The sequence below is a fragment of the Ralstonia sp. TCR112 genome, assembly GCF_007997035.1.
GTDB lineage: Bacteria > Pseudomonadota > Gammaproteobacteria > Burkholderiales > Burkholderiaceae > Ralstonia > Ralstonia edaphi.
This window is the reverse complement of sequence record NZ_VOSS01000068.1, coordinates 1-57,671: the sequence shown is the minus strand read 5'-3', so window position 1 is coordinate 57,671 and position 57,671 is coordinate 1. Positions and strand designations below refer to the sequence as shown.

General features: G+C 62.9%; 47 protein-coding genes and 3 pseudogenes (1 of these 50 running past the window's edge). 19 read left to right on the top strand and 31 right to left on the bottom strand.

All coding sequences use genetic code 11. The annotated features are described in order from the left end of the window. Nucleotides 1-520: the 3' portion of a LysR family transcriptional regulator gene (locus tag FUT88_RS16570; RefSeq protein WP_102064638.1), read on the top strand. It extends 416 nt beyond the left edge of the window; 520 of the gene's 936 nt are visible here — the last part of the coding sequence; its start codon lies off the left edge, out of view; it ends in the stop codon at nt 518-520. A 74-nt stretch (nt 521-594) separates the two neighbouring features. On the opposite strand, the gene FUT88_RS16565 is transcribed toward FUT88_RS16570, so the two are convergent. Beyond that, complete coding sequence (locus FUT88_RS16565; RefSeq protein ID WP_316888377.1) at nt 595-1,575, bottom strand: LacI family DNA-binding transcriptional regulator; 981 nt, start codon at nt 1,573-1,575, stop codon at nt 595-597. Between the two features lie 286 nt (nt 1,576-1,861). Between FUT88_RS16565 and FUT88_RS16560 the strand changes: the two genes are divergently transcribed. Together FUT88_RS16560 and FUT88_RS16555 are read left to right on the top strand one after the other, a co-directional pair. Next, nucleotides 1,862-3,220 carry an MFS transporter gene (locus FUT88_RS16560; protein ID WP_147216737.1) on the top strand — a complete coding sequence of 453 codons (1,359 nt, stop codon included), beginning with the start codon at nt 1,862-1,864 and terminating at the stop codon, nt 3,218-3,220. A 51-nt stretch (nt 3,221-3,271) separates the two neighbouring features. Then, nucleotides 3,272-4,429, top strand: a complete 1,158-nt coding sequence (locus FUT88_RS16555; RefSeq protein ID WP_147216735.1) for an L-talarate/galactarate dehydratase — start codon at nt 3,272-3,274, stop codon at nt 4,427-4,429. Between the two features lie 453 nt (nt 4,430-4,882). On the opposite strand, the gene FUT88_RS16550 is transcribed toward FUT88_RS16555, so the two are convergent. From FUT88_RS16550 to FUT88_RS16515, 8 genes are all read right to left on the bottom strand, one after another. Continuing rightward, complete coding sequence (locus FUT88_RS16550; RefSeq protein WP_147216733.1) at nt 4,883-5,884, bottom strand: transketolase family protein; 1,002 nt, start codon at nt 5,882-5,884, stop codon at nt 4,883-4,885. Continuing rightward, complete coding sequence (locus FUT88_RS16545; RefSeq protein WP_102064633.1) at nt 5,881-6,732, bottom strand: transketolase; 852 nt, start codon at nt 6,730-6,732, stop codon at nt 5,881-5,883. The genes FUT88_RS16550 and FUT88_RS16545 overlap by 4 nt, the downstream gene beginning before the upstream one ends. Before the next feature lie 51 nt (nt 6,733-6,783). Then, nucleotides 6,784-8,109 carry an MFS transporter gene (locus tag FUT88_RS16540; protein WP_147216731.1) on the bottom strand — a complete coding sequence of 442 codons (1,326 nt, stop codon included), beginning with the start codon at nt 8,107-8,109 and terminating at the stop codon, nt 6,784-6,786. A gap of 92 nt (nt 8,110-8,201) precedes the next feature. Further along, on the bottom strand, nt 8,202-8,951 hold the full coding sequence (locus FUT88_RS16535; RefSeq protein WP_147216729.1) for an SDR family NAD(P)-dependent oxidoreductase: 750 nt from the start codon (nt 8,949-8,951) through the stop codon (nt 8,202-8,204). Nucleotides 8,952-9,100: 149 nt separating this feature from the next. Next, nucleotides 9,101-9,994: a LysR substrate-binding domain-containing protein gene (locus tag FUT88_RS16530; RefSeq protein ID WP_096745283.1), complete on the bottom strand. Its 894-nt coding sequence runs from the start codon at nt 9,992-9,994 to the stop codon at nt 9,101-9,103. A 1,081-nt stretch (nt 9,995-11,075) separates the two neighbouring features. Then, entirely contained in the window at nt 11,076-14,198 is a 3,123-nt protein-coding gene (locus FUT88_RS16525; protein ID WP_147216727.1) for an efflux RND transporter permease subunit, read from the bottom strand. Continuing rightward, nucleotides 14,195-15,334 carry an efflux RND transporter periplasmic adaptor subunit gene (locus tag FUT88_RS16520; protein ID WP_147216725.1) on the bottom strand — a complete coding sequence of 380 codons (1,140 nt, stop codon included), beginning with the start codon at nt 15,332-15,334 and terminating at the stop codon, nt 14,195-14,197. The genes FUT88_RS16525 and FUT88_RS16520 overlap by 4 nt, the downstream gene beginning before the upstream one ends. 86 nt (nt 15,335-15,420) lie before the next feature. Beyond that, the gene (locus FUT88_RS16515) at nt 15,421-16,035 is read right to left on the bottom strand and encodes a TetR/AcrR family transcriptional regulator (protein ID WP_147216723.1); all 615 of its coding nucleotides are present in this window, start codon (nt 16,033-16,035) and stop codon (nt 15,421-15,423) included. Between the two features lie 86 nt (nt 16,036-16,121). On the opposite strand from FUT88_RS16515, the gene FUT88_RS16510 reads away from it, so the two are divergent. The 3 genes and pseudogenes from FUT88_RS16510 to FUT88_RS26440 form a co-directional block, all read left to right on the top strand. After that, the gene (locus tag FUT88_RS16510; protein WP_147216721.1) at nt 16,122-17,582 is read left to right on the top strand and encodes an efflux transporter outer membrane subunit; all 1,461 of its coding nucleotides are present in this window, start codon (nt 16,122-16,124) and stop codon (nt 17,580-17,582) included. A gap of 59 nt (nt 17,583-17,641) precedes the next feature. Further along, complete coding sequence (locus FUT88_RS16505) at nt 17,642-18,448, top strand: oxidoreductase (protein WP_147216719.1); 807 nt, start codon at nt 17,642-17,644, stop codon at nt 18,446-18,448. A gap of 49 nt (nt 18,449-18,497) precedes the next feature. Then, a pseudogene (locus tag FUT88_RS26440) lies at nt 18,498-18,728 on the top strand (MFS transporter); the annotation flags it as partial. 128 nt (nt 18,729-18,856) lie between these two features. On the opposite strand, the gene FUT88_RS16495 reads toward FUT88_RS26440, so the two are convergent. The 7 genes from FUT88_RS16495 to FUT88_RS16465 all read right to left on the bottom strand — a co-directional run bounded on the left by FUT88_RS16495 (nt 18,857) and on the right by FUT88_RS16465 (nt 24,849). Continuing rightward, on the bottom strand, nt 18,857-19,831 hold the full coding sequence (locus FUT88_RS16495) for a hydroxymethylglutaryl-CoA lyase (RefSeq protein WP_147216717.1): 975 nt from the start codon (nt 19,829-19,831) through the stop codon (nt 18,857-18,859). Further along, on the bottom strand, nt 19,828-21,060 hold the full coding sequence (locus FUT88_RS16490) for a CaiB/BaiF CoA transferase family protein (RefSeq protein WP_147216715.1): 1,233 nt from the start codon (nt 21,058-21,060) through the stop codon (nt 19,828-19,830). Before FUT88_RS16490 ends, FUT88_RS16495 begins: the two co-directional genes overlap by 4 nt. Before the next feature lie 9 nt (nt 21,061-21,069). Continuing rightward, nucleotides 21,070-22,374 carry an MFS transporter gene (locus FUT88_RS16485; protein ID WP_147216757.1) on the bottom strand — a complete coding sequence of 435 codons (1,305 nt, stop codon included), beginning with the start codon at nt 22,372-22,374 and terminating at the stop codon, nt 21,070-21,072. A 199-nt stretch (nt 22,375-22,573) separates the two neighbouring features. Next, on the bottom strand, nt 22,574-23,473 hold the full coding sequence (locus FUT88_RS16480; protein ID WP_147216755.1) for a LysR substrate-binding domain-containing protein: 900 nt from the start codon (nt 23,471-23,473) through the stop codon (nt 22,574-22,576). A gap of 499 nt (nt 23,474-23,972) precedes the next feature. Further along, nucleotides 23,973-24,185 carry a hypothetical protein gene (locus FUT88_RS26775; protein WP_147216714.1) on the bottom strand — a complete coding sequence of 71 codons (213 nt, stop codon included), beginning with the start codon at nt 24,183-24,185 and terminating at the stop codon, nt 23,973-23,975. Between the two features lie 96 nt (nt 24,186-24,281). Beyond that, a complete protein-coding gene (locus FUT88_RS16470; protein ID WP_147216712.1) occupies nt 24,282-24,536 on the bottom strand; it encodes a translation initiation factor 1 in 255 nt (84 codons plus the stop codon). 82 nt (nt 24,537-24,618) lie between these two features. Next, the gene (locus FUT88_RS16465; protein WP_147216710.1) at nt 24,619-24,849 is read right to left on the bottom strand and encodes an isochorismatase; all 231 of its coding nucleotides are present in this window, start codon (nt 24,847-24,849) and stop codon (nt 24,619-24,621) included. Nucleotides 24,850-25,476: 627 nt separating this feature from the next. On the opposite strand from FUT88_RS16465, the gene FUT88_RS16460 reads away from it, so the two are divergent. Next, the gene (locus FUT88_RS16460) at nt 25,477-25,821 is read left to right on the top strand and encodes a hypothetical protein (RefSeq protein ID WP_147216753.1); all 345 of its coding nucleotides are present in this window, start codon (nt 25,477-25,479) and stop codon (nt 25,819-25,821) included. A gap of 94 nt (nt 25,822-25,915) precedes the next feature. Continuing rightward, nucleotides 25,916-26,200 carry a hypothetical protein gene (locus FUT88_RS16455; RefSeq protein ID WP_147216708.1) on the top strand — a complete coding sequence of 95 codons (285 nt, stop codon included), beginning with the start codon at nt 25,916-25,918 and terminating at the stop codon, nt 26,198-26,200. Nucleotides 26,201-26,238: 38 nt separating this feature from the next. Here the strand turns inward: FUT88_RS16455 and FUT88_RS16450 are convergent, their stop codons facing one another. From FUT88_RS16450 to FUT88_RS16430, 5 genes are read right to left on the bottom strand one after another with little or no spacing between them, the layout of a single operon-like run. Further along, entirely contained in the window at nt 26,239-27,126 is an 888-nt protein-coding gene (locus FUT88_RS16450; RefSeq protein WP_147216706.1) for an OmpW/AlkL family protein, read from the bottom strand. Between the two features lie 58 nt (nt 27,127-27,184). Next, on the bottom strand, nt 27,185-29,149 hold the full coding sequence (locus tag FUT88_RS16445) for an acyl-CoA synthetase (RefSeq protein WP_147216704.1): 1,965 nt from the start codon (nt 29,147-29,149) through the stop codon (nt 27,185-27,187). After that, the gene (locus tag FUT88_RS16440) at nt 29,146-30,102 is read right to left on the bottom strand and encodes a fumarylacetoacetate hydrolase family protein (protein WP_147216702.1); all 957 of its coding nucleotides are present in this window, start codon (nt 30,100-30,102) and stop codon (nt 29,146-29,148) included. Before FUT88_RS16440 ends, FUT88_RS16445 begins: the two co-directional genes overlap by 4 nt. A gap of 31 nt (nt 30,103-30,133) precedes the next feature. Continuing rightward, nucleotides 30,134-31,204 carry a VOC family protein gene (locus FUT88_RS16435; protein WP_147216701.1) on the bottom strand — a complete coding sequence of 357 codons (1,071 nt, stop codon included), beginning with the start codon at nt 31,202-31,204 and terminating at the stop codon, nt 30,134-30,136. A 9-nt stretch (nt 31,205-31,213) separates the two neighbouring features. Beyond that, nucleotides 31,214-32,812, bottom strand: coding sequence for a bifunctional 3-(3-hydroxy-phenyl)propionate/3-hydroxycinnamic acid hydroxylase (locus FUT88_RS16430; RefSeq protein WP_410003888.1), 1,599 nt, complete (start codon nt 32,810-32,812; stop codon nt 31,214-31,216). Nucleotides 32,813-33,019: 207 nt separating this feature from the next. Between FUT88_RS16430 and FUT88_RS16425 the strand changes: the two genes are divergently transcribed. Further along, on the top strand, nt 33,020-33,787 hold the full coding sequence (locus FUT88_RS16425) for a TetR/AcrR family transcriptional regulator (RefSeq protein WP_147216697.1): 768 nt from the start codon (nt 33,020-33,022) through the stop codon (nt 33,785-33,787). A 14-nt stretch (nt 33,788-33,801) separates the two neighbouring features. On the opposite strand, the pseudogene FUT88_RS16420 reads toward FUT88_RS16425, so the two are convergent. Continuing rightward, nucleotides 33,802-34,695: pseudogene (locus tag FUT88_RS16420) on the bottom strand (LysR family transcriptional regulator). A 103-nt stretch (nt 34,696-34,798) separates the two neighbouring features. Between FUT88_RS16420 and FUT88_RS16415 the strand changes: the two are divergent. Both FUT88_RS16415 and FUT88_RS16410 read left to right on the top strand, forming a co-directional pair. Beyond that, a complete protein-coding gene (locus tag FUT88_RS16415) occupies nt 34,799-35,662 on the top strand; it encodes an SDR family oxidoreductase (RefSeq protein WP_147216695.1) in 864 nt (287 codons plus the stop codon). Nucleotides 35,663-35,912: 250 nt separating this feature from the next. Beyond that, nucleotides 35,913-37,415 carry a sensor domain-containing diguanylate cyclase gene (locus tag FUT88_RS16410; RefSeq protein WP_147216751.1) on the top strand — a complete coding sequence of 501 codons (1,503 nt, stop codon included), beginning with the start codon at nt 35,913-35,915 and terminating at the stop codon, nt 37,413-37,415. A gap of 25 nt (nt 37,416-37,440) precedes the next feature. On the opposite strand, the gene FUT88_RS16405 is transcribed toward FUT88_RS16410, so the two are convergent. After that, nucleotides 37,441-38,712 carry a hypothetical protein gene (locus FUT88_RS16405; RefSeq protein WP_147216693.1) on the bottom strand — a complete coding sequence of 424 codons (1,272 nt, stop codon included), beginning with the start codon at nt 38,710-38,712 and terminating at the stop codon, nt 37,441-37,443. A gap of 560 nt (nt 38,713-39,272) precedes the next feature. On the opposite strand from FUT88_RS16405, the gene FUT88_RS16400 reads away from it, so the two are divergent. Continuing rightward, on the top strand, nt 39,273-40,190 hold the full coding sequence (locus FUT88_RS16400; RefSeq protein WP_147216691.1) for a LysR family transcriptional regulator: 918 nt from the start codon (nt 39,273-39,275) through the stop codon (nt 40,188-40,190). Between the two features lie 36 nt (nt 40,191-40,226). Here FUT88_RS16400 and FUT88_RS16395 read toward each other — a convergent pair whose 3' ends face one another. The 3 genes from FUT88_RS16395 to FUT88_RS16385 form a co-directional block, all read right to left on the bottom strand. After that, the gene (locus FUT88_RS16395) at nt 40,227-41,009 is read right to left on the bottom strand and encodes a substrate-binding domain-containing protein (protein WP_147216689.1); all 783 of its coding nucleotides are present in this window, start codon (nt 41,007-41,009) and stop codon (nt 40,227-40,229) included. A gap of 62 nt (nt 41,010-41,071) precedes the next feature. Next, nucleotides 41,072-42,367 (bottom strand): MFS transporter, encoded by a 1,296-nt coding sequence (locus FUT88_RS16390; RefSeq protein ID WP_147216687.1) that lies wholly within the window; start codon nt 42,365-42,367, stop codon nt 41,072-41,074. Between the two features lie 132 nt (nt 42,368-42,499). Next, on the bottom strand, nt 42,500-43,528 hold the full coding sequence (locus FUT88_RS16385) for a GlxA family transcriptional regulator (RefSeq protein WP_147216686.1): 1,029 nt from the start codon (nt 43,526-43,528) through the stop codon (nt 42,500-42,502). 82 nt (nt 43,529-43,610) lie between these two features. On the opposite strand from FUT88_RS16385, the gene FUT88_RS16380 reads away from it, so the two are divergent. Beyond that, a complete protein-coding gene (locus tag FUT88_RS16380; RefSeq protein WP_222614275.1) occupies nt 43,611-44,708 on the top strand; it encodes a DJ-1/PfpI family protein in 1,098 nt (365 codons plus the stop codon). A 93-nt stretch (nt 44,709-44,801) separates the two neighbouring features. On the opposite strand, the gene FUT88_RS16375 is transcribed toward FUT88_RS16380, so the two are convergent. Together FUT88_RS16375 and FUT88_RS16370 are read right to left on the bottom strand one after the other, a co-directional pair. Next, nucleotides 44,802-46,388: an isocitrate lyase gene (locus tag FUT88_RS16375; protein WP_027678070.1), complete on the bottom strand. Its 1,587-nt coding sequence runs from the start codon at nt 46,386-46,388 to the stop codon at nt 44,802-44,804. 147 nt (nt 46,389-46,535) lie between these two features. Further along, a complete protein-coding gene (locus FUT88_RS16370) occupies nt 46,536-46,832 on the bottom strand; it encodes a hypothetical protein (protein ID WP_147216684.1) in 297 nt (98 codons plus the stop codon). Between FUT88_RS16370 and FUT88_RS16365 the strand changes: the two genes are divergently transcribed. Continuing rightward, entirely contained in the window at nt 46,831-48,075 is a 1,245-nt protein-coding gene (locus FUT88_RS16365; RefSeq protein WP_147216682.1) for a saccharopine dehydrogenase family protein, read from the top strand. The genes FUT88_RS16370 and FUT88_RS16365 overlap by 2 nt on opposite strands. A gap of 30 nt (nt 48,076-48,105) precedes the next feature. On the opposite strand, the gene FUT88_RS16360 is transcribed toward FUT88_RS16365, so the two are convergent. Beyond that, nucleotides 48,106-49,155, bottom strand: a complete 1,050-nt coding sequence (locus FUT88_RS16360; RefSeq protein ID WP_147216680.1) for an AI-2E family transporter — start codon at nt 49,153-49,155, stop codon at nt 48,106-48,108. Between the two features lie 254 nt (nt 49,156-49,409). Between FUT88_RS16360 and FUT88_RS16355 the strand changes: the two genes are divergently transcribed. Together FUT88_RS16355 and FUT88_RS16350 are read left to right on the top strand one after the other, a co-directional pair. After that, nucleotides 49,410-49,691 carry an antibiotic biosynthesis monooxygenase family protein gene (locus tag FUT88_RS16355; protein WP_147216747.1) on the top strand — a complete coding sequence of 94 codons (282 nt, stop codon included), beginning with the start codon at nt 49,410-49,412 and terminating at the stop codon, nt 49,689-49,691. Nucleotides 49,692-50,029: 338 nt separating this feature from the next. Continuing rightward, nucleotides 50,030-51,787, top strand: coding sequence for a GGDEF domain-containing protein (locus tag FUT88_RS16350; protein ID WP_147216745.1), 1,758 nt, complete (start codon nt 50,030-50,032; stop codon nt 51,785-51,787). A gap of 11 nt (nt 51,788-51,798) precedes the next feature. On the opposite strand, the gene FUT88_RS16345 is transcribed toward FUT88_RS16350, so the two are convergent. Then, nucleotides 51,799-52,611: a DUF6597 domain-containing transcriptional factor gene (locus FUT88_RS16345; RefSeq protein ID WP_147216678.1), complete on the bottom strand. Its 813-nt coding sequence runs from the start codon at nt 52,609-52,611 to the stop codon at nt 51,799-51,801. A gap of 127 nt (nt 52,612-52,738) precedes the next feature. On the opposite strand from FUT88_RS16345, the gene FUT88_RS16340 reads away from it, so the two are divergent. Further along, nucleotides 52,739-53,407, top strand: coding sequence for a glutathione S-transferase family protein (locus tag FUT88_RS16340; RefSeq protein WP_147216676.1), 669 nt, complete (start codon nt 52,739-52,741; stop codon nt 53,405-53,407). A 7-nt stretch (nt 53,408-53,414) separates the two neighbouring features. Here the strand turns inward: FUT88_RS16340 and FUT88_RS16335 are convergent, their stop codons facing one another. Continuing rightward, on the bottom strand, nt 53,415-55,217 hold the full coding sequence (locus tag FUT88_RS16335) for a methyl-accepting chemotaxis protein (RefSeq protein WP_147216674.1): 1,803 nt from the start codon (nt 55,215-55,217) through the stop codon (nt 53,415-53,417). Between the two features lie 228 nt (nt 55,218-55,445). Between FUT88_RS16335 and FUT88_RS16330 the strand changes: the two are divergent. Together FUT88_RS16330 and fghA are read left to right on the top strand one after the other, a co-directional pair. Then, nucleotides 55,446-56,551, top strand: a pseudogene (locus FUT88_RS16330) (S-(hydroxymethyl)glutathione dehydrogenase/class III alcohol dehydrogenase). A 22-nt stretch (nt 56,552-56,573) separates the two neighbouring features. Then, nucleotides 56,574-57,437: an S-formylglutathione hydrolase gene (gene fghA, locus FUT88_RS16325; RefSeq protein WP_147216672.1), complete on the top strand. Its 864-nt coding sequence runs from the start codon at nt 56,574-56,576 to the stop codon at nt 57,435-57,437. The last annotated feature ends 234 nt before the right edge of the window (nt 57,438-57,671 follow it).

The following is a 57,671-nucleotide window of genomic DNA, read 5'->3' as shown; positions in this document are numbered from 1 at the left end:
CATGGTGGTCAATGCTGACGTTGATCTCGCCATCGGACCTGACCAGGGGGTGTCGGAGGATGTCGCGAGCGTCGGCCTATTCCAAAGTCCTTGGGTGCTTTGGTGTGCGCGCAGCCATCCACTCGCCAAGCGGCGGGAAATTGCATGGGCAGACTTGCGTCATCAGCCGCTCGTTGCGGCGGGGCGGGACTACGAACGCAACGTATCCCTGATGCGAGCCGGCGCAGACGAACACGAGCGCATTGCACCCATGGATATCGTGGACAACATCAGTACAGCGCTGGGGATGGCGGCCGAGGGGTTGGCGCTTACGCTTGCACCGGCCTATGTTGGCCTGCTGGGTCGCCCGCTTGGTCTGGTGATGCGACACATCGTCGATCCAGAGGTGATGCGGCAGGTGTGTCTCTACCATTCCACTAGCCGGACAGTGTCGCCTGCGGCTGAAGGGTTTCGCGATCATCTAGTCGACTGGCTCAGGGGCAAAGACGATCTCGGGATGGCGGCGAGCAAAGCTAAATGATCTTTCGCTAGACGCTGGCAGCCGAGAATCTTCCAGTTATGCAATCGTGTCGCCGCACCCGGACGATTGCTGCACTAGGCACTCTCCCGATCAATGATGGAGAAACCGGTATCGATGCACACCGGGCCTCGGGCGGCGGCCATCTGGAACCGTTCAAGCAAAGCTGCTGCCGTCCGCTTGCCGATATCCGCACCGCCGACCTTGACCGTGGATAGCGCGGGGTGCAGTTGCGCCGCCATGGTCAGATCGCCGAAACCCATTACCGCCAGATCGTCAGGCACGTGCATGCCCCGGCTGGCTGCTTCCATCAGGACGCCCTCAGCAAGCGTGTCGGAGCTGCAGACGATGATGTCAGGCCTTGTGTATTCGAGCATGCGCCACAGCCCGCGCCGCCCGCCCTCAAGCGTTGCCGGTGCGGGCAGTGTTTCGAACGGACAGTCGCCGATGCCTTGTCTCGCAAGCTCTGCCTTGAAGCTTTCACATCGCCGCAAGCCGCGTGGGTCGTTGACCGAGATGACGCCGAAGCGGCGATAGCCCTTCTTCACTAGGTGGCGAGCAACGTCCCGTCCGACCTGTTCGTGTGAGAAGCCGATGGCCATGTCGATGGGCTTCTCGGTCAGATCCCAGATTTCCACGACGGGAATGCCGGCTCTGGTCAAGCGGTCGACAGTCGTGCTGGTGTGGTCGGTTCCCGCAAGAACGATGGCATCTGGCCGACGCCCCAGCAGTGCCTCGACCAAGGCTTCTTCACGACTGGCGGAGTAGCCAGTCAAACCTATCAGCGTCTGGTAGTTCGCCACCGACAATCCATCCATCAATGCCTGGACTGTCTCGGCAAAGATGGAGCTGGCAATGGTAGGCAGCAGAACAGCCACCAACCGGCTGCGGCTGCTGGCAAGGCCGCCGGCAAGCATGTTTGGCACATATCCCGTTGCCCGCACAGCCGCCAATACCTTCTTCTGCGTCTCCTCTCGGACGAGTTCAGGACGATTCAGGGCGCGCGAAACCGTCATGGGCGCGACGCCGGCCATGCGAGCCACATCGATGAGTGTCACGCTGGACGTCCCGTCGGCAGACGTGCCTTGCGACCGGCTTTTCGGCTTTCTGGCCATATTGCCCTCCCGGCAGAGTCAGTGGGGGATGGATGGAGGACGTTTTCGTCACCCTCGGTAACCGCAGGGTAAACGAGGATGATTGCGCAATCAATTCCGCTTGAATGATTGCGCAATCATCTAATAATGGCTTCGTCGGGTGCCGTATTTCACATGACACCGAAGGCGGCCCGGCAAAGAAAGATCTCGCTCAATTAGAAGCGAGCCTGGCATCCCACAGGAGACCCGTATGACCGTGCCAACTCAACTCGCGCATCGAACCGGGGTGCGATGGTTCATCTTGTCGATGATCTTCATCGTGACGGTATTCAACTATGTGGACCGCGCCACGCTGTCTATCGCGGCACCCGCGATGCGCCACGACCTCGGCTTTGACGCAATGGCCATGGGCATCGCGTTTTCGGCTTTCGGATGGGCCTACACGGCAATGCAGATCCCCGGCGGCCTGCTTCTCGACCGGTTCGGTGCGCGAATCGTGCTTGGAGTCAGCCTGCTTACATGGTCTGCCCTGACATTCCTCCAGGGCTACGTGCACCTGTTTGCAGCGTCAGCCTTCATCGTCCTCTTCGCGCTGCGCTTCCTGATGGGAATAGCCGAATCGCCAGCGTTCCCTTGCAACAGCCGGCTGACGGTGATGTGGTTTCCCACGCAGGAACGGGGGCTAGCGACATCAGTGTTCCAGTCAGCCCAGTACTTCGCGCTGGCAGCATTCACACCCATCATGACGTTCACCGTCAGTACATGGGGATGGCAGTGCGTCTTTTTCACTACGGGCGCCGTAGGTGTTTTGCTCGGACTGGTATGGCTACGCGTCGTCCGTGAACCATCCAGGCATGCCCGGGTGAACGCCGCAGAACTTCAGTACATCTCCACCGGCGGCGGCCTGCCCACCATGACAGATGGTCCGAGTCCGTTCAGCTGGCGTCAGTTGAAAGCGATCTCGGCCAATCGCATGATGGTGGGCATCTATATCGGTCAGTTCTGCCTGACGTCTATTACGTGGTTCTTTCTGACATGGTTCCCGACCTACCTCATCGAGGCGAAGGGCATGTCGATCTTGAAGGTGGGCGTGGTGGCAGCGATTCCCGCCGTTGCCGGTTGCCTGGGCGGAATGATCGGGGGCCTGTGGTCTGACTGGATGCTCAAGCGTGGCTTCAGTCTGACCGCTGCCCGCAAGATCCCGATCATTACCGGGCTGGCCCTGTCCAGCAGCATCGTCATTGCCAACTACGTGCAGTCGACCGCCATCGTGGTGCTCGTGATGTCGATCGCCTTCTTCGCCAAGGGTATTGGAAATCTCGGCTGGTGCATCGTGGGCGATGTCTCGCCCAAGAAAGCCATGGGCGTCAGCGGCGGCATCTTCAACCTGTGCGGCAATCTCGCAAGCATCGTTACGCCGTTGGCCATAGGTTGGATGATCAAGCAGACCGGTTCATTCGAGGCTGCGCTCACCTACGTTGCAGGCGTCGCTCTGGCGGGTGCGTTCTCTTATCTCTTGGTGGTCGGCAAGCTTGAGCGCCTTCCCTCCGAAGCCGCACCCGATATCAATTCGATTTCATCAACGGCTGCCGCGAAATCGTTGCCCTGATCTCGATGTAGCAGCAGTCAAACTTTCCATTTCTTCTCTTTAGCAATCACCATGAATCATCCTGACAGCCTTCTTACCGGCCAGCTCGCTCGCGACCGCATCGAGCACATTCGCATCAGTTCTGTTTTCCTGCCCCTTGCTGCCCCAATCAGCGACGCGAAAGTCCTCACCGGCCGCCAAAGGCCGATGACGGAAATCGCCATCCTGTTTGTCGAGATCAGCACGGCAGACGGCCATCGCGGTCTGGGCTTCAGCTATTCCAAACGTGCAGGTGGGCCAGGCCAGTTTGCGCATGCCAAGGAGATCGCGCCAGCACTCATCGGCGAAGATCCGAATGACATCGCGCGCCTGTGGGACAAGCTCGCTTGGGCTGGCGCATCGGTGGGCCGAAGCGGCTTGGCTGCCCAAGCTATCGGCGCCTTCGATGTCGCCTTGTGGGACATGAAAGCGAAACGTGCCAATTTGTCGCTTGCAAAGCTACTGGGTGCGCAACGTGATTCCGTTCGCTGCTACAACACCTCGGGTGGGTTCCTGCATACCCCACTTGATCAGTTGCTCGTCAATACCGACATCTCGCGCGCCAAGGGCATCGGGGGTATTAAGCTCAAGGTTGGTCAGCCGGATCGCGCCTTGGATGTGAAGCGTGTCGAAACGGTGCGGAAGCATCTCGGCGATGACTTCCCGCTCATGGTGGACGCCAACCAGCAGTGGGACCGACCGACTGCACAGCGTATGTGCCGCACCTTCGAGCAATTCAACCTGGTTTGGATCGAAGAACCGCTTGATTGCCATGACGCAGAGGGCCATGCCGCCCTGGCCGCACAGTTCGACACGCCGATCGCCACGGGGGAGATGCTGACCAGCGTGTCAGAGCACTGGGAATTCATCCGACAGCGCGGGGCGGATTACCTCATGCCGGATGGCCCGCGCGTTGGAGGCGTCACCCCCTTCCTCAGGATTGCCGCGTTGGCGGACCACGCGGGCCTCATGCTTGCGCCGCACTTTGCAATGGAACTACACGTTCACCTTGCGGCGGCATATTCCCGGGAACCGTGGGTCGAGCATTTCGAGTGGCTGGAGCCCCTGTTCAACGAGAAGCTGGACACCCGCGATGGGCGGATGATTGTCCCCACGCGTCCGGGCCTTGGGTTGTCCTTGAGCGAGCGGGTCGCAGGTTGGACCGCTCAGGCGACTGAAATCACAAATTGACAATAGAGGAAGTAGGACCCGCGTTCTTTCGGGATGGAAACGACGCCATCCTGTGAGCGGGGGGAGAGCGATATTGTTGCTAGAGGTCTTATCGATCCGATCTTTTGCCATAAGCGAAGAAAGGCAGGGAAGCGACGGGAGAAGATTCCGCCCCGCGAAGCACTCTTGCAAATGCTCGCGATGCAACAGTCAAAGACGGTTCAGCGCGAGTGTCGGCGTTGTCGGGACTGTAAATGTGACCCCTTCGAGGACTTGCCACGACTGCTTACGCGGCGCCAACCTCGCTTGGCATAAGTTGACGAACGTTATCGCCAAGCCATGAAAGCCAGCAAACTGAAACTTACGAAGGCGAAATGCGCTTTCGTCGCGTCAGATACTCAGTATCCGACGAATGCGAAGAAATTCGACCCTGAATGACAAAGACGCCTCCACCGACGGGCGGAGGCGTTTTTGTTAGTCCAGCCATCCCCGAATCGTGGATGCCATGACATTGGTGGAAATGCCGTAGCGGTCATGCAGCGTCGGCAGTGCACCGGCATCCAGGAACGCATCCGGCAGTCCCACCTGGCGGAACGGCACGCTGACGCCGGCGCGCATCAACGTGCCCGCGACCGCCTCGCCCAGCCCGCCGATCACGGTGTGGTTCTCTGCCGCCACCACGAGCCGTCCGGAGCGCCCCGCCTCACGCAGAATGGTTTCGGTGTCGAGCGGTTTTATCGTCGGCACGTGTAGCACTCCCACGCCAATGCCATCGCTTTGCAATGCCTTGGCGACTTCGAGCGCGCGCATCGTCATGATGCCCGACGAGATGACGAGCACCTCGGCGCCGTCGCGCAGCAGCTTGGCCTTGCCCAGTTCGAACTGATAGCCGTATTCGTCAAGCACCACCGGCACGTTGCCGCGCAGCAGGCGCGCATAGACCGGCCCGGCATGCGCTGCAATGGCCGGCACCATCTGCTCGATCTCCAGCGCGTCGCACGGGTCGATGACGGTCATGTTGGGCATGGCGCGCATCAGCGCGAGGTCTTCTGCAGCCTGGTGGCTCGGCCCGTACCCGGTGGTCAACCCAGGCAGCGCGCAGACGATCTTCACGTCCAGGTTGTCTTCGGCAATCGTCTGGTGCATGAAGTCGTATGCGCGACGCGTGGCGAAGACAGCGTAGGTCGTCACAAACGGCTGGGCGCCTTCGTTAGCCAGCCCGGCGGCAGCGCCCATGAGCAGTTGCTCGGCCATGCCCATCTGGTAGTAGCGGTCGGGGAATTCCTTGGCGAAGATGTGCAGATCGGTGTACTTGCCCAGGTCCGCGGTCATGCCGACGACGTTCGGCTTTACGCGCGCCAACTCGGCCAGCGCGTGGCCGAACGGCGCCGAACGTGTTGCCTGGCCCTCGCCCGCAATGGAGGCGATCATTGCGGAGGTCTTCAGCTTGGGCTTGTTGATGATGGTGCTGCTCATGCGGTCCTCCCGGCTTCCAGTGCTTGCAGCGCGAGCTGCCATTCGTGCGCATCAACGCGGATGAAGTGATTCTTTTCGCGCTGCTCCAGGAACGGAACACCGCAGCCCATGCGGGTATCGCAGATGATCATGCGCGGTTGTGCACCCTTGTGCGCGCGCGCTGCATCGAAGGCCGCCTTGACCGCATCGATGTCGTTGCCATCCACGCGCTGGGTGAACCAGCCGAAAGCTTCGAGCTTGGGCAGGAGCGGCTCAAACGCCATGATCTGCGTCGACGGGCCGTCGGCCTGTTGGTTGTTCACGTCCACCACGGCGATCAGGTTGTCCAACTTCCAGTGCGCGGCGGAAAGCAGGCCCTCCCACACGGCACCCTCGTCCAGCTCGCCATCTGAGAACAGCGTGTAGACGAACGCGTCGGACCCCTTGCGTTTGAGGCCGAGGCAGCGGCCGACGGCAATCGTGAGCCCCTGGCCGAGCGAGCCGCCAGACATCTCCATGCCGGGCGTATAGCTGGCCATGCCGGACATCGGCAGGCGGCTATCGTCACTGCCGTACGTCTCCAGCTCTTCGGCGGGCAGAATGCCGGCTTCGAGCAACGCGGCATAGAGCGCGATCGCATAGTGGCCGTTGGAGAGCAGGAAGCGGTCGCGGCCCTCCCAATCAGGGTCTTCGGGCCGATAGCGCATGGCGCCGAAGTAAGCAACGGCCAGCACGTCGGCAATGTCGAGCGCTTGTCCGATGTAGCCCTGGCCTTGCACTTCGCCCATCAAGAGCGCGTTGCGGCGGATGCGGTAAGCGCGCTCGGCCAGGGGCACGGCGTCGGTTGGTGGCAATGATGTGGAAGTCATGATTGTTCCTGTGATGAAGCGGGAGCACGGGCGACAGAGACAGTCACCGGCTCAACGGTTGACGGTCTTCGCCGGCACGAAGAACACCAGCACGGCGCCAAGTACGATGGCCGACGAGATGAAGATCAGTCCGGCCGTTGATTTACCCGTCAGATCGTTGAGCCAGCCGACAATGGCCGGGGAGAAGAACCCTGCGAGGTTGGCGAAGCAGTTGACGGCAGCGATGCCCGCAGCGGCCGACATGCCGCCCAGCATGGCGGTGGGCAACGACCAGAACTGGGATGACGAAGACAGGATCCCGGCGGCAGCAATGCTCAGGCAGACCAGCGCGGCGCCTACGTTGCCAATCAGCGGCAGTGCGGCGAATCCGGCGGCGGCCACCAGCATCGGCACAGCAAGATGCAGGCGGCGCTCGCGGCGGCGATCTGCGCTCATGCCAATCAACGGCAGCGCGACGATGGCGCAGATATACGGCACGGCGGTGAACACGCCCACCCACAGCGGATCCGCCACGCCAGCCTTGCGGATCAGGGTCGGCAGCCAGAACGTAAGCCCGTATTGCCCAAGCACCACGCAGAAGTAGATGGCGGCGAGCAGCCACAGACGGCGGTCTGCAATGAAGGCGCCCACCGAGCCATGCGCGGTTTTCTGTGCGTTGTCCCCGGCGACGTTGCGCTCAAGCAGTATCTTCTCTGCGTCAGTCAACCACTTGGCCTGTGCGATGCCGTTGTCGAGATAGAACAGGATGGCCACGCCCAGCAGCAGCGACGGCAAGGCTTCGATCAGGAACAGCCACTTCCAGCCGGCCAACCCAGCCACATCGTGAAACGTGTGCAGGATGTAGCCCGACAGCGGCCCGCCGACGATGCCTGCTAACGGAATCGCCATGAAGAACATCGACAATGCCTTGGCCCGGCGCTGCGAGGGGAACCAGTACGTCATGTACAGGATGACGCCCGGCGCGAAGCCCGCTTCGGCCACCCCGAGCAGAAAGCGCAGCACGTAGAACGACGTCGGCGTGCTCACGAACGCAAAGCCCGCTGAGATGACGGCCCACGTCAACATGATGCGCGCCAGCCAATTGCGCGCGCCCACCTTGTGCAGGATCACGTTGCTCGGGACTTCAAAGAGGAAGTAGCCGAGAAAGAAAATGCCGGCGCCCAAGCCATACACCGTCTCGCTGAACCGCAGATCATTGAGCATCTGCAGCTTGGCGAAGCCCACGTTGACGCGGTCCAGATAGGCGCCCAGGTAACAGATCATCAGGAAGGGAATGAGCCGACGCGCAACCTTGGCGTAGGTGCGGGACTCGAACGTGGCCGCATCCGCGCGCGCCGACTCGTCGCCCGGCAAGGGCGATGCAAACTTCGTGGTCATGGTGTCTCCTACCATGTGCCCCGGGTGGGCCCGGGTGCATGTGTCTCGAAGAAGTCCACGGCCGGTATGCCAGCCATGGCGGTGTGGGTCGTTCAGTGGATCAGCATGCCGCCGTTCACGTCGAGCGTGATGCCTGTCAAGTAGGCAGACAGATCGCTGATGAGGAACAGGCACGCGTTGGCAACGTCGGCCGCATCGCCAAGCCGGCCGAGCGGAATGCCCTTGATGATCTCCGCGCGCATCTCGGGCGTGAGCTTGTCCCCGGTGATGTCGGTCTGGATGAGCCCCGGCGTGATGGAGTTGATGCGGACATTGTCGCCACCAAATTCCCGTGCCATGGCCTTGGCCAGCCCCAGCACGCCCGCCTTTGCGGCGCTGTAGTGCGGGCCACCGAAAATACCGCCGCCACGCTGTGCGGATACCGACGACATGCAGACGATGCTGCCGCCCTTGTGCGCCTTCATGTGCGGCAACACAGCCTGCGACATATAGAGCGTGCCGCGCAAGTTCACATCGACCACAGCATCGAAATTGCCGGCCTGGATGTCCAGCGTGCGCAGCGGCTGCGTGATCCCGGCGTTATTGATGAGACCGTCAATGCGGTCGTATTTGGTGAGAGCGGCTTGCACAGCGGCATCGCAGGCGCTGCGATCGGTTACATCGCAGGCGAGGCCCAGATGCCCGTCCCCAAGATCGCGCGCCGCCTGCTCTGCATCTTCAAGCCGCAGATCCAGCACCACCACCCGTGCACCGTGTGCAGCAAGCGCCTTCGCCGTCGCCTTGCCGATACCGCGGGGCGAGGCCGCCCCGGTCACGATGACTACCTTGTTCTCGAGCAACATCGTTGTCTCCTGCTTGTTGGAATCTTGTTGGCTGCAGTGTTGTTCCAGCAGACGATTCGATCAACGCAGTTGGATTCAACTATGGCTGAGAAATTTTCAGATATGGGCCGCGACGGCCTTGGTGCGCTGCACCACACAAGCCTGCGGCGCTATGTCGTCGGATGCAGCGTCAGTTGCCGGTCGACCCAGGCAAGAAAGCGCTTCACGCGGGGCAGGTCGGCGTTCTGTGGTGGAAACACGATGTGGTGTCCAGCGACCTCAAGCGCGTGGTCGTCGCCAAACACTGGCGCCAGCCGCCCCTGCGCCACGAGGACCGAGGCCAGCAACGTGCTCTCCAACGCCACGCCAAGCCCGAGTGCCGCGGTCTCAAGCGACATGTATGAGCGGTCGAACGCAAAGTCGAACGCCACATGCATGTGTTCAACGCCCACACGCGCGAACCACTGCTGCCACTGCACAAGCGGCGTTTCGGATCGAATGAGTCGATGCGCGAGCAAATCCTCCGGGGATGACACCGGGTGTTTGTCTAGATATGCGGGCGACGCCAGCGGGACAATGCGTTCGCCGCGCAGCGTCTTGATCTGGACGTCGCGCCAATGTGCGTGTCCATAGCGGATATCGATGTCGTAAAAGCCGCTGGTAAACGAGACATCCTCATACGAACACGAGACATTCAAGCGGATGTCGCTGTGGTCCTCCTGGAACGCCGCGAGCCGGGGCAATAGCCACATCAGGCCGAAGCTTGGGCTGGAGTGCACGCGCAAGATCTCAACTTCGGCGCGGCTGGAGGCGCGCTCAGTGGCGCGGCCCAGGTCGGCAAGCGCCCCCGTGATGTCACGCAAGTACTGCTCACCTACGGGCGTCAGTACTAAGCCGCGCCCTTGCCGGAAGAACAAAGGCTGGCCAATCGCCGCCTCCAGATTGCTGATCTGGTGGCTGACAGCCGACGCTGTCAGGCCAAGCTCTTCGGACGCGCGATTCACGCTCTTCGTCCGCGCGACGGATTCGAACGCGATGATCGCCTTCATTGGGGGAATACGCATGTTTCGCATCGCGGGCCGCGGCGAGCAGTTGACGGAATACGAAGCCTAGCCTCTTTTGCTGTGCGGCATGGACAGTTCCACACTCAGTTGTGGGCTAATCCCTGCTCTCTTCCACTGTTTCGATCCCGAGAGCGGGCAGGCAGCTTGTGACTTGCGCTCGCCTAGCGCGTCGGATTTCCAGAGAGGTTGTATCAGGACGTCCAGGGCCGACGGGCACCCGCGAAAATTCAGAGTTACGTGAACCAAAACGCGGATAGTTCAAAGTTAAGCGAACCACGAGTTCAACGTTGGCCGAGCAACTCGGCCGGGAAGGCCTGCAAATCCTGACCTACCGGTTCAGCGTTGAGTGAATCTCGACATTTGGAACTTCAGTCACTCAATTTGGAACTACCTCGACGATCAAGGCGGCAGCCTCAGCATCTTTTCCTTTGTTTTCAGTCACTTATCCTGCAGGAGTTCTCCGTCGCTGCGGGCAGGCCGTTCCGTTCTTCCTAGATCGCAGTGACGCGACGGAGGACAACAGGAACGCTCATCCAAGCACGGGGAGTGTGATGTAGATGCCCGGAACGGGCGATCGGTGTAGTGATACGTCCTGCTCCACAGGCCGCTTCCAGCCTAGGACCACCCTGCTTGTTGGCCCGCTCTATAAAAAAGCTGGGGGGGTGTCGAGGCTCCCGCGCCCGTCACTCCAGAATGCAATCAATAAAAAAACGCCTGCCCCTAAGGTCGAGAGAGAACGGAGGTAACACGGGGCAGGCGTGAGCCAAAATTTACCGCTGCATACGCGGAATTCAACACAACGTCTGAGGCACCGTGAGCCTCATCGTGCCGGCATCTTGATTCTGAGTGCTGGTCGGCATGCCGCCGCTGAGCGGATCAAAGGGCCCCATTTCCCATCACGGGCCTTTCGCATTCCCTTTGCGCGCTCCGCTCAAACTGGGCGACCGTCGTGGCACGCGAAGCTGTCAGCGGTGCGAGAGCGAGCACGCTAGGTACTTCCGACTTGGCAATCATCTTCTTCAATGAAATTAAGCCCCTCTGACTGAAACACCTGCCCAGCACATACGCTTTCTAGTCGGCGTTACTCCGGCACAAGGCTCCCTGCCTGTTGTTCGGTCTGATGCCGATCCGGCGGCGCCTTCGTCGCATAGCCCGGCCCAATCCTGAACCAGATGGAGTACATGGCTGGCAAGAACACCAGCGTCAGGATCGTCCCTGCGAACGTGCCGCCAATCAGGGTGTAAGCCAGTGCTCCCCAGAACACCGAATGGGTGAGCGGAATAAAGGCGAGGATGGCGGCCAAGGCGGTGAGGATCACCGGACGCGCTCGCTGCACCGTAGCCTCTACGACGGCCCTGAACGGGTCCAGCCCCTCATCCTTGTTGTGCTGGATCTGACCGATTAGGATCAGCGTGTTGCGCATCAAGATGCCTGACAGCGCAATCAGGCCGACCAGCGCGTTGATGCCGAACGGCTTGCCGAACAGGATCAGCGTCGGCACCACGCCGATCAGCCCGAGGGGACTGGTCAGGAAGACCATCACCATCGCCGGAATGGATCGCACTTGGAAGATGAGGATCAGCAGCGTCACGGCCAACATGATAGGGAACAGCGGCAGCATGGCCTTCGTCGCCTTGCCCGACTCTTCGATTGAACCGGCTTGCTCAATGCGGTATCCGCTCGGCAGCTTCTCGATGATGGGCTGAAGCTGCTTGCTGATGGCGGTCGACACATCGGGCGGTTGCAGACCGTCGGCAATATCGCCACGCACCGTGATGGTCGGCATGCGGTCGCGACGGCGCATGATGGGCTCCTCCATGCGCACCTCGATCTTGCCGATCTGCGAGAGGGGAATGCGCTGCCCATTGGCACCGGCCAGCGTGAAGTCTCCGACCTTGGCCGGGTCGAGCCGCACGTTGCCGGCCGAGCGCGCCGTCACCTGCACGGTGCGGATGTCTTCGCGCACTGCCGTCACCGGAACGCCGTTGAGCAGAAATTGAAGTTGCTGCGCGACGGCACTGGAAGTCAGGCCAACGGCTTGCAGACGGTCTTGCTGCAAGGTGAAATGCAGCGTGGGGACGCGCGTGCCCCAGTCCGTATTGACCGTGCGCATCATCGGGCTGGCGTCCATGACATGCTGCACATCAGCAGCGATACGCCGCAGCGTTTCCGCATCCGTGCCAGTGACGCGATAGGCAACGGGGAACGGCGAATATGGCCCGAACACAAGCTGCGTGACACGTACACGCGCCCCCGGGGCCAGGCCATCTGCAACCGCCTGACGTAGCCGCTGCTTCAGCATGTCACGCTCTTCCTGGCTGTCGGTGCGGATCACGATCTTGGCGAACGAGGGGTCGGGCAGCTCCGGCCCCATCGCCAGATAGAAGCGCGGCGCGCCCTGGCCGATATAAGCCGTCACGATCTTGGCTTCCTTCTGCTTGGCGAGCCAGGCTTCGATCTTTGCGGTCGCCGCGTCGGTCTGGTTGATCGACGTGCCATAAGGCATCTGCACCTCGACCAGCACTTCTGGGCGATCCGAGATCGGGAAGAACTGCTTCTTAACCACCGCCATGCCCGCAATGGCCAAGGCGAAGAGGCCCACCACCGCGCCCGCGACTAGCCATTTGCGCGCAATCACGCGCCCGAGCAGCACTCGGAAGCGGTTGTAGCGCGGGGTGTCGTAAATCGCATCGTGGCCGCCTTCGACCTTCTTGAAATCGGGCAGCATCTTCACGCCCAGGTACGGCGTGAACACCACCGCGACCACCCAGGATGCAATCAGCGCAATGCCGACAATCCAGAACATGTTGCTGGTGTATTCACCCGCCGTGGATCGCGCAAAGCCGTTGGGCATGAAGCCGACGGCCGTGACCAGCGTGCCCGACAGCATGGGCGCGGCGGTGTGGCTCCACGCATAGGCCGAAGCGGCCACGCGGCTGTAGCCCTCTTCCATCTTCACCACCATCATTTCGATGGCGATGATCGCGTCGTCCACTAGCAGGCCCAGCGCCAGGATCAGCGACCCGAGGGTAATGCGATCGAAGTTCTTTCCTGTCGCGGCCATGACCACAAACACCACGGCGAGCGTCAGTGGCACGGCTGCGGCCACCACAAGGCCTGCGCGCCAGCCCATGCTGATAAAGCTCACCAGCATCACCACCAGTAGCGCAGCAAAGAACTTGAGCATGAACTCGTCGACTGCACCGGCGATGTTGACGGCTTGGTCCGTCACCTTAGTCAGACTCATGCCGAGCGGCATGTCCGCATTGATGGCGCCGACTTCCTTGTCGAGTGCCTTGCCCAGATCGAGCCCGTTCCATCCATCGCGCATGACGACGCCCAACAGCAACGCGGGCTGCCCGCCATTGCGCACCATGAATGTGGCGGGGTCTTCATAACCGCGCTTGACAGTGGCAATGTCCGAGAGCTTCAGCGTGCGGCCCTGCGAGACCACCGGCGTATCGCGAATCTTCTGCAGCTCGTCAAACGCGCCATCCAGGCGGATGAACACCTGCGGCCCTTTCGTTTCGACCGAGCCGGCGGCCGTCAGTGCATTCTGGCTGTTGAGCGCGGCAAACACGTCTTGCGGGCTCACGCCGAGCGTCGCCAGCCGGTCATGTGAGAACTCGACGTAGATGCGCTCGGACTGTTCGCCGATGATGTTCACCTTCTTCACGCCTGGCACGTGCAGCAGGCGCTGGCGCAGCGTCTCCGCATCGCGCGCGAGCGCACGTTGCGGCTCGCCCTGTGCCTTCAGTGCAAACAGGGCAAAGGTCACGTCCGAATATTCGTCATTGACGATGGGTCCGATCACGCCGGACGGCAGGTTGGCCACCTCGTCACCGACCTTCTTGCGCGCTTGATAGAACTCCTCCTGCACTTCCGATGGTGGCGTGCTATCGAGCAACGTTAGCGTAGTGAACGCGAGACCGGGCCGCGTGTACGTTTCCGTGCGATCGTACCAGCGCAGCTCCTGCATGCGCTTTTCGATCTTCTCAGCCACCTGGTCCTGCATTTCCTGCGCGGTGGCGCCCGGCCACACAGTGACGATGTTCATCACCTTGACCGTAAACGCCGGGTCTTCCGCGCGGCCCAGTTTGAAGAACGAAATAAGCCCCGCCAGCGAGATGAGGCAGATGAGGAACAGCGTAACGGCACGCTCGCGCACCGCCAGGGCCGAGAGGTTGAAACGACCTTGGCTCACGGGCGCACCTCTGCAATTGCAGCAACTGCGGTAGCGGCCTGCTGACCTGCCACGCGCACTTGCTGTCCTTCGCGTAGCAGTTGTGCGCCGAGCGCGACTATGCGGTCTCCCTGCTTGACCTGGCCTGCAACGCGGGCGCCTTCATCGCTTAGGCGCAGGAGCGCGATGGACCGCCACGAGACCTTCGCTGGATCACCCTGGATGACCCACACGCCGGGGCCCTTGCCGGCGTCGAACACGGCACCGAGGGGTACCTGCAAATCGGCCACTTGAAGATCGCCTTGCGCCGTCGCTGCCCGCTCGGGAATCCGAATCGTGACGGTCGCGCCCAACGGCGCGTTGGCCAGATCGCCGTCGAGCACATAGCGCGCTTCATACGTGCGGGTAAGCCGGTCCGCAGCATCCGATAGTTGCCGCAGCTTGGCGGGCGTGCCGTCGCCTTCCCTGCCGAACAACGTGGCCTGCGCGACCGAGCCGATTGCGGGACGCAACGTTTCCGGCAACTGGACCACTGCCTCACGGCGGCCAGCGTGAGCCAAGCGCACCACCGCCTGCCCGGCATTAACGACTTGGCCGGGCTCGGCCAACGTTTCCATGACCACGCCGTCACCGTCGGCAACGAGTTCTGCGTAACGGCTGGCGTTGCGGGCGACATCCGCCTGCGCTTCAGCGGCGCTCAATTGCGCTTTTGCCGCGTCCGCCGCCGCCTTAGCTTGGTCGTAAGAGGAAGCGGAAATCGCGCCAGTCCCGCGCAGATCGCGGTAGCGCGCTTCATCTTCCGCCGTCTGCTGCGCGCGTGCGCGGGCGGCCGCTACGGCTTCTTGCTGCGCATGCGCGGCGAGCTTCAGATCGACCGGGTCGATGCGCATGAGCGGCTGCCCGCGCTTGACGGTCTGACCTGCATCCACCAACCGCTCCAGCACCTTGCCAGGCACGCGGAAGCCGAGGTCGCTCTGCACCCGGGCAGCCACGACACCCGTGAACGATCGGGATGCCGACGCAACGGGCTGAACGAATGCAACACGCACCAATGGGGCCTCGGTGCGCGGGTCGCCGGGAGCCTTTTCGCCGCAAGCGGTCAACGTCAGCGGCAATGCAAGAACAGCGGTAGAGGTGATAAAGCGACGCGAAAGCATGAAAGCCCCATCGACAGGATGATCTGGGCTTTCATTCTTGTTCAAGTGACTAATTTAGTCAATGGTCACATACAAAAATCTGAGCGTCAGGGAGAAAGGCTTCGGAGTACGAGGCTGGAAAGCAGCCCAGGCGCGACCTCCGTGTAGTCGAAGCTGTACTGCAAAAGCAACGGATTCATGAACGGACGCATGACCAGGTAGATGGCCGCCGTAGCCTCGTCTAACGGCGTCTTGCGCTCGAAGTCTCCGGTCTCGCGCCCCTCCTGCAGGACATTGCGCAGCAGTTGCTGGATGCGGCCCTCATAGGCGATCACCGACTGCCACCGCTCGGTCGCAGCCGAGGCAGCGATTTCGTAGAGCTTACGGTCGTGGGAAAACAGCCGAAGACTAGCCTCCGTCAAGGCTTTAAACATGCGGCGGAGCTTCTCCGGCGGGGACCCGGCCTCGGCCAAAGCGGCATTCACGTCGGACTCGATCTCGCGCAGGCAGTTGGCGCAAATCATCTCGCCAATGGCCTGCTTGGACTCGAAGAACTTGTAGATGTAGGCCTTGGAAAAACCAATCGCCTTGGCCAGATCGGACACAGCGGTCTTCTCGTAGCCGTACCGACTGAAGTGCTCGGTGGCGGCGGCGACGATCTGATCTCGTACGTCATGGTCCGCCGGGCCGCGGGCGGAAACGGGGTAAGGAGTGGTTTTCATGGGCTTCAGCTTACGCCAGTCGAGATAGTTGAACAACTTGTGACCGATTTGTACTATAGTCACTCAAAACTTCGATGGACGTCGCCATGTTGCCAAAACACTCCCTTGCAGCCCTTCTCGTTGCCGGCCTGGCCACAGGGTGCGCTGTCGGCCCCAACTATGTGAAGCCGGAGGCGCCGGTTCCCGATCGATTCCTGGGTCAGACCTCGGTCGAGCAACGGCCCGCCCATGGTCCAGCGGATCTGTCCGCGTGGTGGGCCGGTTTTGGCGATCCGCAGCTCACACGGATTGTTCAACTCGCGTTGGAACAGAACCTGGACCTCGCCCAAGCCTTCGCCCGTGTTACACAAGCGCGCGCTGGTCTGGGTGCGGCCAACGCCGCGTTGCTGCCCTCGGGCAATGTCACAGGCCAAGCGGCGCGTGCATATCAGTCCGTCGAAACGCCTCTAGGCCGCGTATTGAATGCAAGGCCGGGCTTCGACCGCTACGGCAACGCGTTCGAGGCCGACGTCAACGCAAGCTGGGAACTGGACGTATTCGGCGGACTGCGCCGTGGCCGAGAGGCAGCATTGGCCGACTATCAGGCCTCCCGGGCAGGCGCAGTCGCCACACGGCTGGCAGTGGCCGCGCAGACCGCTGATATCTACATCACCATCCGCGGCTTGCAAACGCGCCTGAAGGTGGCCCGTCACCAGGTGCAAACACAGGAGGAATTGCTCTCCACCATCAACCTGCTATACGGCAAGGGGCTGGCTGCCGAGCTTCAAGTCAGGCAGGCAGAGGGCGCGCTCGCTCAGGTGCGCGCGTCCATCCCGCAGCTTGAGACGGGCCTCCACGCGGCGATGAACGCACTGGACGTAATGCTCGGCGCGCTGCCGGGTACACATCGGACGGAGCTTGCGCAAGACGCCGACATTCCGGCCGCGCCGCAGATCGCCATCAATGGATCGCCAAGCGAGTTGCTAAGGCGCCGGCCGGATCTCATCGTTGCTGAACGTCGCCTGGAGGCATCCAACGCGCGCATCGGCGTTGCCATTGCAGAGTACTACCCGAAGTTCTCGCTTAGCGGCCTGCTGGGTAGCGCCACATCGGTGGGCGCCGGCAGCTTATTCGGCAGTGGCGCCAGTCAGTTTGCTGGCGTGCTCGGCCTGCGCTGGCGCCTCTTTGATTTCGGTCGCATCAATGCGCAGATCGATCAGGCCAAAGCCCAGGAAGCCGAGATGCTGGCCGCATACCGGCTCGCCGTGCTGCGCGCCACGGAAGACGTGGAAGACGCGTTCTCTGCACTGGTCAAGCGCGAGGAACAGACCGCCGTGCTCACGCAAGGCGTCGATTCGCTCAGCCGCGCGCGGAACGCTTCGTTTGCCGCGTACCAAAAAGGCGTCGTCAGCCTGATCGAAGTCCTGCAAGCCGACGAAAGCTTGCTGCGTGCATCGGATGCGCGCGCGCAAGCGCAAACCGAATCGGCACGCGCCGCCGTCGCCGCCTTCAAGGCGCTGGGTGGTGGCTGGCAGCCCGATACATCGACCGCAATTGCCAGCCAATAGCGCGCACTGAAGAACCCATTTACCGCAAGCCCCACTCACCCATACACAAAGAAGCTGCCATGTCGAATTCCAAAGTTGTCGTGATCACCGGCGTGTCCTCGGGCATCGGCCGTGCCACCGCTGCAAAGTTTGCCCTGCGAGGCTGCAGAGTGTTCGGCACCGTACGCAACCTCGCAAGAACACAGCCAATCGCCGGCGTTGAACTGATCCAGATGGATGTCCGCGATGAAGCCTCGGTTCGGCACGGTGTCGATACCATCATCAGGCGAGCGGACCGCATCGATGTGCTGGTCAACAGCGCTGGTGTGGGCCTGCTCGGCGCAACTGAGGAAACATCGGTTGCCGAAGCACAGACCCTATTCGACACCAACGTGTTCGGCATCCTGCGTACCACGCAAGCCGTATTGCCGCATATGCGGGCGCAGCGTTCTGGACGCATCGTCAACATCAGCTCGGTGCTGGGCTTTCTGCCGGCGCCTTACATGGGCCTCTATTCGGCATCTAAGCACGCAGTGGAGGGAATGTCCGAGACGCTGGACCACGAGGTGCGCAAGTTCGGCATTCGTGTCTCGCTTGTGGAACCCTCATTCACCAAGACCAGCCTGGATACCAACGCGCCCCATGCGGCTTCCAAAGTCGCGGCCTATGACGCGGAGCGTGGTGTTGTTTCACAGGCCATTCAAAAAAGCGTCCAGAAGGCGCCGGACCCCGATGGTGTCGCAAGCACCATCGTCGATGCTGCACTGGGGGCATGGAAGATGCGCCTTACCCCCAAAGGCGAAGCATCCCTTCTGAGCAAGCTGCGCCGTTTCATGCCGGCAGGACCGGTCGACTCAAGTCTGCGCAAGACGTTCGGGCTCTCCTGAAACGTGTTGCCCGAAGCAGATCCGGCTCACACATTATCGGAAGAGCCTAATGACGAATCCAGACAGCTCAGCAGCCGCGGCTTCTGCCGCGAACGCTTCGATTTTGCCCAATGCACACCTCGACACCGCATCCCCTTGGCCAGTGTTCGGGGTGGCCAGCGTTGCGGTGTTCCTGGTTTCGATGGACGGCACGATGCTGTTTGCTGCGTTCAGCGCATTACGTGCAGGATTTCCGCAAGCCACTGCGGCCGACCTTTCCTGGGTGCTGAATGCCTATACCCACGCGCCTGTACAGTGCTCAAGCCCTATTGAGCAATGCCGTCGAAGAGGCGGACACGCAAGCTCCGACAGCGGAGCCTGCCTCCCCCCCAACAGCAAACGGCTGACTGGATTGCGCTGACTACCTTGTCAGACTCGCGCCTCTGCTCGCGCTCGTATCGCCTCGAGGTCGTGCGGAGCGGGATGCAGTTGAAGCCGTTGTCCGGCTTTAGCGATCTGACTTGGCGTGTCGTGTCCGACCAACGCAGGAAGGCGACGCGATACAGCCACCAGCCCAGCCAGGTCGACTCCCGTGTCGTAGCCCATCAGTTCAAGCGCATGCACGGTATCTTCGGTACAGATGTTCCCGGTGGCGCCAGGTGCGTACGGACAGCCACCAATGCCACCCAGTGAAGCGTCGAAGCGGTCTGCGCCGGCCTCGATTGCCGCCAGCACATTGGCGAGCCCCATGCCTCTGGTGTTATGGAAGTGCAGCGTCAACGCCGCATCGGCCCATCGTTCACGGAACGCTCGCACAAGCCTGTTCACCTGCGTGGGATACCCCATCCCGGTGGTATCGCACAGCGTGATGCTGTCGGCGCCCAACTGCGTGTGAAAGCGCTCCGCCCAGTCCAGCACGGTCGCCATCTCGACTTCGCCTTCCATCGGACAGCCGAATGCGCATGAGAGCGAGACATTGACGCGAACGCCAGCCCCGCGAGCCAACGCAGCCACTTCGCGCAGCCCGCCAAACGACTGCTCACGGGTCATGCGCAAATTTGCGAGGTTGTGCGTTTCGGTGGCCGACATGACAAGGTTCACCTCATCCGCCCCGCAGTCGATCGCACGCTCGGCGCCCCGCACGTTCGGCACGAGCGCGCTGTACACCGTGCCCGGCACGCGACGGATGCCTTTCATCACGGCCTCCGCGTCAGCCAGGACGGGAATGGCCTTGGGCGAAACGAATCCGGTGACTTCGATCTTGGCGAGGCCCAAAGAGGACAGCGCATCGATCAGCGCAATCTTCTCTTCCGTGGGTACAAAGGTGCATTCGGCCTGCAATCCATCCCGCGTGCCAACCTCCTGGATGTGGATGCGGCGGTGATTCCCGTTCCAGGCGCTCATGCGATGACTCCTTTGTTCCGCAGCACGTCGATCTGATCATCGGCGATACCGAGTTCTCGCAACACCGCAGTCGTGTCCTCTCCCAATCGCGGCGCGGCGGTGCGAACGGTGCCCGGTGTGCCCTCCAATTTGGGGACCACGCCCGGCACTTCCAACGTGTCGCCTTCACGGGTGCGCTGCGGGAGGATCATGTCCCGCGCACGGTAGTGCGGGTCTTCAACGATGTCCTTGGCGGTATAGACTTTCCCGGCCGGTACGCGCGCTTCAGCCAGCAGGTGCAACGCCTCTTCGACCGTTCGCAATGCTGTCCAGCTGCCAATGGCGCCATCCAGTTCTTCAACTCGAGCGACACGGCCCGCATTATTGGCAAAGGCAGGATCGTCCGCGAGATCGATGCGCCCGATGGTGTGCATCAAGCGCTTGAAGATGCTGTCACCATTGCCAGCGATCAAGATGTAGCCGTCCACACAACGATAGGCATTCGACGGTGCGATGCCCGGCAAGGCGCTCCCTGCAGCCTCTCGTACGGCACCAAACGCGCTGTACTCCGGGATCAGACTTTCCATGACGTTGAGCACGGCCTCGTTCAGGGCCACGTCGATGACCTGGCCCTTGCCGCCGTTCACTTTGCGGTGATACAGCGCCGTGAGGATGCCGATCGTGCCGTGCAACGCGGCGAGCGTGTCGCCAATGGAGATGCCGCACCGCACAGGTATGCGACCCGGCTCGCCGGTGAGATGCCGCAGGCCGCCCATGGCTTCGCCGATGGCGCCGAACCCGGGCAAGTCACGGTATGGCCCCGTCTGCCCGTAGCCAGAGATACGCAACATCACCAGGCCCGGGTTCAGCTCCGACAGCACATCCCAGCCGAGCCCCCAGCTTTCCAGCGTGCCGGGGCGGAAATTCTCAATGAGCACATCGGCTGAAGCAATCAGTTCTCGCGCGATCTCTTGCGCTTCCGGGTTGCGCAGGTCGAGCGCCACGGAGCGCTTGTTGCGCGACTGCACCTGCCACCAAACGGAGGTGCCGTCCTTCAGCATGCGCCAGTTGCGCAGGGGGTCGCCCGCGCCGGGTGGCTCGATCTTGATCACCTCGGCGCCGAACTCACCGAGCGTCTTGCCAGCAAAGGGCCCCGCGATCAATTGCCCCATCTCGATGACGCGCACCCCTTGGAGTGCCATGGGAGCGCAATGGATTTCGTTACCGGATTGCACGTGTTGTTGTTGCATCTCTCTACCTCAGTCTTTGGCGCGCAGCTGGGCTGGCATCGCGAACGTCAGGATGGCCGCACACACAAGCCCGAGGCCGCCAATCAGGTAAAGCGCCGGCGTGGTGCTGCCCGCCATGTCCTTGATGCGTCCGACGACCACCGGACTCACGATGCCGCCCAGCTGGCCCAGCGTGTTGATCAGGGCAATGCCGGCTGCTGCCCCGGCGCCTGCGACGAGCTTGGGAGGCAGCGCCCAGAACGCGGGAATCGCGGCCACTACGCCCGCACCCATCATCGCGAGGGCCAGGACCAGCATGGCGGTCTGCTTGTCAAAAATGCCGGCGCTGAAGAATCCAACCGAGGCCAGCACCATCAGCCCAATCACGAACTTGCGGCGTTCGCCCGTACGGTCTGACACACGTCCCACGACGACCATGGTGATCGCCCCGCACAGGTAGGGCACAGCCGTCAGCAGACCGATGGTGGTGGGGTTGGTGATACCAGACGTGCGAATCATGTGCGGCGCCCAGAAGTTCAGGCCGTACGAACTCACCTGGATCAGGAAGTAGATGAGCCCGAGCATGAGGAAACCCGGCGTCTTCAACGCACCGATCAGCGAGTGGCCGGCTATATCGCGGTTCTGTCGCGCGATGTTGGCGCTCAGCAGCGCACGCTCCTCCGGCGCAAGCCAACGGGCATCTTCAATGCGGTCCTTGAGCACCTTGAAGACGATGTATCCAAGAAGCACGCAAGGCAGCCCGCCCACCAGGAACAACCAGTGCCAGCCGCGCATGGCAAGCACACCGTCCATGTGTGAAAGCACCAGGCCCGATGCAGGCGCCCCAAGCAGCCCGGCAAACGCAGATGCCAGGAACAGCATGGACGTCATCCGACCGCGGTAAGCCGCCGGGAACCAGATCGTCAGGTAGTACAGGACGCCCGGAGCAAAACCTGCCTCCATCGCACCAATCACGAAGCGCAGCCCATAGAACTGCCATTCGGTTTGCACAAACGCCATCAGCGCGGTGGCAATGCCCCACGAAACCATGATGCGGGCAATCCACCGACGGGCGCCCACCTTGTACAGCATGAGGTTGCTCGGTACCTCGAACAGCACATAGCCCACGACGAACAACCCGGCGCCGAGCCCGTATGCGGTGTCGCTCAGACCCAGATCGGTCTGCAATGAAAACTTGGCAAAGCTGATGTTGATGCGATCAAAGAACGCAAACAGATAGCACACCATGATCAGCGGCATGACGCGCCACGCTATCTTGCTGACGATGCGTGCTTCGTCGATTTGCGTCGGTGGTGTGGCCGCCTGAAGCGGCATGGTTTCCGTGCCAGCCATCGTTGTCTCCTGTGGATGCCGATGTCAGGCGACGGGGCGCTCACATGGGTGAGGCTGGCAACCTGCATCGTTGTGGTGCGCTCTGAATGGCGCGTGCAGGCATTCTGGTTGCGGCCGGGCCGCGCCAGAAGAACAAATGCGAGAACCGAGCTTTCACGAAACGCGAAAGCGGCCTTGGAACCTACGGGGTGGTCGACCTCAGATGCTCGATCAATGTGCGGACATGGCGTGGCACCGCATTGATGTCACGCAGGCCCAGCAACAGGCTCCGCTGGGCCCAGTCATCCTTGAGCGCGATCTGGCGCAGCTGCATTGAGCGCACCAACTCACGTACCGCCTGCAAGGGGAGCACGGCGACACCCATCCCGGCGGCGACCATCTGGCACATTGCGTCGAAGCTTCGCACGCGAATGCGCAGCTTGAGGCGACGCCCCATGGCCTCGGTTTCGGTCTGTAAGCGTTCGGCCAGCGATGTCCCTTCTGACAGGCTGACAAAGTCGTAGTCGAGGGCTTCGACCAAATGAAGCTCTCTGCGACGGCTGAGCGGATGCTGCTTGGGCACGACCAGCCCGAGATGGTCTTCGCGGTAATCCAGACACTGGAGGCCCAGCGTCGGCGTGCGGTCCGCAAAGATGCCGACGTCAGCCCGGCCGTCGAGCACGGCCAGGACAATATCGCTGCTGTTCTTCTCTTCCAGCTCGATGCGGATGCCCGGATTGGCCTGCGTGAACGTTGCCAGCTGCTGTGGGAGGAATTGCGTCACCGCGGAGGTATTCGCCCAGAGCCGCACGACGCCGACGATGCCCGAGGTGAAGTCCGACAATTCGGCGGCAAGCAGATCGACGTCCGCGAGGATGCGCTGCGCATGGCGGTAGAGCGCCTGGCCAGCCACCGTGAGCGTCACGCCCCGCGAATGGCGCTCCAACAGCGGCGCGCCCATCCCGACCTCCAGATCGGAAATCCGCTTGCTCGCAGCGCCAACCGCCAGATGCGCCAATGCGGCCGCCTTGCTGATGCTGCCCGTGCGCGCCACCAAAGCGAACAGCGACAGAGAAACAAAATCGATGCGGTGTGGGTTGATCATGGCAGCAGATTGATGGGTCTTGCTCAGCGGATGGTATAGCCGGCCGTGCCGACAACGCTACCGTCTCGCAAAACACCGCATGCTGAACCTCTGGTGAGGCGCTCGTCGATCTCAAACATTCGATGTCGGGTGTGTGAGCGCGACATTCCGCGGTCAAACACCCGCGCATGGCCCTCCGAGGTCTGAACGCGGGCCCAAAACATCCGACCCATCGGACCTCGGAGACCCGTGCTTCGCCGTCAAAGGGGCGACGTTGTCCCGTTGAGGCCGACGCTCGACCGTCAGAGGGTGGAAGGCGTCTCTCGGAGGTCGGAAATTTGGAGCTCAGACTGCGGAATGCGACGGTTTGAGGCTCGCATGCCGCCCTCCAGGGTTCGACGTCGACGCTTGACCGTCCATGTTCAAGCCACAGACGCCCCTGATTGATCGCACGCCTTGGAACGCACGAGCAGAGCGAGGCGATGCCATGGCGCAATGGCGTCGGCAATGCAGTCGCCTAATCATCGAGGGACCATCCCGGGTTGGGCACGTTTTTCCCTTCGCGATAGGTCCAGTTCGCGCCGCACGTGCGGCATATGAACGTGCTCACCGTGACGGCGGAAGTCTTGGAGGCTTTGATGCGCTGCGTGTCAGTGATTCTCAGGAAAGCATGGCCTGGCGCACCAAGTCGGTGGACTTCGATCGCAAGGCAATCGCGGCAAAGTGTCATGCCAACTCCTCTCTTAAGTAACGTGGGCCTGATATGGGGCGGGCGCCGCGGAAGCGCCTTGGCATTAGGCTACGCGTTCGTCAACATCGTCTTCGGCTAGACGCCAAACACAGGGCCGCCGTACTTCAACAGCAATTGCTCGATCTGGCTCATGTCATCGGTGCGCGGCGTTCTGTCTTCCGTCACACGTGAGGGGCCGCCATAGACGGCAGCCACATGCCTGCGCACCGTCAGTACATCATCGGCCGGTGGCGTGACGATGACCGCATCACCCGGTACGTGCCGATAGCTGCCATCTTTCCACCCCTGGGGCGTCAGATGCAGCTCTTCCCACTCTTCACTGGCAGACATGGTGATTTCCTTCTCTTTGACTTCGGAGTTGCGCCTGCCGTTGCCGCAAGCGAAAAAGCCGCCCTAAGGCGGCTTGCGTGGTTCAGTTCGTGTGGCGGTGCGTCAGGCGTGCGATGGCCGCTCTTCCGGCAAGCCGCGCGGCATTCCTCGCGAGGGCTTCGGTGCCATGCACGTTGTGGCGCATCGAGACGTTGGCGAGAAGGCGTTCCGTGCCATCCCGGTACTCGTTGATGAGATAGGTGGCAAACCAGACGCCGGGTTCTTGTTCAATTGGGTACACGGATACCGTGTACGGGGAGTCGACTTTGTTCAATACAGTGCTAGGTTCGGGCGAGAGCAGATGCAGGCGGGGCGCTGGGCAAACCAGTTCCGGCTGACGAGCTACGCCACGATGGGTAAGGCCAATGCTTTGCCGCAGGCATGCAAATGCATGGCGCAAGCGATTGGAAACGAGGTGACCGTACTTGCGTAGGAGAGCACGCCAGTACATGCGCGCTGCATACGGAGCGGATAAACCGCCGGTCAGGTAGGTGATGGGCCACACGGCCCAAGGTGATTCGGGTGTACGCCCGACGGGTGGCCAGCGCTTTATGTGTTGTCTTGCTGGGCACCCTGCCCGATCCATTTGAACGATGGGCAAAGGTTGCGCATGGTAACAGCTTCTCGCAACCCCCGCTCGTCGCGAGCGGCATTGGCTTACCCCGCTGCTGAGCACACGCAGCATCCTATGCCGCACTTCGAAAGATCGTCATGCCGCCGCGCATTGATCGGAGTAGAGTGAGCCCGGCCGCAGCACTACGGTTCTTGCGTCGTTCAGTACGAAAGCATGGGTTTCCGCACCTGGGCGCTCTTGCCTGCTGATGTGGCGACTCGCGGCGTGAATCACATTCACCGCGTCTGGAATGGGCGCCCCACCTTGCATGACCAGCCAGGAAACAAGATGACGCATGCCTCTGGTAAGACCAGCTTTCTCTGCACCCTCCCCGGCGCGGCAAAGAGCATGGCGTATTCCATCACGGTCGGTTTTATCCGCGATGGGGAGCCGAACTGCGTGCAGTTCACCAGTTTCGTTGGTGAAGGAAGGCGGTCCTTCAGGCTGTTGGCAAGCGCCCCGGATCTTGGGGCCGCAGCCAAGGGCAGCATTGAAGCCTTGTGTCGGCTGGCCATCGGGCAAGTGATTCGAGACAGTCTTCACGCGAAAACTGCGCAGGGCGACCATACGCTCGACATGCGCGTGCAGCCTTGGGAAGGCGATCTCAGACCGGCGGGATCACGTCACGCATAGGCGCCGCTTCGTCCGCATTTGGTTATTCGCGGGTAGTTCAACGAAGCCGGCACAAAGAGCGTACAGTGGGCCACCCCCTTCAACGGAGATTGCCGTGGACGCTTATCCGATTTGCCGCTACAAGGGGTTCGATGTTTACCCCCTCATCTATCTGTTCGATCCGCCTCGTGAATGGCACGAGCCTCGTCCCGACCGGTCTTACAGTGCTTCCGTGTTGATCTGCGAGGAAGGGCAGCCACCGAGTACCGAACGCTCCCGGATCTTCCCACTGCTGGCCACCCAATGGGACAGCATTGGAACGGCAAAACGCGCTGCCGCGAAGATGGCCGAAGACATCATCGATGGATTTGTGCCTGGCCTGCCCTTGCATTCCCTGTAACCGCATCCCTTAGTAGTTACGCAGTAGTGGGCGACCCACTAGAACCGGTATCCAACATTCAGGCTGAAGACGACCGGCTTCACGTTGATCACCGTCTTGTTGACGGCCAGTACCTGGCCTTCCTGGCTGCGCAGCGTGATGGTCGAAGTGGTCTTGAGCGGCAGATAGGCGACGGTGCCGACCAGCGTCCAGTTCTGGGCGAACTCGTAAGACATGCCGATGTTGGCGACTGGCGCCCAGGAACTGGAGGTCGCTGCTGACACTTTGGCGGGGCCGGTCGGGATCTGGCCCATACCCAGCTGCAGGACTTGGCCGAGGTTCTGCATCGCGCTGACGAAATTCGGGTTCAGGCGCAGTTGGGTGAAGAAGTTGTAGCTGACGCCCGCGCCGATGAACGGCCGCAGCCTGCTCTGCGCGGTGCCGAAGTAGTACTGCCCAATGAGCGCAGGATTCCACGCACGGGCAGATGCGACCGGGTTGTTCTTCGGCAGTCCCAGATCAATGAGCGTGAGGTTGCCAAGCGCCGGCACCGGCGCGATGACCTTGCCCCGGCCGTAGATGTCAGTGGTGGGCGGGATGCCGCCGACCGCCGTAACGGCCCAGTTGTCGTTGACGAAATACGTCTGCGTGAGTGACAGCGTGGTTGAGCTGCCCGTCTTGGCGCTGGTGCCAGGCGATTCATAGGTGCCCAGGCCCAGCGCGCTGGTCGAGGTGGACAGCGGCGTTGACGAATCCGTGGGATGAATATGAAGCACCCCAACCGAGAGCACGTTGCGCCCGCGGATGTAGCGGTCAAAGAAGCTGCCATCGCTGGCGGCCTGCGCTTCGTTGGATTGGGCATGTGCCACGGGAGCTGCCATTGCGATGGCGGCCGCCACGGCAAAAAAAGAACGAGCGGGGGCGGAGCGCAGAGTGAAGTGCGCCATGGTGTGTCTCCTGTTTTGGAATCGTTGTATTGGCTAAGGCAGGCTGGGGCGTGACGGACTAGGGAGGCGCGCCTCCGTCTGACGAGATGGAAAACGAAAACGGGAATCGGCCAAGGACGGCCGCCACGCCATCGTGCGATGCCGGGTCGCGCAGGCCCGCACGTACCGAGATGCCGGTAGTCTTGTCTTCATCCAGCACGAGGCGCACGCCCTCGATGCCTGCGTCGCGCAGCGCGCAGTGCAAGGCATCGGCGGTTTCCATGCGCTTGAGCGCGGGCTTGAAGATCTTGCCCACCGCCGTGAGCGGCATGGCATCAACGATGTGGATTTGCTTTGGCTGCGCAGCGCGCTCAAGGATGGTTTCGCGCACGAAGTCGGCTAGTTCTTCGTGGCTGGCCGTGGCGCCGGGCTTGAGCTGGACGTACGCCACGGGCAGCTCGCCGGCATGTGCATCGGGCCGCCCGATGGCCGCCGCGATCTGCACAGCCGGGTGCCGGTGCAGCGGCTCTTCAATGGTGGCCGGATCGATGTTGTGGCCGCCACGGATGATGAGTTCCTTCTTTCTGCCGGTCAGCCAGAAATAGCCGTCACCGTCCATGCGGCCGAGATCGCCCGTGTTGAGCCACGCCCGGCCATCGCCCAGGTCGATCCACAGTCCCTTGTTGTGCTCGGGCTGCACGTAGCCGCCGAAGACGTTCGGGCCCGAGATGACGAGGACACCAGCTTCGTCGGTAGTGCAATCACGCAGATACCGGCCGTCTTCACCGAGCACTATGGCCTTCATGAGTTGGCCCGGCACACGCAGGCCAATGGAGCCGAGTCGCCGGTCGCCCAGCGGTGGGTTGACGCTGCTCACGCACGTGCCTTCGGTCAGGCCGTAACCCTCCAGAATCTTGACGCCGGTGCGCTGCTGGAACGTGCGGAAGACTTCGACGGGCATGGGTGCCGCGCCGCACAGGCCGTACTGCAGCGAGCCGATGTCGTGCTTGCCAACGGGCACATCGAGCAACGCCGCATACAACGTCGGCACCGCGCTGAAAAAGTTGATGCGATGGTGCTCGACGATCTCCCAAAAACGCGCGACAACACCCTCGCCGCGATAGCCTTGGGGCGTGCCGAGCACTACGTGCGCGCCCTTGGAAAACGGCAGAAGACCGGTCGCCAGCACGGCGTTCACATGAAACAGAGGCAGCCCGCAGAAGATCGTTTTGCCAGGGCCGACGCTGTTGCCGAGGAACTGGCCTGCGGCCCACGCATTGGCCACCTCGTTGCCATGGCTGCGCATGGCAATCTTGGGCAGGCCGGTGGTGCCGCCCGTGCAGAAATATGAAGACGTATCCCCCGCCTTGAAGACGCGCGGAAACGCCAGCGTTGCGCCGGATTCACGCGCCATCGCCGGGCCGAAATCGTGCAGGTGGATATGTCTGGGCACGGCTGCACGAACGCCTTCCCGGCCGTACAGCCGCGTGCACTCCCTGCGCTGCACGAGTCGCGCCATCCAGCCCTTGGGCCCGCGTACTCGGTCGGCCAGGTTGACGAGCACCAGATGCTCGAGCGATGCCACCTCGCCCAGAATGCGCTGCACCTTCGGCCACAGATCGGTGCCCGGAAACGGCGCCAGCGTAACGAGCACGCGCGCGCCGGCAGCCTTCAGCAGATCGGCAATGGCGGGCCCTTCAAGCAGCGGGTTGATGGCGCAGACCGTGCCCGCCGCCTCGCCGCCCCAGATCACGAAATGCGTTTCCGGCAGGTTCGGCAGCACGTAGGCCACCACTTCATCGCGGCGAATCCCTAGCCGCGTGAACAGGTTGGCCGTGCGCGTGATGTCTCGCACGAGCTCGCGATACGTCCACGTCTGCGCCTTGCGATGATCCGCCGCGCGCAGGAAGAACGAGAGCGCTGGTGCAGACGGGTTGATGGCGGCGCCGCGCCGGATCATTTCGTACGTACTGGTCGGTAGGTCTGAGGGCATTCCCCGCGCTTCAATGGCGAGGATGTCGCCCTGGTTTGCAATGCCGTTCATGCTGCGTCTTCCACCACGCGGTTGCGCTGCGTGCCGAGGTCGATCTCGCTGTCTGCGCTGAAGATGCGCGCTTCGACAACGTCGCCGGGCTTCAGGTATTGCGGGCGCGCAGCCTGCACCTTCATGAACATCCGCCACTTGGTAACTTCCGGCAACAGCGCAGCGATGCGCTGCTTGGCGGGGGACGGCACGCTCAGTGCGCACCCCGCGGGCGTTCCCGTGGCGATCAGGTCACCGGTGTGCAGATCGTGAACGCCCGACAGCTCGGTCAAGGTTTCTGCGGGCCCGTGGACCAGGTTGGCGGTGGAATCGCTTTGCCGGATCACGCCGTTGACCGTCAGCCTGAGTTGCAGATCGCGCAGCCGGCCGAAGTCGCGTTGCTGCAACAGGCACAGGTACGGGCCCACCGGGCCGAACGTGCGATAGCTCTTGCCCTTGTAGAACTGCATCTGCGGAATCTGGATGTCGCGCGCCGAGTAGTCGTTGACGATGACGATGCCCGCCACGTAGTCATGCAGGTTGGCTTCCGTGACCGACTCGCGTGTCGTCACCTCGCGTTTCATAACGAGGCCCAGCTCGATCTCGTAGTCGAGAAACCGCACGTGGCGTGGCCGCACCACATCGGACGTGGCCGGCACGATGCAGCCCGGCGCCTTGGTGAACACCATGTTGAAGTGCTTTGCATCCGGGTTCATGCCCGATTCGATCATGTGCTGGCGGTAATTCGCACCCAGGCAGACGAACTGCTGATTGCGCGTGACCGGCGAAAGGATTTCGACCTCAGACACCTTGATGGCGGTGCCGGCCAACCCCGAAAGCGCTTCCACCGTGTTGGACTGGAGAAACGCCGCGGTGGTCGGGAAATCGCCCGGAATGGGCGTGATCATGCCGGCGCGGATCACGCCCCACTGGGCGCGACCCTGGTATCGGTAATGGAGGACATTCAGTGCCATGGGCGTATCGGGGCTGTCGGTAAAGGAAGGGTTACGCGAAAAGCTTGGCCAGCGTGCGCAATTTGCCGACAGTCAGGTCGGGGCTGTTGCGCAGGTTGCGCAGCAGCGCGACGAGCTTGGACAGAGAGAGCTTGGGTTTCGTAAAGCTGCGCGGCATGACAGGGCCCCATTGCGACATCGCTTCACGGCTCACGGCATGGATACCGGTGGGCTGGTCGGCGGTGAACATGTCGCCGTCGCAGTAGTGTTCGTGCTTGTCGCCCCAGGGGTCTTGCCAGTAGTCGAAGATCTGGCTGCCCAGGATGTGCCGGCCGATGCCCCACGCATGCTTCCAGCCGCGTTCGCGCAGGATGCGCTGCCCCATGCCGATGGCATCGGCGTCGATCACTTCAAATGCGCTGTGGCTGTAGATCGGCGCGAAGCCCTGCGCGAGTGCGAGCGTGTGGTGATCGGCAGGCGTTGCGCCCAGGTCGAGCCGCATGAACGCCACCGCCGGTGAGCCATCGGGCAGCACCTGCACATCGCTGGGAATGAAGCCGAAGTGCTGTGTGTACCAGGCGCTCGTGGCCTGGTAGTCGGCCACTTCCAGCACGACGTGGCCCAGGCGGATGACCTCTTGCGGCTTCGCCTGAACGCGCTGCGTGTCATTCACGCGGACGATGCTGTCGGCCGTATTGAGCGCCATTGCCGAACGATGCGGCAGCGTGCCGCCGGGCGCCTGGCCCCAGACGGCGTCGACGCGAAAGCCAGACGGATCACGCAGGCGTACGCACAGTCCGCCGCCCGGTGCGGTGATTGGCTCCACGCCCGGTGCACCCGGCACGCGGGCGAGCGCTTCCAGGTCTTTGCTGTCGGCAACACGCAAGCCGAATCCGACAAAGCGGTCTGTGTCTGCCTTGTGGACGACATAGCAGAACGGGGCGGCACTGGTGCCGCGCATGAACAGCCGTTCGCCGTCGCGCGCCACGGTGTGCAGGCCGAAATCGGTCAGGAACTGCTCTGCCTTGGTCAGGTCTGGCCGCTCGAAGATCAGGTAGGCCAGTTCGATCGCCTTGGTGGTCGGGCGTGGGTGGCGTGCAGGTTGGGCAGTCGTAAGTTTCATGGTGAGACCTCAAGCGGCGCGTGCGACAGGAGCCAGGGAAGACGCCTGCCCGGCAGATGCGCCGAGCAATGCGAGGCTTTCTCGTACAAGGCGCGCGGCATCCTGTGCCGGGCCGTCATGGACGATGGTGCGATCAGGGCGGATGACGGCGGCCCAGCCAACGGGCACGGAGCCCGGCAGAAAAACCCCTTCAAGGTCTTCCCACGACTCGCCTTGCACGGCGTGCAGGCGCTGCCCACGATGCGTGATTCGGAACACCTTCCCGCCCGCGGCGGTAAACGCGTTGGCGGTGCCGGCATCCAGTTGTGCGCTGACGTCTTGGCCAAACCCAATCAACGCGAGCGCGCCGCCAAACACGTCATCGCTCAATCGGGTCGTGCCATCGGCGCCACGCACCCAGCCTTGGGCAAGCACGGCGCCACGGCGCAAACGCGAGCCGCCCTTTCCATTGACGAACAGGCCGCGTGCGAACGCGTTCTTCGGTTTGATGCCGAGTTCTTCGAGCTGCGTGCGCAGCGGGGGAACCAGGCGCACAAGGCGCATGAGCCCGTGCGTGAGCAACGCAATGCCTGCGTTGCGCGGCATCACGAGCTTGCCCATGAACTTCGCGAGATTGATCATCGCCTTCGCATGCGGGCGGCGTTCGCGATCGTACGAATCAAGAATGCCCGGCGCCGCGCGGCCCTGGACGACCCATGCCAGCTTCCAGCAGAGATTGGCCACATCCCGCAGACCAGCAACAAGCCCCTGTCCAACGAAGGGCGGCGTAATGTGCGCTGCGTCTCCGGCAAGAAAGACCCGCCCCTTGCTGAACGTATCGACCACGCGTGCGTGAAAGCGATAGACCGCCTTGCGCTCGATGACGATGTCGTCGACGTTGCACCACGGCTTGAGCAAGGTGCGGATGCGTTCGTCCGATTCCATTTCGGCGCGCGTCTCACCGGGGCTGAGCATGAACTCCCAGCGTTCGCGGCCGCCTGGGGCCGTCATGTGAGGCGTCGGGCGACGATGGTTGCAGAGGAACTCGACGTGGTCGATCGGGCTCGGCACGTTGCGCGCATCGACGATGAGCCAGTCTTCGGCAAACGTCTTGCCCTTGAACGCCTGGCCGATCATCCCACGCACGACGGAACTGGCGCCGTCTGCGCCGATGACGTAGCGCGCACGCACGCGATGCGTCTGTCCGCAAGCCAACGCGACTGAAGCGACGACGTGGTCGTCGGCGGCTTCAAGCCCGTTGCACTCGGCGCCCAGCGCGGTGTGCACGCCGTCGTATTGCTGGAGCTGGCGCCGCAGGCTGCGCTCGAGATCGGGTTGGTAGAACGTGACGAGCTTCGGATGGCCGTCGGCGCCGCCGAGCGTATTGACGCGCGCGAATTCGCCAAACACCGGCGAGCGCATGCGCACAAACGGGATCGCAATGGTCTCGAGTTCGCGCTCGCCAATGCCCGCCATCTGCAGGATGCGTAGCGCTTCGTTGTCGAGTGCGATGGCGCGAGGCGCCATGAAGATCTCCGTGGATTTCTCGACGACCAGCACCCGTACGCCGTATCGGGCCAGCAGATTTGCAGCCATGGCGCCTACCGGGCCGAAACCCACGATCAGCACGTCGACTGCGGAAGGCAAATCAACGGCCTGGGATGACCGGGGCGTGAACGGAAGCGCTTCCTGCGCCTCATGTGCAGCTGTCTCCACGCGAACTCCTGTTCTTGTATCGCCCTTGGGGTGGGCGTTTTCGATATTCAAATCATAACTGATAAATTTGTCAACTTTGATCAGGTTAAACTCTAACCCCCGCTTCATCGACTCGACTCCATGCCCAGGACTTCCACCCCCCGCCCCGCCAAGGCCACTAAATCCGCCACAGCGGCTGCAGCGGCCAAGCCGGCGGCCACCGCCATTGAAGAAAAGGAGCCGCGCGGAGCGCGTCGCAAACGCGAGACACGCTCGCGCCTGTTAGAGGCGGCGCTCAAACTGATGGCCGAGAAGGGAATGGAGGGCGTTGCGATCAACGAGATCACCGAGGCCGCGGATGTCGGCTTTGGCTCGTTCTACAACCACTTCGAATCGAAAGAGGCGATCTACCTGGCGCTGACGGACTGGGTGTTCGAAGAGTTCGCAGACACGCTGGACCGGATTGCCGGGGGCCTTGCCGACCCGGCCGAAGTGATTGCCGTATCGGTGCGGCACACGCTGCTGCGCGCGCGACGTGAGCCGGTGTGGGGGCAGTTCCTGATTCGCGAGGGCTTCTCGCCGCGCATCCTGAGTCGCGGGCTTGGCCAGCGGCTGCTTCGCGATATCGGGCGTGGCGTCGCGGCAGGTCGGTTTGACGCGCCCGATCCATTGATGAGCCTGATTTCCGTTGGCGGCACCGTCCTCGCCGCCGTGGCTGTCGGCGTGCAGATCGATGCGCAATCGGAGCCGGCGGCCACGCTGCTGGCAAGCCTCAGCGACAGCAAGAGCGATTTTCCGGAGCGGGCGGCATCCGCGCTGCTGCGCATGCTCGGGCTGAGCCACGCCGAGGCAGAAGAGATCGCGCATCGCCCATTGCCGGAAATGCGCGGAGACCCCGAGGCTCTATAACCGGATCCCTCGAGTCAGGAACGGATAAAGGCCGCTAGCTCTTCGGGCTCGCCCGTCGGGAACGCGTCTTTGAGGTGCTCGAGAAAAGCGGAAACACGAGCGCTGAGCAGCCGCCGGGAAGGATAAAGCGCCCATAGCGCGATATCGGGGCCATCCACATCGCCCCAATGCACCAACGCGCCGGCCTCCAGATCGTGCGCCACGAGGGACACGGGCAGGCACGCGGCACCCACGCCAAGACGGACGGTGTCGCGCACCATGATCAGCGACGACAAGTGCGCGACGGGCTTGATCGCGATGCGCGCCTTGCCCTTGGGCCCCGTGATGTCCCAGGCGGCGCTTCCCGTGCCGGCGCCGCGCAGGACGGCCGGCGCAGCGCTCTTGCCTGTTGGCCGCGCAAGTCCCGGCTTTGCCACGACGACCAGGCGATCGCGCAGAAATACGCGTCCGATCAGGCTTTCGTCCGGGTCCGGGTTGACTCGGATCACGAGGTCATACCCTTCCTCGATCATGTCGACGCCGCGGTCTTCGGTCGTCACCTCCAGCTGCACGTCGGGATACTTCAACGCGAACGCGGCCACCAGCTTGCCCATCGCGATCTGGGAAAACAGCATAGGCGCGCTGATGCGCAGTCGGCCGCGCGGGCGTTCGCTTCCCGATGCGATTGCCGCGGCGGTCTCGGCAATCTCGGCGAGCAGCGTGCCGGTACGTTCCTACAACGCCTGGCCTTCCTGGGTGAGCTTGAGCCCGCGTGATCCGCGCTCAAACAATCGAAGGTCAAGACTGCCCTCCAGCTCCGAGACCCGGCGAGAAAGCGTTGCCTTCGGCCGCCCTGTCGCCCGCGCGGCCTCGCCAAAGCTTCCATGTCGGGCGACCAGGTTGAAATCCGCAAGCGCCAGCCAATCCATGTGTTCCACCATTGATACACCCTGTCTATTTATAGCATCTTCCGGACCATATATGGATCACCTACCTTAGCTGGGACCCCAACCCACTCAAGGAGTGAACATCATGACCATCCTCGTTACTGGTGCTACCGGCCGCGTCGGCCGCCAAGTCGTCGATCAACTCGTCAAGCGCGGTGCGGACGTACGCGCGCTGGTGCGCGACCCGTCAAAAGCAAACTTTCCGGCCAGCGTGAATGTCGTCCAGGGCGACATGCTGGATCTGGATTCGCTGCGGCGTGCCTTCGCCGGGGTCCGGACGCTGTTCCTGCTCAATGCTGTCGCCGGGGACGAATTCACGCAGGCTTTGATTGCGCTGAACGTGGCGCGCGAATCCGGCGTTGAGCGCGTCGTCTATCTGTCGGTCATGCACGCCGAGCGTTTCGTGAACGTGCCGCATTTTGCAGTGAAGTCCGGCGCGGAACGCATGATCGAGCAGATGGGCTTCAGCGCCACCATCCTGCGTCCGGCCTACTTCATGGACAACGAACACATGGTCAAGGACGTCATCGTCAACCATGGTGTCTATCCGATGCCGATCGGCAGCAATGGCGTCGCGATGGTCGACACGCGCGACATCGCAGAAGTCGCGGCCATCGAGCTGGTCCGCCGGGATGCGGCGCCGGGCAAGCTGCCGATCGAGATCCTCAACCTCGTGGGCCCCGATACGCTGACGGGCCCCGAGCTGGCCTCGATCTGGTCAGAAACGCTCGGCCGCCCCGTGGCCTACGGCGGCGACGATCCGACCGGCTTCGAGACCAACGTGGCGAACTTCCTGCCCAAATGGATGGCTTACGAGATGCGCCTGATGGCCGAACGCTATGTGAGCGACGGCATGGTTCCGCAAGCCGGCGATGTCGAGCGTCTGACTACCCTGCTCGGCCGGCCGCTGGGTTCGTATCGTGATTTCGCTGCGGCGCTCGCACGTTGAGCCGCGTGCGGATGCGGGCGGGCCGACGCCGACTGGCGAGGCGTCGGAGTTCGTCTGCCCCTTCCGCGCCTCGTGTCCGGCGGCCGGGCTTACGACGGAACCCGCACGCCGCACTGCAGTTTTGGTGTCTTGTGCCGATAACCACCGGTGACGGCGTGCCCCACACGCATCCATACCGTCCCCAAGATCGACCGCACGATGCCTCGTCGAACAGGCAGCGGTGCGGTTTGTCGTCGCCCAAGACAACGACATGCCCCTTCGTCCCTTTGCCCAACGGCTGGCCACATTGGCAGGCCACCATCCCCTGATCGTTGGTGCACTGGGAACGTTGCTGACATTCATTGTCCTGGCAATCAGTGTGCTGACGCTGTGGGCCAACCGGGAAACGGCTATCGAGCATGCTCACGACACTTCGAAGAATGTCGCAGCCGTTCTGGCAAGCCACATCTCACGCACCGTTGAATCGGCAGATCAGTCGTTGCTGATGCTGATTGCCGCGCTCGACAAGCCCGGCATCCGAAACCTCGATCCGGAGGTCCTGCACGATCTGCTGTTCAACCCGACGGCTTCCGCGCGGTATGTCACGGGCATGGGCGTGACCGACGAGAAGGGCCGGCTCGTTGACGGTTGCTGCTCGGCGACGCACCGCTGGGATTTCAGCGACCGCGACTACTTCATCGTCCATCGCGACCATGCAAACGTTGGCCTCTATATCTCAGCGCCCTACAAAGCGCGGTCGCGCGGCGGCGTGGAAGCCATTGCGCTGAGCCGGAGGATGAACCGGCAGGACGGGACCTTTGCCGGCACCGCGCTGGTCGCCATCGACCTCGATTACTTCAAGCAGCTGCTTGAGAAGCTCGATATCGGGCCGCACGGCGTCACGGCCATTGTCCGCACCGACGGAACACTGGTGGCAAGAAGTCCGCCGCATGGCGCAGTCCGCACGGTCAATTTCAGCAAATCGCTGACGTTCCCGCGCATGGTGAACCAGGAGTCCGGCTTCTATGTGGCGCCATCTGCGAGCGATGGCGTGCTGCGCCTCTATACGTTCCAACGCGTGCCCGGCACACCCTTCATCGCTGTGGTCGCCCCGGCCATGACCGATGCGCTTGAAGCGTGGCGGCGGCTGTCATGGATCGTGGGACTGTCGTCGCTGTCGGTGAGCTTGGCCTTTTGCGCCGGCGTCTGGCTCCTGGCATTTGCGCTGCGTGGGCGCGTCATGGCCGAAACCCACCTGCGGGAGCTTACGCAAACCGATCCGCTCACCGGGCTGAAGAACCGGCGCGCCCTGGATGTCGCGCTGGAAAATGAGTGGGATCGCCTGCAACGGAACGACAGTCGCCTATCCGTGCTCTTCGTCGATGCCGATCATTTCAAACGCTATAACGACGAGCACGGCCATGCTCAGGGCGACATCGCGCTGCAGTATCTCGCCCACTGCATTTCCAAGCATGCGCGACGACGCGGCGATCTCGCGGCTCGATACGGCGGAGAGGAATTCGTGGTGCTGTTGCCCGATACAGGCGAGACCGGCGCAACACGCATCGCCGAAGCCATCCGTGCCGAAGTGGAAGGAACCCGCGCCGGCCCCGGCGACACAGCCTTGGCCCCTTTCACGGTGAGCATCGGTTGCGCGACCGCACGGCGCGCGAGCTTCGCGTCGCTCACCGCATTGACCAAGGCTGCGGACGATGCGCTCTACGAAGCCAAGCGCAAGGGCCGCAACCGCGTTGACTACGCGACGGCTATCTAGCCTCGCATGAGCGCCGCCCGCCCGGTTATTGCAGGGTGGCTCCGCCCCCGCCGAGGTACAGACCGAGCAGGCGCGCAAACTGGCCGCCGTCGGTGTTGATCGTCGTCTGGTACGTACCGCCCGAGCCGAAGACGATGGCGAAGGTATGGCCGTCGCCGTATTCCTGTGTGTTGCGCAGCATGTAATCGACGCGGTTATCCCGGTAGTGCTGGTTGGTGCCACCCGCCGTGCTGGACGGCACGCCCAGCGGCGTCTGCCACCACAGAATGGGCAGCCCATTCCCCAACGCAGTCCGATAGTCCAGGTAACTGCTTTGCGACTGATGGAAATTCGGCGTGGCGATGTTGCTCTCGTCCCAGTAGAAAATGCCGCTGCGGCCTGTGCACTCCGACACGGCGGCAGCTTCCAGGCAGCCGGCGTCGCGGTCGCTGGTCTGGGCGACGATGAAGTCGGCCTGGTGCGCAGCCGCAGCGCGCATTTCCCCCGCAACCGCGGTCGGCGATCCCGACCAGAACGCGGGCGGGAATCCGATCAGCGCCTTGGGCGCGATCTGGCGGGCCATCTGCACCAGGCACTGCCCGATGCCGGCGGCGGTGTTGGGCAGGCTGCTGCATTCCGGCTGGCTGTTCACCACCGCGGCCATCTGCGTGGGATCATGGCTCGGGGCCTGCGCCCACACGTAGCCCCAGAAATCGGGCTCCAGGTTGATCAGCACGGGCGCATTCAGCGCAGCGATGCGTTGATACATCAATCGCGCCTGGCTCCAGTACGTGTTCATGAAGGTCGCATCGGTGATGCCGCTCAGGTTGCCGTCACCGTTCTGCGCCATCTGGTAGAAGGTGAACATCGGGGTGGCGCCATAGGTCTGGGCAGCTTGCGCGGCATACGTGATGTACGCGCCGTCAGGGCTGTTCCAGTAAGGCCACGAACCCGGCCCCGCGCCTACGAGGTAGACGTCGATGATGTCCGGCCGAATGCCCTGGCTCTGCATATCCGAAATCGACTGGCCCGAACCGAGGCCGACGAGCACGCGCGAAGGCTTGCCCAATTTCTGGACGAGCGCTGCGCTGTTCGACAGGGTCGATGTACTGCCGCCGGTCGTTCCACCGCCGTTTCCGCCGGTCTGGCCACCCGGGGTCCCTCCACTGCTGCCACCACTGGTACCGCCTTGCGCCCCTGTGCCGCTGCCCGTGCCCGTCGTGCTGCTGGCCTGCGTGCTATCGGATCCGCCACCACAGCCCGCCAGCGCAAACGCAATCGCTGCGGCGGCAATCCATCGTTGAGAAAACACGATCATCAAAGAAATCCTTGAAAGAAGAGATGCATCTGATATCTGGTTGCTGGGCCCTCCTTCGAGCCCGCGGCATTCAGTTCGCCATGCGCGACGTCATCTGTGCAGCGCTGAATGCGCCGCGATAGATGCGGCGTCATCGACAGGGCCTTCGCGCGTCGAAGCATCGGTGCGAAACGTTGACCATGCTGCCCAGCTGGCAAGCCTCTTCCAACAGCGGTGCCCCGGACACCGGCTTGTTGCACATACACCCTCCCAACTTCTTTGTTGTCGTCAAACCGGGCGCAAGGCTGCACGAACCGTGCCACACCCCCTACGAAAGAGGGGTGACATGCCTTGGTGCGACATGTGACACGAAGCGTCGGCGCATTTCAACGCATTGGCAGGTTTGATGAGCTTTTTTGATAAAGCGCTTGAGCGCTGCCGGACGCGACCTCTTGGAATCTGCGCCCCATGTCGGTGCACAGCGTTCAACTGGGCAAGCCCTGCCGCGTGCCGCTGGAGACGTGTCACCCCCGTGATAAATCGCGCAAAATGCTGCGCATCTGGGATGTGGAGGCTGGCCGGTGGGCATCAATTTCGATTTGACGGACTTGCAGGCGTTTCGCGCGGTGGTGGAATTGGGCAACTTCCGCAAGGCTGCCGAGGCGATCAGCATTTCCCAGCCCGCGTTGAGCCGTCGAATCGACAAGCTCGAAAGCGCGCTCGGCGTGCCCCTGTTTGAGCGGACCACACGCCGCGTCACGCTCACCACGGTCGGCCGCGTGTTCGCCCGCAGTGCCGAACAACTGCTCGACGATCTGGACGTCGCACTGCTCGGCATCCGCGATATTTCATCGAGCCGCCTGGGGCAGGTGACCATCGCGTGCGTGCCGTCGGTGGCCTACTACTTTCTGCCGAACCTGATTGCGCGCTATCACCGCCGCTTTCCGCGCATCCGCGTCAAGCTGCTGGATGCGAGCGCGAACGAAGTGCTGAGTGCCGTCATCAGCGGCGAAGCAGATTTTGGCGTGAGCTTCATGGGCAGCCAGGAGCCCGAAATCGAATTCAAGATGCTGCTGCAGGAGCGGTTTGTTGTTGCCTGCCGACGCGATCATCCGCTCGCCCGAAAAAAGCGCGTGACGTGGAACGAGCTTTACGAACACGAATACGTGTCAGTGGACAAGACCTCCGGCAACAGACTGCTGCTCGATCAGGCGCTCTCGGCCGTTGCACCGCGAGCGCCAAGCGTCTGTGAGACGCGGCACGTCACGACGATGCTGGGGTTGGTGGAAGCGGGGCTCGGTGTCGCTGCGGTGCCATCGATGGCCATGCCTGGGCATGACCATCCGATTCTCACAAGCGTGCCGCTGGTGGAGCCGGTCGTGAACCGGCGCGTCGGGATCGTGAAGCGGCGCGGCCGGGCGCTTACACCAGCCGCAGAGGAATTTCACCGCATGATCATGGAAGCGAAGCGCGGAGGCGTGACGTCAAGCGACGCCTAACGAGCACCGCTTGACATGCCGCGCGAGCGCAGTGACTCAATGCGCAAGTACCGAATCGAGGCCCGTCGATTTCACGTCCGGCTGCACCCCCGGCGAAGCGAGATAGTCGAGAAGCGCCTTGGCTTCCTTCGGGTGCTGCGCACCGACGGGGATGCCCGCAGCAAAGCGCGTCACAGATTGCAGCGACTCCGGAATCTTTCCGACGAAGGCCGCACCCTGCACCGGCAGCAGTTCGCTCACTTGCTGGAAGCCGACTTCGTAGTCGCCGGTGGCCACCACGGATGCCACCGGAATGCGCGGAATCATCTTCGCCTTTGCCTTGACCTGCTCTTCAATGCCCAGCTTCTTGAACAGCTCGCGCTCGATATAGACGCCGCTTGCACTGTCCGAGTAGGCGATCGACTTGGCATGCAGCAGCACTTGCTTGAGGGCCTCGGGTGAGCTGATATCGGGCTTGGCTGCACCTTCGCGCACCACCATGCCGATGCGCGAGTCGGCCAGTTCCACGCGCGAATCCGGGATGACCTTGCCTTGCTTGATCAGATCGTCGAGTGCGTAGCCGACCATGATCACGGCGTCGGCAGGTTCGCCGCGTGCGAGCCGATTCGGAATCGCTTCGGGCGACTTGCCCATCGACGGGCCGAGTGCAGTGTCGAGCGTGTTGCCCGTCTGCGCGGCGAACTTGGGCCCAAGCAGCTTATAGGCTGCCGTAAAGCCCCCAGAACTCATGACGTGCAGTTCAGCAGCGTGGACGGTGGCTGCCACCACCGAGGTTGCGACGAGCGCGGCTGCGCACAGGTTCCGAAACAGAGTCTTCATGATTGGGGTCATGCCAAGTCGTACGTGTTTGCGAATATGCGGAACGGGGGATGCGCTGGGCGTCAGTGCGCCGGCGCCAGCGTTACTGCACGGCGGCGATAGAGCGTCAACGTTGCCAGGAGTGCGCACGCGGCGGCAAGACTCATCCAGTAGCCAGGGGCCGCCTTGTCGCCGGTCATATGAATGGCCGCTGTCGAGATGGCCGGTGTAAAGCCGCCGAACACTGCCGTGGCGAGGCTGTAGGCGAGCGAGAACCCGGCAACGCGCACCTGCACGGGCATCACTTCCGTAAGCGCGACGACCATCGCGCCGTTGTAGATGCCGTACATGAACGACAACCACAGCAGCACGAGCAGCATGTTCGTGAAGCTGGGCGCGTGCGCGAGGAACGAAAGCGCCGGGTATGCCGTGGCGATGGTCAGCATCGTCATACCGATCAGCAGCGGGCGACGGCCGATCCTGTCGGAAAGCGCACCGCCAATCGGCAGCCACACAAAGTTCGACACCCCCACGCAGAGCGTCACGAGCAGGCTGTCGGCCGTACTCAGATGCAAGACGGTTTTGCCGAACGTCGGCGCATAGACAGTGATGAGGTAGAAGCTCGTCGTGGTCATCGCCACCAGCATCATCCCGGCGAGCACGACGCCCCAGTTTTGCAGCAGCGTGCCGAACACCTCCTTCATGCTCGGACGATGCTTGCGCGCCTTGAACTCCTGCGTTTCTTCAAGATTACGGCGCAGCACAAAGATGAACGGCACGATCATGCAACCGACGAAGAACGGCACACGCCATCCCCATGCGGCGATGGCCGGTGCACTGAGCCATTGGTTCAGCGCGAAGCCCAAACCTGCCGCCACGACGATGGCGACCTGCTGGCTGGCGGACTGCCAGCTCGTGAAAAAGCCCTTGCGGCTCGGCGTGGCCATCTCGGCCAGATAGACCGATACGCCGCCCAGCTCCGCACCGGCCGAGAAGCCCTGCAGGAGACGCCCCAGCAACACGAGCGCCGGTGCCAGGAGACCAATCGTGGCGTAGCCGGGAACGAACGCGATCAGCACCGTCCCGCTTGCCATGATGGACAGCGTGACGATGAGCCCCTTGCGGCGGCCAACGTCGTCAATGTAGGCGCCGAGCACAATCGCGCCGAGCGGCCGCATCAGAAAGCCGGCGCCAAAAACAGCGAACGTCATCATCAGCGAGGCGAACTCGCTTTCGGTCGGAAAGAAGACGTTGGCGATCTGCGTGGCGTAGAAGCCGAACAGGAAGAAGTCGAACTGCTCCAGGAAATTCCCGGCGGTGACGCGGAAGACCGCAGCGGCCTTGGATTGCCCGGTCGAAAGGCTGGACGGGGGGTGCATCGAGGTGTCTCCTGGAAGCCAAAAAAAAGAATACGCCGTTGGACGGCGTTTGTCGTTTTGGCAATGTTCGCCGGGAGACCGACAAACGAGAAGTGCAATTTTCGGAAGGATTGATGTTCTTTGGTTATCAATCTATCCATCGATGGGGGCAGCGGTGCCTTGCGCTTGCCGCACGCTGAAGCGCTCCCGGTACAGGCCTGGCGTAATGCCAAGCCGCTTCTGGAACACCCGGTGCAATGCGTGAACGCTGCCAAAACCGGCGCGCTCGGCGACACGCGCCAAGGGCCAGTCGGACGTTTCGAGCAGGGCCTTGGCACGCCCGATTCGTGCGGATTCGACGAACTGCGCCGGCGTCATGCCGATTTCCTTGCGGAACGCGCGAGAGAACGTCCGCTCGCTCATATCGGCACGCGCCGCAAGCGCGGGACCCGACAGATTGCCGGTCGGATCTTCCACAATCCTGGTCGCCAGATTGCGCAAGCGCGGCACCGCTGCAGCCTGCATGGTCAGCGCCGAACTGAGCTGGGTCTCGCCGCCCGGCCTGCGCATGAAAAGCACCATTTGCCGCGAGACCGCCAGCGCTGTCTGCGCATCGCAATCCGCTTCGACCAACGCCAGGCACAGGTCGATGCCGGCCGTGATCCCTGCCGAGGTGTAAATGGGCGGTTCGGCCACGAAGATGACATCCGACTCCACGTCGATCTGCGGACGCAGTTCTTTCAGCAGCGCAAGCGAGTTCCAATGCGTCGTAGCGCGCTTGCCGTCCAGGAAGCCGCCTGCAGCAAGAACAAAAGCGCCCGTACAGACGCTTGCAAGCCGGCGGACTTCGGGCGCACGCGATTTCAGCCACGGAATCAGGTCGGTCTCGAAGATGACCTTTCGGAGCCCCTCTTCGCTTCCGCCCGCGACGATGACCGTATCGATATCGCGCGGCAAGTCGGCGAGCGCAACCGTATCGCCAAGACAAAGCCCGCCCGCTGAACTGCAAGTCACGGCACCGCCTGCAGGAGAAGCAAGAGCGATCTCATAGGGCGCGACGTGCTGCGGCCTGTGATGGTTTGCCATCGCGAAAACTTCCATCGGCCCGACAACATCGAGGGCCTGCACCCCGTCGTAGGCAATGACGGCGATGCGCCTTGGCTTGAGAGTCCACGCGTGCATTGGCGAAAAATGCGATCAATTTGTCGTTTCGGGCGCAGTGCTCAGCCGCTAGAGTGGCGGTCCTGCTCTCCGGAATCTTTCCATGTACCGCAGACTTCTGAAAGCCGCTCTGCTCGCTCTCACCGTCATGCTGACGCTCATGCGTGGCACAGAAGCCGCGCCTGCGGTGACCAATGACCTCCGGTTACCACCGCTCAAGGCAGGACGAACCCGGCCTCTGGTCGCGATTGTGGCCGACAACGCGGGCACGGAGACCACTGATCTCCTTGTTCCTTACGGCGTGCTGAAAGAGGCGGATGTTGCGGATGTCGTCATCGTGTCGACGCACCCGGGAGCGGTAAACCTGATGCCCGCGTTGAGAATCGAGGCCGAAAAGACCCTGGAGGCATTCGACTCGGCACATCAAACCGGCGCGGACATTGTAGTCGTCCCCGCCCTGCACGATGACCGGAATGAAACCATCATCCGCTGGGTCCGCGCGCAGGCAGACAAAGGCGCATTCGTGCTTTCCATCTGCGAAGGCGCGTGGATTCCGGCGCGAGCGGGCCTGCTTGAAGGACGATCGGCCACGACGCACTGGTACGCATTCGACAGCATCGCCCGAGCCTTTCCGCAGGCACGTTGGACTCGAGACCGGCGCTATGTTGTCGACGGCAACATCATGACGACAACCGGTGTCTCGGCTTCCATTCCTGCAAGCCTCTCGCTTGTTGAAGCGATTGCCGGACGCGCAAAGGCCGCCGCAGTGGCATCAAGGTTGGGCATCGACGATTGGGGGGCTGAGCACGACTCCGGCGCGTTCCATCTGACGGCCGGGCGCATGGGGTCCATTGCCAGAAATGCGGTCTTGTTCTGGAACCATGAAACGTTGGCCATCCCGATCGCGGACGGCGTCGATGAAATCGCCCTGGCGCTGACCGCTGACGCATGGTCCCGAACGTATCGGTCGCAAGCGATTGCGGTTTCCACTCAGACGATCGTTCGATCGCGCCGTGGGCTCACGCTGCTACCCAGCGACACGGCTGCGAATGTGTATCGGCAACTTGCGCTCCCGAAGTCCACATCGGCGGGCGCGCTGCAGGAAGCGTTGGGCGCAATCGCCGGCCGGTATGGCAGCGCGACTGCCGACATTGTCGCGCTCCAGTTGGAGTACGGGCGCGAGGCCCAGGCGGCGAAGTGACTGACCCTTACGGAACGCTCAGCACGCCGGGCGAAAAAAAACGCCAACCCGCAATGGGTTGCGTTGTGCTTTGGGTAGGACCTTGGCCGTGAATCAGTGGAACTGGTTCATCGTGTTGTCTTTACCTGCCGCCTTCAGCGCAGCTTCGCCGCTGAAGTATTCCTTGTGGTCGTCGCCGATGTCCGAGCCCGACATGTTCTGGTGCTTGACGCAGGCGATGCCTTGGCGGATTTCCTTGCGCTGCACGCCAGCCACGTAGCCGAGCATGCCCTGGTCGCCGAAGTATTCCTTGGCCAGGTTGTCGGTCGACAGCGCGGCGGTGTGGTACGTCGGCAGCGTGATCAGGTGATGGAAGATGCCGGCTTCGCGCGATGCATCGGCCTGGAACGTACGGATCTTCTCGTCGGCGAGCTTCGCCAGTTCGCTGTCGTCGTACTCGGCGCTCATCAGCTGGCCGCGCTCGTAAGCCGACACGTCCTTGCCCGCTTCCTTCATCGCGTCATACACCTGCTGACGGAAGTTCAGCGTCCAGTTGAACGACGGGCTGTTGTTGTACACCAGCTTGGCGTTCGGGATGACCTTGCGGATTTCCTTGACCATGCCGCCGATCTGGCCGATGTGCGGCTTTTCGGTTTCGATCCACAGCAGGTCGGCACCGTTCTGCAGCGAGGTGATGCAGTCGAGCACGCAACGCGCTTCGCCCGTGCCGGCGCGGAACTGGAACAGGTTGCTCGGCAGGCGCTTCGGACGCAGCAGCTTGCCGTCGCGCTTGATGACAACGTCACCATTGCCGAGTTGGTCGGCCGACAGCTCTTCGCAGTCGAGGAACGAGTTGTACTGGTCGCCCAGGTCGCCCGGCGTGTTCGTCACGGCGATCTGCTTGGTCAGGCCGGCGCCCAGCGAGTCGGTACGGGCGACGATGATGCCGTCGTCCACGCCCAGCTCCAGGAACGCGTAACGGATCGCGCGGATCTTGGCGAGGAAGTCTTCATGCGGCACGGTGACCTTGCCGTCTTGGTGGCCGCACTGCTTCTCGTCCGACACCTGGTTTTCGATCTGGATGCAGCAGGCGCCCGCTTCGATGAACTGCTTGGCGAGCAGGTACGTGGCTTCTGCGTTGCCGAAACCTGCGTCGATGTCGGCGATGATGGGCACCACGTGCGTAACGTGGTTGTCGATCTTTTCCTGGATGGCGGCCTTGGCAGCAGCGTCCTTGGCAGCGTCCAGCTCGCGGAACAGGCCGCCCAGTTCACGGGCGTCGGCCTGACGCAGGAAGGTGTACAGCTCGCGGATCAGCGCGCTGACCGAAGTCTTCTCGTGCATCGACTGGTCCGGCAGCGGGCCGAACTCCGAGCGCAGCGCAGCGACCATCCAGCCGGACAGGTACAGGTAGCGGCGTTCGGTGCTCTTGAAGTGCTTCTTGATGGAGATCATCTTCTGCTGGCCGATGAAGCCGTGCCAGCAACCGAGCGACTGCGTGTACTTGGACGGATCGGCGTCGTAGGCGGCCATGTCCGCACGCATGATCTTGGCGGTGTACTTGGCGATGTCCAGACCCGTCTTGAACTTGTTCTGGGCACGCATGCGAGCAGCGTACTCGGGGTTGATGGCATTCCATGCGCTGCCGTGGGTTTCTTTCAAACCGGCAACTGCCTTGATGTCGTCTTGATACTGGGCCATGTCAATTTCCTGGAAATGAAGCGCGTTTGAGAGGAATCGGTTGCGTGTGCAGCTCCGGATTTCGAAGCGAGCAGCGTGGATTTATTGTAGGTCGGCTTTGACGCGTCGCAGCAAGGTCTTATATAAGACATAAGAGTTAGTTTTTCTTTATTTTTCAACAACATAGCTAACAAATTTTGCGATGCGGAACGTGTTTTCAGCAAACGGGACGGCAACGACGGAGAATTTCCGGGCAGATTCCGTAATGTGAAACGGTCTTTCAAGTGCTGAAGCCAAGCAAATCCGCCCGCGCCAAGCCGGCGTGCGCGTGTCCGACCAGAAATGCGGTGAGCACGCGGCCGGTTGCCCGGCGGGCTCAGCGCCTTCACTATTTGTTTGCCGCAAAACGATAAAAGTGGCGCAGCCCGGCGCCCTCATCCGTCCAAAGAAAAAGGAAAACTCCATGCCCGCTCCGGACTATGACGTCGTCGTCTTTGGCGCCACGAGCTTTGTCGGCCGGATCCTGACCCGCTACCTGGCCGAACACTTTTCGGGTGATGCTGAAACGCTGCGCTGGGCCATTGCCGGACGATCCGAAGCGAAGCTCCTGGAGGTCAAACGATCGCTCGGTGCGGCTGGCGAGTCCCTTCCGATCATCGTGGCAGATGCTGCCAACGAAGCGCAGTTGCAGGCCCTGTGCGCACAGACGCGGGTGGTGGTCTCCACGGTCGGCCCCTATGCCCTATATGGCGAGCCGTTGATCAAGGTCTGCGCCGAAAGCGGAACGGACTACTGCGACCTCACCGGCGAGACGCAGTGGATCAAGCGCATGATCGACAAATACGAAGCGAGCGCGCAGCAGTCCGGGGCCCGCATCGTGCATTGCTGCGGCTTCGACTCGGTGCCGTCGGACATGGGCGTCTACTTCCTGCAGCAACAAGCCATGCGGCAATGGGGAACGCCCGCCACGCAGGTGAAGCTGCGCGTCAAGACGCTAAACGGCGGCGCATCGGGCGGCACGATCGCCAGCCTGATCAACGTCGTGCAGGAAGCCGCAGCCGACCCCGCCTTGCGCAAGGAGCTGGCCGATCCCTACGCGCTGTGCCCCAAGGGTCATGGCTTCACGGCGCGCCAGCGCTCGGTCAGGGGCGCGGCATTCGATGCTGATTTCGATGTGTGGATTGCGCCGTTTGTCATGGCGGCCATCAACGAGCGCGTGGTGCACCGCTCCAACGCCTTGTCCGGCAACGCCTATGGCAATCCTTTCCTCTATGACGAAGCCGTGATCACCGGGCACGGCCTGAGCGGCCGCATGAAAGCCATGACGATGGTGGCCGGCCTGGGTGCATTCATGCTGGGCATTGTCATCAAGCCTGCTCGCATCGTCATGCAACGCTTTCTGCTGCCCAAACCCGGCGAAGGCCCCACGCCAGCGGCGCAATTGGCAGGCCGCTACGACCTGCGGCTGTTCGGCCGCACCGCTCAAGGCAACACCTTGCGCGTGAAGGTGACCGGCGATCGCGACCCCGGCTACGGCTCGACCGGCAAGATGCTCGGTCAGGCTGCCGCCAGCCTCGCGCTGGACCACGTCAGAGACGGCATCAAGACCGGGCGACCGGGAGGCTTCTGGACGCCGGCTACGATGTTCGACGAACGCTTCATCGAGCGCCTGACCCGCCACGCAGGTCTGCGGTTCGAGCGGATATGAGCGGGACGCTCCACCCATTCGGCCGAAGCCTCATTCGTTCTGCCCGCGCGCAAAGATGTCCCAGCTGGCCATGAACAGTGCGGCGACCAGCGGGCCGATCACGAAGCCGGTGATGCCGAACAGCTCCATTCCGCCCAGGGTTGAGATCAGCACGACCCAGTCGGGCATCTTGGTGTCCTTGCCGACCAGCAGCGGGCGCAGCAGGTTGTCGACGAGGCCGATCACGCCGCCGCAGAACGCGACGAGGATCACGCATTTCCAGATCGCGCCCACCATCAGGAAGTAGACCGCGACCGGAATCCACACGAGGCTCGCGCCAATCGCCGGCAGCAGCGACAGGAATGCCATCAGCGCGCCCCACAGCACCACGCCGTCGATGCCAAGGATCCAGAAGATCAGCCCGCCGAGGGCGCCCTGCACCAGCGCCACGGCAATGTTGCCTTTGACGGTGGCGCGCACCACGGTCGTGAACTTGCTGAGCAGCAGGCGCTTGTGCTCTTCGTCCATCGGCAGCGCGCGGCGCACGCGGCGGCCGATCTCGGCGCCATCGCGCAGCAGGAAGAACACCATGTACAGCATCACGCCAAAGCCGACCACAAACTGGAACGTGTTCTGCCCGATGCTCAGCGCCTGCGTGGCGGCAAACTGGCTGATCTGCGCGGCGCCGTCGGCCAGCTTTTTCTGGATGCCGGCAATGTTCGTCAGGCCCGCTTTGGCAAGCAGCTGCTGAACCCACGTCGGCAGCGCATGCACCGCTTCCGATAGGTACCGGGAGTAGTTCGGCTGCGCGCTCTGGACCTCCTGATAGGCGACGCCGATTTCCTGCACGATGGTCGCTGTCACAAAGATCACAGGCAGGATCACGATGAGGATGATCAGGGCGAGGGTGGCGAGCGCAGCGAGATTGCGCCGCTTGCCCATCCGAGCGACCAGCGCGCGCTGCACGGGCTGGAACAGGATCGCCAGGATGACACCCCAGAACACCGCGCCGAAGAACGGTGACAGGATCCAGCAAAGGCCAAGCGTGACGACGAACAGCAAGAGGTAGAAAAATTTCTGGTGGTCGTTTCCGCTATCCATGGGTTGCTTTCGCTTGAAGGTGACGCCTGAAGGGCCCGAGCAGGATCCGGGCCAAGGCAATGAAATCCGAGTATGCCCGCGCAGCGGCGGTTGTCAAAGGGGCGCCGGCAGGTGGACAAGGCCTGCGAAGCCAACCAAAAGTTCGCGTCGCACGGTCGAACAACCCCGCTACCGGCCCGGCTATGGCGCGAGCGATTGCCGGCTATAGTCTGCTCACCCCATCCAACCGAACGGAGCACAACGTGGTATTCGAAATGGCCCACATCGAAATTCTCGCCGGCAAGCAGCGCGAGTTTGAAGCCGCTGTCCAGCAAGCCCTGCCGCTGTTTTCCCGCGCCAAAGGCTGCCACGGCGCCGAGCTGCACCACATTGTCGAGCGCGACACGAGCTACGTGCTCCTGGTGCGCTGGAACACCGTGGAAGACCACATGGTCGATTTTCGCGAGTCCGACGACTTCCAGGAATGGCGCAAGCTGGTGGGGCCGTTCTTTGCCAAGGCGCCGGAGGTCGTGCACTCCGAGGTGGCGGTCAAATAGCTAGCGCGCCGGATCATTCGATCCTCACTCAGGCACGAGATGCGCATGGCGCCATCTCGTGCCATGCCGCGGCAACGACCTGACAGTCCGCTGCCCTTCGGCCCTTCCTTCCGCCCGAACATCCCGTAAGAATCCTTTTGCATTTGTTTGCAGTCCGCACTCGCGGCGGGGGTCCAATGGCAACGTAAAGAAGCGCCCGATGCTGCCGTTAGCCCAGAGATGTGCACTGCACGCGGCAATAAGCGCGGGCCTGTGCAACCCGTTTGCAACTGCCTTCCGGCTCTGCCCAACCGCCGCCCAGACGCTCCACCCCTCCGTTCATGTCTTCTGAAACGTCGATGGACAGGCGCTTTGGCGCCAGCGTCGCCATCGTCCTCGTTCCGGTGTTGTCGTTGTCGTGCTGGCTGCTGGGCTACGCGTGGCTGGCCTATGGCCGCGCCGACGATGCGGCCCGCAGCATCCAGGCGCTGCGCATAACGCTGCTGGCGATGGAGAAGGTGTCAGCCGAGCGCGGCCCCACCAACGGCGTGCTCGGCGAAGACTTGCCGGTGCCGGCCGAGCGCATCGCGGCGCTCCAACGCATGCGTGCCGCCAGCGACGAACACGTTGCCCAATTGCTCGACGCGCTGCGCCCTGAGGATTGCCCAGGCTGCGAAACCGACATCAAGGCCGCGCGCAGCGCCCAAACGCACCTGGCCGCGGCCCGCGCCAACATCGACCGACTGACCGCCCTGCCCCTGCGCTCACGCAGCAGCAACGACCTGGCCGACGGGGTGGGCCGCATGATCGCGGTGATCCCCGAATTCCTGCCCATCGTCAACGCGCGCACGTCCAACATCACGCGCGGCGATCCCGACGTGCTCAATTGCCTGACGCTGGCGCGGCTGTCGGCTGATCTGCGGGAATACGCGGGCCAGCTCGGTTCGCGCTTCACTGGCGCGCTCGCCATGCACCGCATGCTCACGTTTGAAGAGCAGCTGGCCATCGAACGCACGCAAGGCCGCATCGACCAGCTTCGCAGCATGATCGAGACGCGCGTCGGCGCGCATTCGGCATTGAACCAGCACGCGCTGGCCACCGTCGGCGCCCAGTATTTTGGCGATGGCCTGCGCTATGTGGCCACAGTGCGCGCCCAGGCCAGCCAGCCCAGCGGCGCCGATATCACCCCGGCGGCATTTGCGGACCGCTACGTGCCCACCATGCGGGCCATCACGGATTTCCGCGACATCGTGCTGCGCCTGGCGGAAGACGACATCCGCGAACATCGGTGCGCGATGCTGCTGGTGCTCATCGGCTCGGCAGGCGCGGTGTTGTCGGTGCTCGGCGCCCTGGCGTGGATGACGATCTCGTTCCGCCGCAACGTGGTGGGGCCGTTCGTGAACGCCACACGGCTGATTGACGGGATTGCGCGCGGCAACCTGAGCGTGCACATCCCGACCGCCTTTGCGCGGCGCGAGATCCGCGCGATGTTCGAGGCGATCCGCGTGCTGCGCATCAACAGCATCGAGCGCCGCCGGCTGGAAGTGGAACGTGCGCACCTGATGCAGGAACTCGCGCGCATGGCCGAGACTGACCCGCTCACCCAGTTGCTCAATCGCCGCGCCTTTGAAGACCGGGCCGGCGCGATGTGCAAATCGCCGCAGCCCAAAGCGCGGCTCGTTGCACTCATCATGTTCGACATCGACCACTTCAAGCGCATCAACGATACGTACGGCCATGCCGTGGGCGACGAGGCGCTGCGCACCGTTGCAAGGCTGTGCCGCGCCGAAGGCCCGTCCGCCGACATGGTGGCGCGCATCGGCGGCGAGGAGTTTGCGGTGATGGTGTGGGCAGACAGCCTCGCGCAGGCCCGCGCGGTTGCCAATCATCTGCGTCATCGCATTGCCGAGGTGACGGTACCCACCGGCACCGATCAGCCGTGCCGCATGACCGCCAGCTTTGGCGTGGCAGCAGCGTCCGCGGCGGATGGGCCCGAACTGGAGCCGCTGCTGCGGCGGGCGGATCATCTGCTCTATGCCGCGAAGCTGGCGGGGCGCAACTGCGTCATGACGGACCGCCCGCCTGCGTCGCCAGACGTGGCGGTCGCGGCGGATTGATGCTGGGCGCGCTAGGCCTGATTGGCGCGCCGGTATTCTCCAGGCGCCTTCCCCACAAGGCGCCGAAAATCGCGCGTGAAGTGCGCCTGGTCGAAGTAGCCAAGCCCGTGCGCGAGCTCGGCCAGGTCCACGGCTGCGCCGTTGGCAAGCTGGTCGGCCGCCTCGTGCAGGCGGTATCGGCGGATCACCCATTTCGGCGTCACGCCCACGTACTCCGAGAACAACTGCTGCATCGTCCGTTCGCTCATGCCGGCGCGCTCGGCCAGGTCGCGCACCTGTGTCAGGTGTGCGTCCTCTTGCAGCGACTGCAGGATGGTGTGGATGCGCTCGACCTGCGGGTCCGGCGGCGGCAGCACGCGCAGCAGCAGCGTTTCGGCGGCAGACACCATGCCGGCGTCGTCACCTGCGCCAAGCACGATCTCTTCTGCCTGCGCATGGCCAATGCCCAGCACATCGGAAACCGGCACGGTCTTGTCGGTCAGCAAACGTACCGGCTTGCCGAAGAACGCGCGAAAGGCGCCGGGCCGGAAGCGCAGGCCGATCACCCGGCCTGTCTCGCCCAATGTGGTTTCGAACGCGCCTGACACCACCCCAAAGACGGCGGTCTGCCGACGGTCGAACACCAGGTTGACGCACGGATACGGCAGCGTGCGCTGCGTATAGGGCGGCTGGCCGCGCAGGTCCCATTCGACAACCCAGTGGTGATCGAGCACGCCGGCCAGGGCGGCGCACGGCTGATAACGGTTCAGGCGGAAGCGCTGACGAAAGGCCAGCGGATCGACCACGCCCTTTGGCTTGGCGGCAACGTCACGTAGATCGGTCATGGAATCGGCGGCGAAGGCGATGCCGCGATGATGCACTGCGGCGGCGGATTTTTCCAAGACGGACGCGGCCTCTTCACCTACAGTGGCCAGCTTTCCTCCCCCCGTTTCATTGCCCACGGAGCCAACGATGCCGCAAGACCGCCACCTGACCCTCTACCACTCCCCGCGCAGCCGCTCGCGTGGTGCGCGCATGTTGCTCGAAGAGCTCGGCGCCGACTACGAGGTACACGCCTTCGACCTGACCACGGGCCAGCACAAGACGCCGGAGTTTCTCGCGCTCAATCCGCTGGGCAAGGTGCCGACGCTGCGTCACGGCGATGCGGTCATCACCGAGCAAGTGGCGGTGTATCTGTATGCGGCAGAACTGTATCCCGAAGCCGGGCTGTCGCCAGCCGTGGGCGACCCGCTGCGTGGGCCGTATTTGCGATGGATGGCGTTCTACGGTTCGTGCTTCGAGCCCGCTGTCGTCGACCATTCCATGGGCCGCGCGCCGGCCGCATATTCGACCTCGCCCTATGGCGACTTCGATACGGTCATTGCGGCGATCAACGCGCAACTGGCCAAAGGGCCGTACTTCCTGGGCGAGCGCTTCACGGCGGCAGACGTGCTCTGGGGCGCCGCACTCGACTGGATCACGATATTCAAGCTGATGCCCGAAACGCCCGTGGTGCGCGCGTATATCGACCGCATCCTTGCACGGGCCGCGGTCAAGCGCGCACAGGCCGCAGACCTCGCTTTGGCGGAGGAACAGGACCGGGCCAAGGCGGCTGCCAGCGCAGCCGCTTCCGAGGCCTGAGCCGGGATCAGTGCGACAGGCGGAACTGCCCCACCGCCTCATTGAGGTTGTGGGCCTGTTCCTCCAGCGACTCCGCGGCAGCAGCCGCCTGCTCCACCAGCGCGGCGTTCTGCTGCGTCACCTGGTCCATCTGGTTGACGGCCTGGTTGACCTGCTCGATGCCGCTGCTCTGCTCTTCCGACGCCGACGAAATCTCGCCCATGATGTCGGTCACACGCTTCACCGCATCGACGATCTCCGCCATCGTCACGCCGGCCTGATCCACCAGCGCCGTGCCGTTGGAGACGCGGTCCACCGAGTCGTGGATCAGCGCCTTGATTTCCTTCGCGGCACCGGCCGAGCGCTGCGCCAGGCTGCGCACTTCGCTGGCCACCACGGCAAAGCCGCGGCCCTGCTCGCCGGCACGTGCGGCTTCCACCGCGGCGTTCAGCGCCAGGATGTTGGTCTGGAACGCAATGCTTTCGATCACGCCGATGATGTCGGCAATCTTCTTGCTGCTCTCGTTGATGCCGCCCATGGTGTGCACGACCTGGCCGACCACATCGCCGCCGCGCGTGGCAACGTCCGACGCCGTCACGGCAAGCTGGCTGGCCTGACGTGCGTTGTCTGCGTTCTGCTTCACGATGCTCGTCAGCTCTTCCATGCTCGAGGCGGTTTCTTCCAGCGAGCTGGCTTGCTCTTCCGTGCGCTGCGAGAGGTCCGCATTGCCGGCGGCAATTTCCTGCGCGGCCGAGCGCACCGAATCGCTGCCCAGGCGGATCTGCTGCATCACCGCGGTGAGCTTGTCAGCGAAGGTATTGAACGAACGGGCGATCTGCGCGACTTCGTCTTGGCCATCCGACGGCAGACGCTTGGTGAGGTCACCGCTGCCCGAGCCGATGTCGTCCATGGCATCGCGGATCATCGACAGGCGGCGGAACGCGCGTGCCGTCATCGCACCCACGATGAGTGCTGCAACGATGGCCACGCCCACCAGCGCGCCAATCGACGTCATCACCAGCGAGCGCATGCCGGCCGTGGCGTCAGACTTGTCCAGCGCCACAACCAGGCCCCAGTCGGTGCCCTTCACGCCCTGGCGGTAGAGCAGCTTGGCCGCGCCATCCACCGACACTTCCACCGGCTTCTCCGCCTGCGCCAGCGATGCCAGCGTGGCCTCGTTCAGACCGGCCGACAGATCGGTCGCCGGCTTGAGGGTGAGCTTGTCATTCGGATGCGCCACGATCTTGCCGGCCGCATTGACCAGGAAGCCGAAGCTCGCCTGCGTCGGGTGAATGGCCTTGACGTTGGCGATCACGCTGTCCATCGCCACGTCGCCGCCAATCACGCCCTTGAGCGTGCTGCCTTGCAGAATGGGCACGGCGAAGGTCACCACGAGCTGGCCGGTGCTGGCGCTCACGTACGGCGGTGTGACCACGGGCTTGCCGGCTTCCACGGCCTGCTTGTACCAGGGGCGCGCGGTCGGGTCGTACGTGGGCGGAATCCCTTCGGGGTTGGAGAATTTGTACGACTTGTCGGGGTAGCCGACATAGACGTTGATGAAGCCGCCCGCCTTGTGCACGGCCTTGAAGACCGGGATCGGATCGGCAGACACGGCCACGTCTTGCAGCGACACCATCATCTGCGTCTTCGATGCCACCCAGTCGTCGATGCCGGCGATGTGGCCGCGCGCGACGGACTGCAGGTTCTGGCGGATGGACTCGTCGTTGTACGAACGCGTCACGAGATAGTTGAGGCCGCCAGCGAAGGTCAATGCGCCGACCACGATGGCAACGCAGGTCAGCAAAATGCGAGTACGGATGGATGCAAGCACAGTATCGTTTCCTACGAAGTCCACGGCGGCGGTTCCGCCATGTAAGGCACGCGGCACATGGCCCTATCGGCCTGCCGTCGCACAAGAAACGGCCGTCATAAGGAAATCTGAAGTCTGATGTGCATGACATGACTTCGCTATCACGTTGCCGCAGCAGGCAACGTTCTACAATCGCCCTCCCTACGCTGCCCACGTCGGGCAGGCTCCACTTCAAGAAAAGGAATGCGCATGAAAACCAAAGCCGCCATCGCCTGGAAAGCCGGTGCTCCGCTCACCGTGGAAGAGGTCGACCTGCAAGGCCCGCGTGCCGGCGAAGTGCTCGTCGAGATCAAGGCGACCGGCATCTGCCATACCGACTACTACACGCTCTCGGGCGCCGACCCGGAAGGCATCTTCCCGGCGATCCTTGGCCATGAAGGCGCGGGCGTCGTGCTTGAGGTTGGCGCGGGCGTAACGTCATTGAAGGCAGGCGACCACGTGATTCCGCTCTACACGCCGGAATGCCGCCAGTGCAAGTTTTGCCTGTCGCGCAAGACGAACCTCTGCCAAGCGATTCGCGCCACGCAGGGCAAGGGCTTGATGCCGGATGGCACGTCGCGCTTCTCCCTCGATGGCAAGCCGCTGTTCCACTACATGGGCACGTCAACGTTTGCGAATCACATCGTGGTGCCGGAGATCGCGCTGGCGAAGATTCGCCCCGACGCGCCGTTCGACAAGGTCTGCTACATCGGCTGCGGCGTGACGACGGGCGTAGGCGCGGTGGTCTACACGGCCAAGGTAGAAGCCGGCGCCAACGTGGTCGTGTTCGGCCTGGGCGGCATCGGGCTGAACGTGATCCAGGGCGCCAAGATGGTCGGCGCCGACAAGATCATCGGCGTGGATCTGAACCCCGCGCGCGAGGCGATGGCACGCAAGTTCGGCATGACGCATTTCATCAACCCGAACGATGTGGAGAACGTGGTCGACCACATCATCCAGCTCACCGATGGCGGCGCGGATTACTCGTTCGAGTGCATCGGCAACACGAAGGTCATGCGCCAGGCGCTGGAGTGCACGCACAAGGGCTGGGGCCAGTCGATCATCATCGGCGTGGCGGAGGCCGGCGCGGAGATCAGCACACGCCCGTTCCAGCTCGTCACGGGGCGTGAGTGGAAGGGTTCCGCATTCGGCGCGCGCGCGGCCGCACGGACGTGCCGAAGATCGTCGACTGGTACATGGAAGGCAAGCTGAACATCAACGATCTGATCACACACACGCTGCCGCTGGAGCGCATCAACGAAGGCTTCGACCTGATGAAGCGCGGTGAGTCGATCCGCTCGGTCGTTTTGTATTGAACGTTGAAGACGGAGCCCAGCGATGACGATTCCGGTGCCCACCCTTGAACTGCTTTCCGAGCATGCCTGTTTTGGCGGCGTGCAGCGCTTCTATCGGCATGCCTCGGCTGCGATCGGGCTGCCGATGCGCTTCTCGGTCTACCTGCCGCCGCAGGCGCTGGTCGGTACGCGGTGCCCTGCGCTGTTCTATCTGGCAGGTCTGACGTCTACGGAAGAGACCTTCGCCATCAAGGCCGGCGCGCAACGCGTGGCCGCCCGCGAGGGGCTCATCCTGATCGCCCCAGACACCAGCCCGCGCGACGCAAACATCCCCGGCGAAGCCGACCACTGGGATTTCGGCATCGCCGCCGGTTTTTATCTGGACGCGACGCAGGCCCCGTGGCGCGAGCACTACCGCATGGAAAGCTACATTGCCGACGAGCTGCACCACATCGCGCGCGTGGCGTTTCCCGTGGCAGCCGGACGCATCGGAATCTTTGGGCATTCGATGGGCGGCCACGGCGCGTTGACGCTGGCCCTGCGCCATCGAGAGCGCTTTGCTTCGGTGTCGGCGTTTGCGCCCATCGCGCATCCGTCGGTGTGCCCGTGGGGCATCAAGGCGTTTACCGGGTATCTCGGGGAGGACCGTACCGCCTGGGCGGCGCACGACGCTACGCAACTGATGCGGCTGGCCTCATGCCCGTTTCCGGGCGGCATCCTGATCGATCAGGGCGAAGCCGACAAATTCCTCGCCGAGCAGCTGTATCCGGAAGACTTTGCCGCCGCGTGCGCCGCAGCCGGGCAGCCGCTGCAACTGCGCCGCCACCCCGGCTACGACCACGGCTACTACTTCATCGAGACCTTCATCGAAGATCACCTGCTGCATCACGCAGCGCAACTGCGCTAGCAGCAGGTCGGCATTCCGGTATTCGAGAAACTCTACTAATTGCATTCACTATGCGCGGCATGCAATTCGTTTCGGATTATGTATAGTTCGAGCACGCCAACGATTGCCCTCAGCAAAACGCAAGACTGATCAGGCTTTCTATCCCTTTGGAAATCAGGAGAGCTGCTGAGCGGGTGGAGTCGGCATGGCGAATCAGCGTGTGTTCTGGAGCCGAGGGGATGGGCACTCACAACC

Excerpts from the sequence above, each read along its gene's own strand:
- FUT88_RS16560 (WP_147216737.1), top strand. The coding sequence starts at position 1,862 with ATGACCGTGCCAACTCAACTCGCGCATCGAACCGGGGTGCGATGGTTC.
- FUT88_RS16555 (WP_147216735.1), top strand. The coding sequence starts at position 3,272 with ATGAATCATCCTGACAGCCTTCTTACCGGCCAGCTCGCTCGCGACCGC.
- FUT88_RS16550 (WP_147216733.1), bottom strand. The coding sequence starts at position 5,884 with ATGAGCAGCACCATCATCAACAAGCCCAAGCTGAAGACCTCCGCAATG.
- FUT88_RS16545 (WP_102064633.1), bottom strand. The coding sequence starts at position 6,732 with ATGACTTCCACATCATTGCCACCAACCGACGCCGTGCCCCTGGCCGAG.
- FUT88_RS16540 (WP_147216731.1), bottom strand. The coding sequence starts at position 8,109 with ATGACCACGAAGTTTGCATCGCCCTTGCCGGGCGACGAGTCGGCGCGC.
- FUT88_RS16535 (WP_147216729.1), bottom strand. The coding sequence starts at position 8,951 with ATGTTGCTCGAGAACAAGGTAGTCATCGTGACCGGGGCGGCCTCGCCC.
- FUT88_RS16530 (WP_096745283.1), bottom strand. The coding sequence starts at position 9,994 with ATGCGTATTCCCCCAATGAAGGCGATCATCGCGTTCGAATCCGTCGCG.
- FUT88_RS16520 (WP_147216725.1), bottom strand. The coding sequence starts at position 15,334 with ATGCTTTCGCGTCGCTTTATCACCTCTACCGCTGTTCTTGCATTGCCG.
- FUT88_RS16515 (WP_147216723.1), bottom strand. The coding sequence starts at position 16,035 with ATGAAAACCACTCCTTACCCCGTTTCCGCCCGCGGCCCGGCGGACCAT.
- FUT88_RS16510 (WP_147216721.1), top strand. The coding sequence starts at position 16,122 with ATGTTGCCAAAACACTCCCTTGCAGCCCTTCTCGTTGCCGGCCTGGCC.
- FUT88_RS16505 (WP_147216719.1), top strand. The coding sequence starts at position 17,642 with ATGTCGAATTCCAAAGTTGTCGTGATCACCGGCGTGTCCTCGGGCATC.
- FUT88_RS16495 (WP_147216717.1), bottom strand. The coding sequence starts at position 19,831 with ATGAGCGCCTGGAACGGGAATCACCGCCGCATCCACATCCAGGAGGTT.
- FUT88_RS16490 (WP_147216715.1), bottom strand. The coding sequence starts at position 21,060 with ATGCAACAACAACACGTGCAATCCGGTAACGAAATCCATTGCGCTCCC.
- FUT88_RS16485 (WP_147216757.1), bottom strand. The coding sequence starts at position 22,374 with ATGCCGCTTCAGGCGGCCACACCACCGACGCAAATCGACGAAGCACGC.
- FUT88_RS26775 (WP_147216714.1), bottom strand. The coding sequence starts at position 24,185 with ATGACACTTTGCCGCGATTGCCTTGCGATCGAAGTCCACCGACTTGGT.
- FUT88_RS16470 (WP_147216712.1), bottom strand. The coding sequence starts at position 24,536 with ATGTCTGCCAGTGAAGAGTGGGAAGAGCTGCATCTGACGCCCCAGGGG.
- FUT88_RS16460 (WP_147216753.1), top strand. The coding sequence starts at position 25,477 with ATGACGCATGCCTCTGGTAAGACCAGCTTTCTCTGCACCCTCCCCGGC.
- FUT88_RS16450 (WP_147216706.1), bottom strand. The coding sequence starts at position 27,126 with ATGGCGCACTTCACTCTGCGCTCCGCCCCCGCTCGTTCTTTTTTTGCC.
- FUT88_RS16445 (WP_147216704.1), bottom strand. The coding sequence starts at position 29,149 with ATGAACGGCATTGCAAACCAGGGCGACATCCTCGCCATTGAAGCGCGG.
- FUT88_RS16440 (WP_147216702.1), bottom strand. The coding sequence starts at position 30,102 with ATGGCACTGAATGTCCTCCATTACCGATACCAGGGTCGCGCCCAGTGG.
- FUT88_RS16435 (WP_147216701.1), bottom strand. The coding sequence starts at position 31,204 with ATGAAACTTACGACTGCCCAACCTGCACGCCACCCACGCCCGACCACC.
- FUT88_RS16425 (WP_147216697.1), top strand. The coding sequence starts at position 33,020 with ATGCCCAGGACTTCCACCCCCCGCCCCGCCAAGGCCACTAAATCCGCC.
- FUT88_RS16415 (WP_147216695.1), top strand. The coding sequence starts at position 34,799 with ATGACCATCCTCGTTACTGGTGCTACCGGCCGCGTCGGCCGCCAAGTC.
- FUT88_RS16410 (WP_147216751.1), top strand. The coding sequence starts at position 35,913 with ATGCCCCTTCGTCCCTTTGCCCAACGGCTGGCCACATTGGCAGGCCAC.
- FUT88_RS16405 (WP_147216693.1), bottom strand. The coding sequence starts at position 38,712 with ATGATCGTGTTTTCTCAACGATGGATTGCCGCCGCAGCGATTGCGTTT.
- FUT88_RS16395 (WP_147216689.1), bottom strand. The coding sequence starts at position 41,009 with ATGAAGACTCTGTTTCGGAACCTGTGCGCAGCCGCGCTCGTCGCAACC.
- FUT88_RS16390 (WP_147216687.1), bottom strand. The coding sequence starts at position 42,367 with ATGCACCCCCCGTCCAGCCTTTCGACCGGGCAATCCAAGGCCGCTGCG.
- FUT88_RS16385 (WP_147216686.1), bottom strand. The coding sequence starts at position 43,528 with ATGCACGCGTGGACTCTCAAGCCAAGGCGCATCGCCGTCATTGCCTAC.
- FUT88_RS16380 (WP_222614275.1), top strand. The coding sequence starts at position 43,611 with ATGTACCGCAGACTTCTGAAAGCCGCTCTGCTCGCTCTCACCGTCATG.
- FUT88_RS16375 (WP_027678070.1), bottom strand. The coding sequence starts at position 46,388 with ATGGCCCAGTATCAAGACGACATCAAGGCAGTTGCCGGTTTGAAAGAA.
- FUT88_RS16365 (WP_147216682.1), top strand. The coding sequence starts at position 46,831 with ATGCCCGCTCCGGACTATGACGTCGTCGTCTTTGGCGCCACGAGCTTT.
- FUT88_RS16370 (WP_147216684.1), bottom strand. The coding sequence starts at position 46,832 with ATGGAGTTTTCCTTTTTCTTTGGACGGATGAGGGCGCCGGGCTGCGCC.
- FUT88_RS16360 (WP_147216680.1), bottom strand. The coding sequence starts at position 49,155 with ATGGATAGCGGAAACGACCACCAGAAATTTTTCTACCTCTTGCTGTTC.
- FUT88_RS16355 (WP_147216747.1), top strand. The coding sequence starts at position 49,410 with ATGGCCCACATCGAAATTCTCGCCGGCAAGCAGCGCGAGTTTGAAGCC.
- FUT88_RS16350 (WP_147216745.1), top strand. The coding sequence starts at position 50,030 with ATGGACAGGCGCTTTGGCGCCAGCGTCGCCATCGTCCTCGTTCCGGTG.
- FUT88_RS16345 (WP_147216678.1), bottom strand. The coding sequence starts at position 52,611 with ATGACCGATCTACGTGACGTTGCCGCCAAGCCAAAGGGCGTGGTCGAT.
- FUT88_RS16340 (WP_147216676.1), top strand. The coding sequence starts at position 52,739 with ATGCCGCAAGACCGCCACCTGACCCTCTACCACTCCCCGCGCAGCCGC.
- fghA (WP_147216672.1), top strand. The coding sequence starts at position 56,574 with ATGACGATTCCGGTGCCCACCCTTGAACTGCTTTCCGAGCATGCCTGT.